This window comes from Ferrovibrio sp. (genome assembly GCF_019636075.1).
GTDB lineage: Bacteria > Pseudomonadota > Alphaproteobacteria > Ferrovibrionales > Ferrovibrionaceae > Ferrovibrio.
In genome coordinates, this window is the sequence record NZ_JAHBYG010000034.1 from 1 (window position 1) to 47,483 (window position 47,483).

Genomic DNA, 47,483 nt, shown 5'->3' on the forward strand with positions numbered 1-47,483 from the left:
AGGTGCGCGAAACCGCGCCCGGCTTGGTGCGGTTTAGCGTGAGCGATACCGGCATCGGCCTCACGCCGGCACAGCAGGCCAAGCTGTTTCAGCCTTTCGCCCAGGCCGATAGTTCCACCGCGCGTAAATTCGGCGGTACCGGCCTCGGGCTTTCGATCTGCCACCGGCTTTGCGAGTTGATGCAGGGCCGCATCGGTGTCAGCAGCGAAGCCGGCAAGGGGTCTTGCTTCTGGTTTGAATTGCCGCTGGTTGCTGAAAAGCCCGATGCACTCCGACCGGTCAGCGATCTGTCTGCCGGCCATGTGCTGCTGGTCGGTCTGCCGGCTGCGCAGGCGGCATTGGCGGAAAAATATCTGCGCGCCGGCGGCGTGCCGGATGTGGTTGCGGTCGCTACGGCGGCTGCGGGCGAGGCGCTGCTGCGCCGCGATTTCGATCTGGTGCTGGTGGATGCGCGTTGCCCGGATCGTCCGGGGCTGGATCTGGCCGGTCAATTCGGCGGCGATGCTGCCTATGGCCTGCTGGCGCCGCGCAATCTGGTTTCCACGCTGGATACCGCGCAACGCCGCAATTTCCGCCTGGTGCAAACCTATCCGCTCAACCGCATGGCATTGTGGCGCGCCATGGCGGTGGGCCTGAAGCAGGAAATCGCCGATGCCGATGGTGCCGGTCAGCGCGAGGATATGGCTTTCGCCGCGCCGGATGTTGAAACCGCAGCCGCCGCCAATGCGCTGATCCTGGTGGCCGAGGATAATCAGACCAATCAACTGGTGATCCGCTCGATGCTGCAGCGTATGGGCTTCGCCTGCGAGATCGCCGATAACGGTGCGCTGGCGCTGGCGGCTTTCCAGCCCGGCCGGCATGGTCTGCTGCTCACCGATTTCCATATGCCGGAGATGGATGGCTTCGGGCTAACCGCCGCGATCCGCAAGCAGGAAGACGATCGGGGCCTGCCGCGCCTGCCCATCGTGGCGCTGACCGCCGATGCGCTGACCGGCGTGGAGCAGCAATGCCTGGATGCCGGCATGGATGGCTATCTCACCAAGCCGATCGACAGCCGCAAGCTTTCCGCCATGCTGGCGCAGTGGCTGCCGCAGGCCTTGCCGTTGCGCCGGCCCGCCGAACAGAAAACCCGCATACCGGAAGCCGCTGCGCCAGAACCGCAGGATGCATCCCAGGCGGCCCCACAGACAACACAGCAGGCGATATCGGCGCAGGATTGGGATCCCGATATCTTCATGCCGGCACGGTTGACCGAAACCTTCGGTGCCTTCGATGCCACGGCGAAGGAATTGCTGCGCAATTTCGTCGACGATGCCGCGGGCAAGGTGGTGGCATTGCAGCAGGCGGCGGCAAACCGCGATCTGCATGAAGGGCGCGAAATCTCGCATATGCTCAAAGGCTCTGCGCGTTCGCTGGGGGCCGAGCGGCTCGGCCAGATAGCTTCCGATATCCAGGATGCCTGCGATGCCAATGATGCCGAGATGATGGCGCTGATGACCGAATTGCTGCCATCCACATTGGATGAGTTGAAGCAGATCATGCCGAAAATTCTGGCCTATGGCGACTGAAGGGGTGCTCCGTGAGCGACAATCGTGGCGTCTATGAAAAAGTGCGCGTTCTGATCATCGAGGATGAAGCCTTCACCCGCCAGATGATCAAGGGCCTGCTGCACCAGCTTGGCTTTCGCCTGATCGACGAGGCCGCCGATGGCGAGGCTGGCTTCAAGGAATTGCTGCGGGTGAAGCCGCTGATCGTGCTTTGCGATATTCATATGACGCCGCTGGATGGCCTGGGCTTTCTGGCCAAGTTGCGCGGCCTGGCAATTCCCGGCCTGCGCGACACCACGGTGATTTTCCTCACCGCCGACAAGCAGACCAACACCGTGATGTCGGCCAAGTCGCTACGTGTGGATGGCTATCTGGTGAAACCGGTTTCGCTGGCCAATCTCAAGGCCAGGCTGGATCAGCAATTGCAGCGCATCGGAATGCTCTGACGCATACTGCTTTGATCGCCTACGCGATGCGCCTTTTTGATTGATCGCCTACGCGATCCGTTCAATCTGCTCATCGGTGAGCGTGCCAGGCACCACAGTGATCGGAAAGCTCAAATCGCCAGACATCTGGCCGGCTAGCGCGGTGACCAGTGGGCCGGGCGCGCCGCCAGGAGCGGCAGCCAGCACCAGCATGCGGATGCCGCCGTCTTCTTCCACCAGCTTGAGCAATTCCTCGCGGGTGGAGCCTTCGCGGATCGCCACTTCGGGCAGCAGGCCGGATTCCGCATTCACCTGTTCGGCCAATTGCTGCAACAGGGTTTCCGCCGCTTCATGGGCCTCTTGCCGCATGATTTCGGCCACGCCGGCCCATTGATTGAAATCCACTGGCTCCACCACGCGCAGCAACACAACGCCGCAATGCACATTGCGGGCGCGGCGGGTGGCGTAGCGCAAGGCAACCCGAGCCTCGGGCGTATCATCCACCACGACAAGGAATTTCTGCCGGCGCTTGGCGGGATCTGTCATGGCACGAAGCCTGCCGCAAGCCGGACCTGGCAGCAAGGTTTATTCTGCGGGCACGACATCAGCGTCGCCCGCCGGCGGCTGGCCGCGCACCCACCTGGGCGGCACGGGCTATGCGCAACAGGGCATCGCCAGTGGCGGCTTCCGAAGGCATGCCGGTGGTTTTGCAATCCAGTTCGGCCTGGGTGAGATAGTCCAGCGCGCGCAGCAGGCGGTCGTTGTTCCACAGCCGCAATTGTTTCAGGAAGGCATCCTCGCGTTTCCAGAACACGCCCAGGCTTTTCGCCACGAATTTCGGATCGCTGTTGCCTTGCGCCATCCGTGCCACGCCCAGATGCAGGCGCTGGGCATGCTTTTGCGCCACGCGCAGGATCGCCACCGGAGATTCGCCGGCCTGTTCGCTTTTGCTCAAGGCTTCGGTCAATCCGGCGATATCGCCGCCGAAAGCGGCAAAGGCGGCATCGTCCAGGCTGCCGGCCGATGAATCGCCCACCGTTGCTTCGCAATCGGCCAGATCGATATTGCCCGCCTCATCGCCTTTATAGAGCAGCAGCTTCTGGATTTCGCCGCGTGTGATCATGCGGTCTGTGCCCAGATGCTCGACAAGATAGTCCACGGCATCGCGGTCGATCTTGCGGCCGGCTTCCTCGATCATGCCCTGGATCACGCCGGCCAGCACGCGCGGATCGTCGGCATAACAGGCCACGGCCACGGCGGTGTCGGCGCCTTCGAAAGCCTTCACCAGGCTGGAGCGTCCGCTCAGGTCGCCGGCTTCGGCCACCACCAGGGCATCGCCGGGCGGGTCGCTCAGAAAATCCGCCAGCAGCTTGGCGTGCTTGTCGCCTAGGCCAGACAACATCACCACGCGCCGCCCGCCCAGCATGGAAATCTGCGCGGCTTCGTCGGCCAGCCTGGCGGGATCTTCCTGCAATTGCGCAGCCGTGATGGTGGCAACCTGGAAGGCATCGGTCAGATCGGGCGCCACGGTTTTGGCCATCGCCTTGGCGCGTTCGCGCACCAATCCGAGATCGGGGCCGAAAAACAGGGCGGCGCGCAGATTGGCCGGCGGTTTGCGCAGGAAGCCTTCGACTTCGCGTGCCGCCAGCTTCATCGCGGCTCCATCGGCAGTTTGGCAAGGAAGCCGGCGCTCATTTTACCTGTGCCTTGCGCTGCTGGGTGAAGAAATTGCCCAGGCGGATGCGGATCTGTTCGGCCAGGTCGCGTGCCGCGCGCGCGCGCGCATCGCGTTCGCTTACCAGGTTGGCATATTCGGCGCGCACCAGATTGTAGGAAACCAGGCTGCTCAGCGAATTGCTCTGCAAGGCCACGCCGCTGCGGTAATCGATCAGCCGGTAGGTGACGGTCATCTGCAGATTGTTGCGGGTGATTTCGTCGGAACGGGTGACCAGCACGCTGGAAACCGATTCCGCCACCTTCAATTCAAGGCGGTAGGCGGGCTTTTCCGGCGCGCCGCGCGGGGTCAGCATGTCCAGCAGATGGTTGCGCAGCAATTGCGTGGAACGGTCTTCCGCCTGCTCCACCGCCAGCGCGGAGAATTCCGGCACCGCATCGTAGGTATGGCCGGTGCCGTAAAGCGGCCGGAAGCCGCAGCCGGCCAGCAGCAGCGGCAGCCCCGCCAGCAGCAGGGCGCCGGCGGTTCTGCGGGATGGGTTACGCCACCACATTCACGATCCGATTGGGCACGACGATCACCTTGCGCACGGCCTTGCCCTCCAATGCGCGCTGCACATTGTCGTTGGCGAGCGCCAGTTTTTCCAGTTCGGCATTCGGCATGTCGCGGGCCACGTCCAGCGTGGCGCGCAGCTTGCCGGAAACCTGCACGGCGATGGTGATGACATCGTCGCGCGCCAGATCGGCATCGGCTTGCGGCCAGGGCTGGTCGGCCACCATGCCGGTATTGCCCAGGGCCAACCAGATTTCCTCGGCCAGATGCGGCACCATCGGCGAGATCAGCAGGCACAGCGCCTGCAAGGCTTCGCGGCGCGCATAGGCGGAGGCGGCATCGTCATGCTTGCTGGCTTCCAGCAGATTGGCGAATTCGTGGATGCGTGCCACGGCCTTGTTGAAGTGGAATTGCTCAAGATCGCTGGTCAGCGCCAGGATGGTCTTGTGCAGCGCGCGGCGCAGTTCCAGGGCCGGGCCCTCGAAGCTGGCCGGCAGCGGTGCATCCTTGGCGGCCAGCGGCGCGCGCGGCTCGGCGATCAGGCGCCACAAACGCTGGGTGAAGCGCCAGGCGCCGTCCACGCCGGATTCGGTCCATTCCAGATCGCGCTCGGGCGGGCTGTCCGACAGCATGAACCAGCGCGCGGTGTCGGCGCCGTAGGTGTCGATGATCAGGCCGGGGTCGATCACGTTCTTTTTCGACTTCGACATCTTCTCGACGCGGCCGACGGTGATCGGCTCGTTGGTGCCGACATGCACCCAAGCATCGCCGTCGCGCTTCACCTCTGTGGGCAGCAGCCAGTTGCCGGCGGCATCGCGGTAGGTTTCGTGGCAAACCATGCCTTGCGTGAACAGGCCGGCAAACGGTTCGGCCAGTTTCAGATGTCCGGTATCGCGCAAGGCGCGGCTGAAAAAGCGCGAATACAGCAGATGCAGAATCGCATGCTCGATGCCGCCGATATACTGATCCACCGGCAGCCAGTAATCCACATCATCGGCGGCCATCGGCGCAGCGTCGCGCGGGCTGCAGAAGCGGGCGAAATACCACGAGCTGTCGACGAATGTGTCGCAGGTATCGGTTTCGCGCCGGGCCGGCTTGCCGCAGCTCGGGCAATGCACATGCTTCCAGGTCGGGTGATGATCCAGCGGATTGCCGGGTTTGTCGAAGCTCACATCGTCGGGCAGGCGCACCGGCAATTGATCTTCCGGCACCGGCACCACGCCGCAGGAATCGCAATGGATCATCGGGATCGGACAACCCCAATAACGCTGGCGGCTTACGCCCCAATCGCGCAGGCGATAGGTGACGGTGCCTTCGCCGATCTTCAGCTCTTCCAGCTTGGCGATGGCGGCGCGCTTGGCTTCAGCGGTCGGCAGGCCATCCAGGAAACCGGAATTCACCGCAACGGTGCCATCGGTATCTGTGAAGGCTTCGGTGCCGATTTCCGCAGCCGCATCGCCCTTGCGGGCGACCACGGCTTTTACCGGCAGATCGTATTTGCGGGCGAAATCCAGATCGCGCTGGTCATGCGCCGGGCAGCCGAAAATCGCGCCGGTGCCGTATTCCATCAGCACGAAATTCGCTACATAAACCGGCAGCGTCTGGTTCGCATCGAAGGGATGCACCACCTTGAACGGCGTGCGGTAGCCCTTTTTTTCGGCTTTTTCGAGTTCGGCTTCCGCCGTGCCGCTCTGGCGGCATTCCTCGATGAAGGCGGCAAGCTTGGGATCGGTTTTCGCGGCTTCGGCGGCCAGCGGATGATCGGGCGACAGCGCCACGAAGCTGGCACCGAACAAAGTATCGGGCCGGGTGGAATACACCTCTATGCGGTCGGCACGATCTTTCAGGGCAAACGAGAATTTCGCGCCTTCCGATTTGCCGATCCAGTTGCGCTGCATCAGCCGCACGCGTTCGGGCCAGCGTTCCAGCTTGTCCAGTTCAGTCAGCAGATCGTCGGCATAGGCGGTGATCTTGAAGAACCACTGGCTCAGCTTGCGGCGTTCGACAACCGCGCCCGAGCGCCAGCCGCGCCCATCGATCACCTGCTCGTTGGCCAGCACGGTGTGATCCACCGGATCCCAGTTGACGAAGCTTTCGCGGCGATAGGCCAGGCCGGCCTTGAACAGATCGAGGAACAGCTTCTGCTGATGCCGGTAGTATTCCGGATGGCAGGTCGCGATCTCGCGGCTCCAATCCAGCGACAGGCCCATACGCTTCAACTCGGCGCGCATGGTGGCGATATTGTCGTAGGTCCAGGCCGCCGGATGCACCTTCTTTTCCTGCGCGGCGTTTTCCGCCGGCAGGCCGAAGGCATCCCAGCCCATCGGATGCAGCACGTTGAAGCCACGCGCCCGCTTGTAGCGCGCCACCACATCGCCCAGCGTGTAATTGCGCACATGGCCCATATGGATGCGCCCCGAGGGATAGGGGAACATCTCCAACACATAATATTTTGGCTTGGCCGGATCGCGGCGGGCCTGGAAGGCGCCGCGCGCTTCCCATTCCTGCTGCCATTTGGCTTCCACCGCCTTGGCGTTGTAGCGCGACATCGCTGAAACCGTACTCTGTGATTAAGGCTGAAAGGATTAAGAGGCGATGAGGTGCGGCGGCTTGATCAGCGCCGCGCCTCGGATTCCACACGCAGCTCGCGGGCGCGCTGCAGGATGGCATTCTCCATGCTCACGCCGGTTTCCGGCGCCGCCGGTTGATCAAGCCAGGCCGCGCCCTGGCGCACCTGCTTGAACACGCTCACCCGCAGGCCATCGGCGCGCAGCGAACGGTCGAGGATATACACGGTCACCTTGAAACGCTCATTGGGCGTTTGCGCCGGATTATACCAGTCGGTGATGATCACGCCGCCGAAAGGATCGGCCGAGGCCAGCGGCATGAAGGAAATCGTATCCAGCGTGGCGCGCCACAAAAAGCTGTTCACGCCGATGCCGCCGCCGCCTTCATCCTTGCTCTTGCCGCCGCCGAACAGGCCGCCGGTGCCGAAGATGCCGGATGGAGGCGCAGAGTTGGGATCCGGTGCCGGATTGTAATTGCCGAAGCCATCCTTTTCGGGGCCACGGGTGGTGCCGCCGCTATCGCCCGATGTGCTGCAGGCCGCCAGGCCGAGCGGCAACAGCAGGGCCAAGGCCAGATGGGTCCGGATGCGCCTGGAGGCGGCTGCGCCACGGCCTTGCCGCAACGATACCGGTATCAATTCCCAAAAGGAGCGCTTTATCGCCATTCCACTCAAGCTCCTGCATTATCCCGCCGCTTAAATCCGGGGCGGGCAGGGTATACCAGATTTCCCGGCTGCAAGCCAATTGCCGGGGTCGTAACGGGTTGACGCGGTTTCATGGGCCTGCGAAGCGCTTTGCCGGTGCCGGCAGATTATTGTCAGAGGCAGTATAAAAGCGATATGGGAAGGCGATGACCAGCCTTGAAGCCTTGTTCCGTCGCGCCTGGGAGGCGCAAACCTCCGGCCAGCATGCCCAGGCGGCGGCGATTTACCGCGATATTCTGCAACAGGGCCAGAATCCGCAGGCGCGGCCGCAGGCCTGGCTGGGGCTGGGGCAGTGCGAGCTGGAATCCGGCAACAAGGCCGAGGCGCTGAAATGCTTCCGCGAGGCCTATGCCCTGCTGCCGCAATCCGGCGCCATAAAACATATGGTGGATATGCTGGCCGATGGCGATGTGCCGGACCGTGCGCCAGACGATTATCTGCTCTGGGTATTCGATGGCCATGCCGAAAGTTTCGACAGCCATCTCGAGGCCTTGGGCTATCGCGGGCCGGAGATGATCGCGCTGCTGGCCGATGCCGCCTGGGAGGCCAAGCCGACCCGCGCCATCCTGGATATCGGCTGCGGCACCGGGCGCAACGCACCGCTATTCCGCCGCTATGCCAGCCGGCTGGACGGCATGGACCTGGCGCCCAATATGCTGCGCCTGTCGGCCCGGCGCGGCTACGATCATCTCTACAAGGCCGAGGTGCATCCTTTCCTGGCCAAGCCGCCCTGTGCCTACGATGTGCTGCTGTCTACCGACGTGTTCATCTATATCGGGCGGCTGGAAGGCATCTTCGCCAATTGCGCCCGCACCATGACGCCGCGCCACGAATTGCTGTTCACCATCGAACTGGGCGACGACGACAAGCCGGTGCGCCTGATGCCCACCGGCCGCTTCCGGCAATCGGATGCCTATATTCGCGGCCTGGCCGAAACCCATGGCTATGATATCGCCGCCACCCATGACGAACCGTTGCGGGTGGAGCGCGGGGTGATCGAACCTGGCCGCGCCTACCGCTTGATCAAGCGGTGATCCGGCGCAGCTGCGCCGGCAGATCGGCCAATACAGAGGCCCAATCGCCTGGCTGGGGCTGACGCAGCAGGCGCAGGCGCGGATACCAGCGCGGCGTATCGCCCTGCTGAAACCAATACCACAGCAAGCCATCATCGGCGGGCAGCAGCACCAGGCCCGGCGCGCCGATGGCGCCGGCCACATGGGCCGCGGTGTTGGATATCGTCACCACCGCATCCAGCGCCGCCATTTGCGCTGCCACCGGATCGGTTTCGCCCAGCGGATCGATGGTCGGATCGCGGTAAAGCGTCAGGCCGTGATCGCGCAGCAGGGCCGCGCGTTCGGCGCCGGTATCGCCATATTGCAGGTCGATGAGGATGCGGTCGGGCGTTGCGGCCGCACGCGCCAGGGCCGCCAGATCCACGGCTTTTTTGTGCTTCGGCGCAGCCTGCGCGCTGCGCCATGACAGGCCGATGCGCTGCTTGCCGGGCCAGGCGGCATCGTAGCGCGCGCGGATGGCGGCAACAGCAGTGGGATCGGGCCGCAGATAGGCATGCGGCACACCGAAGGCGGCAAGATCGGGGCGCAGCCGCGCCACCAGATCGGCCAGCGGCATCTGGTGGCTGCATTCGCCCTGGATCGCGGCTGGCTGCAGGCCTTCCAGCGCCACGATATCCAATGCCGGAAAGCTGCGCCTGAAAAGCGACAGATTGCGGCGATAGCAGCCCAGCTTGATGCGCCAGCCGGCTTTGATGGCATCGTCCAGCACCGAGGCGAACAGGATTTCATCGCCGATGCCCTGCTCCGGCCAGACCCAGATTTTTCCAGCGGCGCCCGCAATATCCTGCGCCATCGGCAGGCCGAAATCATGCCGGACCAGGGTGAGCATGCTGGGTGGCGCCCGGAAGCGCTGGGCATAAAGCCGCCAGCCGCGGGGCAGATCGCCATCGGTGAGCGCCATCAGGGCGAGCAGAATGGCTGGTTCGGCCAGGTTGCCGGCCGGATTCTGCCCGGCGCGGGCCAGCAAATCCTCCAGGCAGGCGCTGGCTTCCCGGCGGCGCCCGAGTCCCATCAGCAGGCGGCCCTGCTCGATTGCGGCGTCATGGCCGATCCGGCCACCCGCCATACTTGCATTGCCGAGCAATTCCAACGCCGCATCCCATCGTCCCGACTCGCGCGCCAGCAGCCCGGCATCCAGCCACAGGCCGGGCAGGGCGGGGGCATCGGCGGTGGTCAGGGCAAGTGCTGTCTGCAGGCTGGCCCAGGCCGAATCGAGGTTGCCGGCATGGCGCTGGCAGATCCCCAGAAAATGCTGGGATCGGGGGTCTTTGGGTTTGATTTTTATAAGCAGATTCAATGATTTGATTGCGGATGGCCAATCTGCCCGCGCCTGTGCCCGCTGGGCGTCTTTCCATAGTTTGTCAGGATTGAGGGCCATGGTCTTTCACTCTGGGCCATAGCGGGCCGGTCTGCCCGGCAAGACTGCCATGCGGCCTCCCCGGCGACCATCCCTGGGCCGTCATCATAAAGGAAAAATTCTTTAATCAATCCGTGCGTTGAGGGCGCGAATCGATTCGTGGCGGCAATCTGTGGCTTGCCTGCAACACCGCCCGGAAAAGCACGGCCGAGAATACGGCTTTGGTTGACACCCGCACCCTTGGAATGGCTTCATGCCCGCGATCAGTTGGCCCACCCAGGGTCGATTGGCCATTTGTGGGAAACTGAACACCATTAACCCGGTGGGAGAGGAATTAACCAAATGAAGAAGACGCTGCTTCTGCAATCGGCGCTCGTGGCCGCTGCGGGCTTCATGCTCGCCGATGCCTCGCACGCCCAAGTCAAGGCCTCCGCCCCGGCCATCACCGTCGGCGGCTACTTCACCCAGTTCTACAAGGTCCAGGACCGCGATAAGCAGGCCCAGGTCGACCAGGTCAGCCAGAGCTTCGCCTCTGACGCCGAAATCTGGTTCAACATGCGTTCGGTGCTGGACAATGGTCTGGTGATCTCCGGCCGCGTTGAGCTGGAAGCTTCGACCTACACCGACCAGATCGACGAGCGCTACCTCATCCTGAGCCGCTCGGACATCGGCACCGCCGAAATCGGTTCGACCGACCGCGTTTCCGGCAAGATGCTGTACTTCGCCCCGACTGCTCTGCCGGGCCACAGCACCACCGTGCATTCGGAATACACCGCTGCCGCCGTCACCCCGCTGATGTGGTATGTGAACGCCAACCACGATGCCGAAGGTATCAACCTGTACACCGCCAACGACCGCTACTTCGGTTCGAAGGCTGGTAAGGGTCTGCAGATCGGCGTGTCGTATGTTCCGGATGGTTGCGAAGACTTCTCGCAGGCTTCGGGCGCTGCTACCGCTTCCGTCACTGGCGGCACCGGCCGTTCGTGCGGCGGTGGCTTCGGCAACTCGACCGGCACTCTGACCGGCATCACCGGTTCCAACCAGATCTCGCAGCAGTGGACCATTGGCGCCAACTACGTCGAGACCTTCGGCGATGTGGGCGTGAACCTGTACGGTTCGTACATGACCGGTCATCAGGAAGGCATCGTGGGTGCCGGCCGTGACCGTTCCGTGAACGGCTGGCAGGCTGGTGCGCAGCTGGTGTTCGATGTTGGTGGCGGTTCGACCATCACCCTCGGCGGCGGCTACACCAAGGAAGACGTGGAATCGGCCACCATCAAGCAGCGTAAGGGCTACTCGGTGGGCGTTCGTTACCTGACCGACGGTGCCAAGACCGGCTCGATCGGTGTGGGTGCCGAATGGTACGCACGTGAAGACAAGGCTCCTGTGACCCTTGCCAAGACCGATTATGACATCATCACCGCGGGCCTGACCTATCAGCTCGGCCCGGGCGTGTTGACCTTCATCGGCGCTGGCCGCGTGGACAACGACCAGCCGGGTGCTGCCGTTGACACCAAGCAGACCTTCGGCGTGCTGGGTATCGGCGTGACGTTCTAATCGATCCAACCGGATCGGTTTCGGAAAGGGGCAGGGCAACCTGCCCCTTTTCTTTTTTGTTTCATTTTTGTCGGGTTTTATTGCCAAGCTTTCGCGATGGGCTGTTCAGCCCCAGAAATTCACCGCGAGAGAAACTCACCGCGAGAGAAACTCACCGCGAGAGAAATTCACCGGGATATAAATTCACCGGGATATAAATTCGCCGGAAAAGAAATCAGTCGAGCAAAAGGCCCAGGGCCAAGAGGGCCGCGATCAGGCCGAGCAGCCAATGGGTCAGGTTCTGACGGCCTTTGGGAGGGCTGCTCACAATCGGCGCCGGCGCCGGCGGTTGCGCCAGCCGGTCTTCCAAACCCTGCAACAACGTTGGAATCCGCCGCAGCATGGCCAGGGCTTCATTGGCTGCTTCGCGTATATGCGCTTCGGGGCCGAGATTTTCCCGCGCCCAGCCTTCCACCTCCGGCCGGGCGGCATCCCAGAAATTCACCTGCGGGTCCAGGCTGCGTGCCACGCCTTCCACTGTCACCATGGTTTTCTGCAGCAACAGCAGATGCGGCTGGGTGGGCATGCCGAAGGTTTCGGTGATCTGGAACAACTGTGCCAGCAGGCGACCGATGGAAATTTCCGCCACCGGTTTGTCGCGGATCGGCTCGCCGATGGAACGGCAGGCCTGGGCAAACAGCTCCGGGTCGCGGTCTGCCGGCACATAACCGGCTTCGAAATGCACACGCGCCGCCTTGCGCCAATCGCCGGAAAGAAACGCACCCAGCATCTCGGCCATGAAGCGCCTGTCCTTCAGCGACAACCGCCCCATGATGCCGAAATCCACCAGGCCCAGCCGACCATCCTGCAGCACGAACAGATTGCCGTGATGCATGTCGGCATGGAAATACCCATCGCGCAAAGCCTGGCGCAGAAACACATGGATCACCCGCTGCGCCAGGGCCGGCAGGTCATGGCCCGCCGCCAGCAAGGCTGCACGATCCTCGATGCGGATGCCGTCGATGCGCTGCAGGCTCAGCACCCGCCTGGCCGTGCGGTTCCAATCCACTTTCGGCACCAGCAAATCTGGGTCGTTCAGGAAATTCTCGGCCAATTCCGAGGCCGCTGCCGCTTCCAGCCGCAGATCGAGTTCGATGGCCACCTGATCGGCCACCAGGCGCGCCACATCGCCGGGGCGCAGCCGCGCCATGCCGGGCAGATAGGTTTCAGCCAGATCGGCGGCCCAGGCAAACAGCGCCAGGTCGCGCGCGAAAGCGTCTTCCACGCCGGGCCGCAGCAATTTCACCGCCAGCGGATCGCCTGCCGGGGTTTCCGCGAAATGCACCTGCGCCACGCTGGCCGCCGCCACCGCTTCGGGCTCGAAGCCGACATAAAGATGTTCGACATCGCTGCCGAGTTCGGCTTCCAGCAAGGCCTTGGCATCGCTCCAGGCAAAGGGCGGCAAACGGTCGCGCAACTGGCCCAGATCATTCGCCAGGTCTTCGCCCACTAGATCGGGCCGCACGCTCAACACCTGGCCCAGCTTGATGAAGGCGGGGCCCAGTTCGGCCAGCGCGGCGGCCAGCTTTTCGCCGCGCCGCAAGCCGGGCTGCCGGCGGCCGAACAGCAGATTGAAGGCGGCAAGGCCGAAGCTGGCGCCGACCGGCAGATTCAGGCGCGGATCGGGCTGCAATGCATCATGGCGGGCCAGGATGCGCAGGATGGCAAAGCCCCGCGCCAGATGGCGGAATGTTGCGGCCATCAGATGCGCCAGCCGCTATGCATGGCGGCGATGCCACCGGAAAGATTGCGATAGCTGACGCGACCGAAGCCGGCGGCTTCGATCATCGCCTTGAAGCTGTCCTGATCGGGAAAGCGGCGGATGCTTTCCACCAGATAGCGATAGGATTCCGCATCCTTGGCCACCCAGTCGCCCAGTTTGGGCAAAAGCTGGAAGGAATAGATGTCGTAAAGCCTGGCCAATGCCGGATCGGTGACATGGGAAAATTCCAGGCAGAGAAAACGTCCGCCCGGCTTCAGCACGCGGAAGGCCTCGGCCAGCGCGCGCTCGATATGGGTGACATTGCGGATGCCGAAAGCGATGGTATAGGCATCCACGCTGCGGTCAGGCAGGCAGAGCTGCTCGGCATCCATGCAGGCCCAGTCCAGACGCGCCATATTGGCTTGAGCCATCCGCGCCTGGTCGATGGCACGGCTGCGGCCCTGGCCCAGCATGGCGGCGTTGATATCCGCCACCAGGATGTGCGCTTGCGGCGCGCGGTCTTGGATGCGGAAGGCGATGTCGCCGGTGCCGCCGGCCATATCCAGCACGCGGATGGCGCCGCGCGGGGCCAGCCAATCCACCATGGCATTCTTCCACAGGCGGTGCACGCCGGCCGACATGAGGTCGTTCATCAGGTCGTAGCGCGGTGCCACGCTTTCGAACACGCCGCGCACCAGCTTGGCCTTCTCGGCCTCGGGCACGGTAGTGAATCCGAAATGGGTGCTGTCGCTGGGCTGTTCCATGGCGGCCCGACGATAGCCGAAACCGCCGCGCCGGGGTATAGACGGGACATGCCCGAATTGCCCGAAGTGGAAACCACCCGGCGCGGCCTGGCGCTGAAAATGGAAGGCCGCAGGATCGCCCGCATCGAAGCGCGGCGGCCCGATCTGCGCTGGCCGCTGCCGCGCGATTTCGCCGCCCGCATTCAGGGCAAACGGGTGCTGGGCCTGGAAAGACGGGCGAAATACATCCTGGTGCGGCTGGAAGCCGGGCCGAAGGGCGACCTGGTATGGCTGATCCATCTCGGCATGTCGGGCCGCATGCTGGTAAGGCCGGGCGGCTGGCCCAATGCCATCGACAAGCATGATCATGTGATTTTCACCACCGACGAGGGCTGGTCCGTCACCTTCAACGATGCCCGCCGCTTCGGTGCCATGGACCTGATCGAGCCGCATGAATTGCCGGGCCACAAATTGCTGGCCGAACTGGGCCCCGAGCCGCTGGACGATGCTTTCACGCCGGCGGCTCTGGCGGCGGCGCTGAAAGGTCGGCGCACCCCCATGAAGGCCGCCCTGCTGGACCAGCATGTGGTGGCCGGGCTGGGCAATATCTATGTGTCGGAAGCGCTGTTCCGGGCCGGCATCCACCCCGAGCGGCTGGCCGGCAGTGTATCGCCCAAGCGGTTGGAGCGCCTGGTGCCGGAGATCAAGCAGGTGCTGCAGGAGGCGATTGCCGCCGGTGGCTCCAGTCTGCGCGATTATGTGCAAACCAGCGGAGAACTGGGATATTTCAAGCATGCCTTCCGGGTTTACGACCGCGAAGGCCAGCCCTGCCCGGCCTGCAAACGGGCGGTGCGCCGCATCGTGCAATCGGGCCGTTCCACTTTCTTCTGTGCTGCCTGCCAGCGCTGAACCCCAGGTTGCCTTCCGGCTCTTTCCAATCCGGCGCCAAACTGGCATGGTCCCGCCGATGTCGCTGCCCGGCCATAAGCTTCTGCTGGCTATTGTGGTTGCGGCCGGGCTGGGCCTGGTCGGACAGGCTTCCGCTTATGCTGCGGATGGCTTTCTTTCAGTGGCCGATGACGTGCCGCTGATGCCGGGGCTGAGCGAGAATCCCGACGAGGCCACGGTTTTCGACAAGCCTGGTGGCCGCATCGTGCAGGCGGTGGCCAGCGGCCGGCTGGACCGGCAGGCTTTGCTGGCGTTTTATGGCCAGACCCTGCCGCAGCTGGGCTGGCAGCCAGCGTCCGCCAGCCGTTTCACACGCGAGGCCGAGGCCTTGACCCTGACGGTGGAAAGCCGTGGCGGCCTGCTGACGGTGCGGTTCGAGATCGCGCCGATAAAGTAAGCATAACGAGGAAACTGCGATGGCATACGAAACGATCCTGGTGGAAATGCGCGGCCCGGTGGCCCTGGTCACCCTCAATCGTCCGCAGGCGCTGAATGCCCTGAATGGCCAGTTGATGAGCGAACTGACCGAGGCGCTGGATGCCATCGAGGCCGATGATACCATCGGCTGCATTGTCATCACCGGTTCGGAGAAGGCCTTTGCCGCCGGCGCCGATATCAAGGAAATGCAGCCGAAATCCTACATGGATGTGTTCAAGGAGGATTTCGTCACCGCAAAGTGGGAGCGCGTTACGCGCTGTCGCAAGCCGGTGATCGCCGCGGTGGCTGGCTATGCGCTGGGCGGCGGCTGCGAATTGGCGATGATGTGCGATTTCATCCTGGCGGCCGACACCGCCAAATTCGGCCAGCCGGAAATCAATCTCGGCACCATTCCCGGCGCCGGCGGCACCCAGCGGCTCACCCGTTTCGTCGGCAAGTCGAAGGCGATGGAAATGTGCCTCACCGGCCGCATGATCGATGCTGCGGAGGCCGAACGCTGCGGCCTGGTCAGCCGCGTGGTGCCGAAGGATCAGTTGATCGAGGAAGCTGTGAAAGTGGCGGATCGCATCTGCGAATTGTCGCGCCCGGCGGTGATGATCGCCAAGGAAGCGGTGAACCGCGCGTATGAAACCACGCTGGCCGAAGGCATTCGCTTCGAACGCCGCATGTTCCATTCCACCTTTGCGATGGACGATCAGAAGGAAGGCATGGCCGCCTTCGCCGCCAAGCGCAAAGCCAACTTCACCAACCAGTAACCGCCATGGCAAACAAAGCGCGGGCAAAAACGGCGGAGCAGGCCGAGGCGGAAGCGGTCAGCGCATTGCTGCCGGCTGGCTTGCGCGATGTGCTGCCGCCGCGCGCCGAATGGGAAGCCCAGGCCAGCGAAACCCTGCTGGCCGCCTTCACGCGCCAGGGCTATGCCCGGGTGAAGCCGCCGCTGATCGAATTCGAGGAAACCTTGCTGGCCGGTTCGGGCCAGGATCTGGCCGGCCAGATGTTTCGCGTGATGGATCCGGTGTCGCAACGCATGATGGGCCTGCGCACCGATATCACTTTGCAGGTGGCGCGCATCGCGGCCTCGCGGTTGAAGCCGGCCAAGCGCCCGCTGCGGCTATGCTATGCCGGCCAGGTGCTGCGCGTGCGCGGCACCCAATTGCGGCCCGAGCGGCAATTCGCCCAGGCCGGCGTGGAATTGATCGGCTCCGGCGCGCTGGCCGCCGATCTGGAAGTGGCTTTGCTGGCGGCTGGCGCCGTGGCCAGCCTTGGCGTGCCGCATCTCTCGCTGGATATCACCCAGCCGCTGCTGGCGCCTGCCATCATGGCGGCGCATGGGCTGGAGCCGCGCCAGGCCAAGGCGGCGCGCCGTGCGCTGGATCGCAAGGATGCCGCCGAACTCAAGGCAACCGCCGGTCCGGCGACGGAACAATTGCTCAAGCTGCTGCAACTGGCCGGCCCGGCGCGTGCCGCGCTGGATGGCCTGAAGGCGCTGAAGCTGTCTGCTGAAGCCGCCGCCATCGTGGCCGATCTCGATAGGTTGGTGGCGGGTGTGGCGCAGGCCGCGCCCGATCTGCTGGTGACGCTCGATCCCGGCGAATTCCGCGGCTTCGAATATCACAGCGGCATCAGCTTCACGCTGTTTGCCCGCAATGTGCGCGGCGAACTGGGCCGGGGCGGGCGCTATGTCACGCCGGCGGGCGAAACCGCCACCGGTTTCACGTTGTATCTCGATAGCGTGATGCGTGGCCTGCCGGCCCAGCCGGCGCCGCAACTGCTATATCTGCCATTCGGCACGCCGCATGATCAGGCGGCGGATTTGCGCAGCCAGGGCCATGCCACCTGGGCGGCTTTGGAGGATGAAGGCGATGCGGCCAAGGCGGCGAAGGCCGCCGGCTGCTCTGCCTGGTGGGATGGCCGGGCGATTCGCCCGGTCTGATGTTTCTTTAGGGGAATGCGATGAGCAACGTCGTGGTGGTCGGCGCCCAATGGGGCGACGAAGGCAAGGGCAAGATTGTCGATTGGCTTTCCTTGCGGGCCGATGTGGTGGTGCGTTTTCAGGGCGGCCACAATGCCGGCCATACCCTGGTGATCGGCGAGAATGTCTACAAGCTGTCGCTGCTGCCGTCGGGCATCGTGCGCAAGAACAAGCTGGCCGTGATCGGCAATGGCGTGGTGGTGGACCCTTGGGCGCTGTTTGCCGAGATCGACAAGCTGCGCGCCCAGGGCGTGACAGTGGATCACGGCAATCTGCGTGTGGCCGACAATGCCGCGCTGATCCTGCCGTTGCACCGCGAACTGGATGGTCTGCGCGAGGATTCGTCGGAAGGTGTGAAGATCGGCACCACGCGGCGCGGCATCGGTCCGGCTTATGAAGACAAGATCGGCCGCCGCGCCATCCGCGTTTGCGATCTGGCCGACACGGCGTCGCTGGCGCGCAAGGTGGATGGCCTGCTGGCGCACCATAACGCGCTGCGCAAGGGATTGGGCGCGCCGCTGGTGGATCGTGAAGCGCTGCTGAAGGATCTGGCCGAGATCACGCCGAAAATCCTGCCCTATGCCGCGCCGGTCTGGAAAGACCTGGACGAAGCCCGCCGCGCCGGCAAGCGCATCCTGTTCGAGGGCGCGCAGGGTTCGTTGCTCGATGTGGATCACGGCACCTATCCCTATGTCACCTCGTCCAACACCATGGCGGGTTCGGCGGCGGCCGGTTCGGGCCTCGGGCCGGGCTCGCTGGGCTATATCCTCGGCATCGTGAAGGCTTATACCACGCGCGTGGGCGAAGGTCCGTTCCCCACCGAACTCACCGACGAGACCGGCCAATGGCTGGGCGAGAAGGGCCATGAATTCGGCGTCGTCACCGGGCGCAAGCGGCGCTGCGGCTGGTTCGATGCCGTGCTGGTGCGCCAGACCGTGAAGCTCAACGGCATCCATGGCATCGCGCTCACCAAGCTGGATGTGCTGGATGGCCTCAAGGAACTGAAAATCTGCGTCGGCTATGAGGTGAACGGCAAGCTGCTGGATTACTTCCCCTCCGGCATGGGCGATCAGGCGGCTGCCAAGCCGGTCTACGAAACCCTGGAAGGCTGGAGCGAAACCACGCGCGGCGCCCGTTCCTGGGTGGACCTGCCGGCCACGGCGGTGAAGTATGTCCGCCGCATCGAGGAGCTGATCGGCGCCCCGGTGGCGCTGCTTTCCACTTCGCCGGAGCGCGACGATACCATCCTGATGAAGGATCCCTTCGAGGATTGAACTGGGCGAGAATTAATGCCGGTTTATCGGCATTAATTCCGGGTATATATACTCTGCCGAGTAGGGTATATATACCCTATGAGCATGACCCGCATCCTGCTGCCGATCGACCCGCCCTTGCTTGAGAAAGTCGAGGCCTACCGGCTTGCTCAGCGCATGCCGCGTACCGAGGCGATCCGGCGGTTGCTGGAGCAAGGCTTGGCCCAGGCGGAGCTGCCGCTGCTCGACCGCGTGCTCGGCCTGTTGCGCCGGATGCGGCCCGAACTGGAAAAACAGGGCGTGGTTTCGGCCGGTGTGTTCGGCTCTCTGGCGCGCGGTGAAGCGCGACCCGACAGCGATATCGATATCGGGCTGCGCATCGATCCGAAGGCCGATATGGACCTGCTGAGCTATATCGGTTTGACCGAGGGGGTGCGGGAACATGTTACGGCGGAAACCGGCCGTGATGTGGATGTGGTTGGCTTCAATTCGATGATCGAGGATGTTCGTATCGAAGCCGAGCGTGATTTTAGGGCCGCCTTCTGATTATGCCCAACACACGGTTCTGGCTGCAGAGCATCCTTGAGAATATCTCCCATATCCGCTCCTTCATGGCCGGTATGGATCGTGAGAGTTTTCAGCGCGACAGCAAAACGGTTTTTGCGATCAAAGCGGTGTTGATGGAAATCTCGGAAGCATCTCGCCATTTACCGCGAGAGATGATTGAGCGCCACCCCGATTTGCTGTGGAAAGAAATACGCGGCCTTCGCAACGTATTCGCTCATGAATATTTCCGGATCGATCTGGATCAGGTTTGGAAGACGATCAAAATTCGAGTAGGGCCATTGGAAACGGCAATCCAGGCGGAGCTTGATCGCCTGGATAACGAATAATTTCGCCAGCTTATCCCCGGCTTACTCCGCCGCCACGATGCCATCGCGCAAGGCCGCTTCGCGCACGGCTTTTTGCACTTTCTCGAAAGCGCGCACTTCAATCTGGCGCACGCGTTCGCGGCTGATATTGAAGCGGGCGGAAAGCTCTTCCAGCGTGGCGGGTTCGTCCACCAGGCGGCGCTGGATCAGGATTTCACGCTCGCGTTCATTCAGGTTGCCCATGGCCTGCTGCAGCAGGGAATTGCGGGCCTGGAATTCCTGGCCCTCGGCCATGCGGGTTTCCTGGCTGGGGGTTTCATCCACCAGCCAATCCTGCCACTGGCCATCGCTTTCCTCGCCGCCGCGCAACGGGGCGTTCAGGCTGGAATCCGGCGCGGCAAGGCGGCGGTCCATGCTGATCACTTCCTCGCGCGACACATCCAGCTGGGTGGCGATCTTCTCCACCTGCTCGGGGGTGAGCTGGCCGCCATCGATGGCCTTCATCTGGCCACGGATGCGGCGCAGGTTGAAGAACAGCTTCTTCTGCGCGGCGGTGGTGCCGATCTTCACCAGCGACCAGGAGCGCAGGATATATTCCTGGATCGAGGCGCGGATCCACCACATGGCATAGGTGGAGAGCCGGAAGCCCTTGTCGGGGTCGAAGCGCTTCACCGCCTGCATCATGCCGATATTGCCCTCGGCGATCAGTTCGCCCACCGGCAGGCCGTAGCCGCGATAGCCCATGGCGATCTTCGCCACCAGGCGCAAATGGCTGGTCACCAGCTTATGGGCGGCTTCCACATCGCCGCGTTCCTGCCAGCTTTTGGCCAGCATGAATTCCTCGTTCGGTTCCAGCATGGGAAACCGGCGGATTTCGCTCAAATAACGGGTCAAGCCGCCATCGGCGGACAGGGCGGGTAAGGTAAGGCTTCGACTGGTCATGGCTTTTTCAGACTCTCCCCCAGCAGGGTTATCCCCTGGCTCGGATTTGGATTTGGTATCGATCCCTGGCATGGTCAATATCCCAGCCTCCTAATGCGGCCAAAATGGGGCGGCGCTCAGCTTATTCCGGCCGAACCGTGATGCCGATCACCCTTTGGTATACCCACGCGGCAATTCGGCGCTTCCTGTGCGCAAGAGTCGATAACAGTAAAATCAATACCTTAGATGTTACCACAGAGGCGGCCCGCTGATAAGCTGGCCAAGCGGCAGATCCGTGGGAGAGTGCCATGCAGTGGAAGATGCGGGGGAGAATGTGGCGGCGCGGGCTGCTGGCGGCTTTGCTACTGGTGTTGCAGGCTGCCGCCCAAGGGCAGGCCCAAGCCCAGGTCCAGGCTCAAGGGCAGGCCCGCAAGGAAGCCCTGGAATTCGATACCGTCACCAAGGGCAAGCCGGCGCGTTATGCAGCAGAATTGTTTCTGCCGCCGGCCGGCAAGGCCGATCAGGCCCCGCTGGCCGCCATGGTGATCCATCATGGCAGCGGCGGGGTGAGCAATACCCGCGAATATGCCTATGCCCGTGCCTTCATCGCCGAAGGGCTGGCCGCCATCGTGATCGACAGCTTCACCCCGCGCGGCGTGACCAGCACGGTGCAGGACCAATCGGCCGTCACCGGCCTGGAATTCCTGGCCGATGCCATGGGTGTGTTGCGGGCCGCCGTTGCGCATCCGGGGCTGGATGCCAAACGCATCGGCATTGTCGGCTTTTCCAAGGGCGGCACCTCGGCGCTGTATGCGGCGCTGGAAAAGCAGGCGGTGCGTTTCGCGCCGAAAGGCGAGCGCTATGCCCTGCATGTGCCGTTCTATCCCGGTTGCACCAATTTGTATCACGATGTCACGCCCACCGGCGCACCCGTGCTGGTGCTGATGGGCGCCGCCGATACCTATGTGGGCAGCGAGGCCTGCCTGGAATTGAGTGGCCGCATGCGGGCCGCCGGCGCCCCGGTGGAAACCAAAATCTATCCCGATGCCAAGCATGGCTTCGATGCCGGCCCGGCCTACAGCATCGCCACCGGGCAGAATTTCAGCCGCTGCTTCTGGGTGGAACAAGCCGATGGCGGCTGGATCGAACGCACCTCCGGCATCGCCACCCATGGCCCGGGCGGCAAGCCGATTGCCGGCGCCGGGGCCAAGGCGATGGCAGGCTGCGTTACGCTCGGTGTCAGCGGCGGGGTGAATGCCCTGGCCAAGGCGCAATCGCTGCAGGATCTGCTGGGCTTCGTGCGGGCGACTTTCAGGCTTAACTGAGCGCCGCCAGCAAGGTTTCGAAATCCGCCGGAAGCGGGCTTTCAAAGCGCAGCATCGCGCCGGTTATAGGGTGCTTGAAGCCCAGCACGGCGGCATGCAGCGCCTGGCGTTTGAACTGCGCCAAAGCGGCCTTGGCCGGCTCGGTCAGCTTGGCGCTTCTGGCCGGGCGGGCGCGGCCATAAACCGGATCGCCCAGCAGGCCATGACCGATACTGGCCAGATGCACGCGAATCTGATGGGTGCGGCCGGTTTCCAGCCGGCAGCGCAACAGGCTGGCGAAGGGATAGCCGTTGATGTCGCGCAACACGCGCTCGGTGGTGTAATGCGTCACCGCCGGTTTGCCATTGGCGCGGACCGCCATGCGCTTGCGGTCCTGCGGGTCGCGGCCGATGGCGCCGGCGATGCTGCCTCGGGCCGGATTGGGCTGGCCGTTCACCAGGGCGAGATATTCGCGGTCGATATCATGGCGCGCGAACAGATCGGCCAGGCCGTGATGGGCAGCATCGGTTTTGGCGGCCACCAGCAGGCCGGAGGTATCCTTGTCGATGCGATGCACGATGCCCGGGCGCTTCACGCCGCCGATACCGGCCAGGCTGTCGCCGCAATGATGCAGCAGGGCATTCACCAGGGTGTTGTCGTGATTGCCCGGCGCCGGATGCACCACCAGGCCGGCCGGCTTGTCGATCACGATCAGATGCGCATCCTCGAACACCACATGCAGCGGAATATCCTGGGCCTGCGGCACAGCCTCTTCGGCCGCCGGCAGCGCCAGGCTGTAGATTTCGCCCGGTTTGATCTTGCGCGAGGGGTCGGTTATGGTCGCGCCGCCCAGCGTTACATGGCCTTCCTGGATCAGCGCTTTCAGGCGTGAGCGCGATAAATCGCTGCCCAGGCTTTCGGCCATGAACCGGTCCAGCCTTTGGCCGGATTGGTCCGGCGAAACGGCGGGCAACTGGCTTGATGTGGGATCGTTTGTTTGCACGGATCTAGGTGATGGCGACAGAGCAGGAAACCGACCCGAGATTACGGTGGCTGAAGCCGCTCGTCATCGGCTTGAGCGCGCTATTCGTGATCCTGCTGCTGGCGTTGATCGTGGGCATGATCACCGGCGCGCCGGCCCGCAAGCAGGCAGCCGGCATTCCTGCCACAAGCCAGGGCGCTGGCCCGGTTTCCCCCGAGGCGCTGAGCCTGCCGCGCGGCGCACGCCTGCTGGAAAGCTTCGGTGCGGCCGATCGGGTGATCCTGCGCATTCAGCTTGCCGATGGATCGGAACGCCTGCTCAGCCTGGATGCGCGCAGCCTGGCGCCGCTTTCCAGCCTCACCATCCAGGCCGAACGCTGATGCGGATTCCGGCAAAGCTGGCCGCGCAACTGGCGCAACTGGCTGAAGCGGCCTGGCCGGAAGAAGCCTGCGCCCTGCTGGTGGGCCATAACGATACGATCACCGAAATCGTGCCGGCGCCCAATGTGGCTGTCGATAAACGCGCGGGGTTCGAAATCGATCCGGCAGTGCAATTCGCATTGCGCCGGCGTTTGCGTGAACAGCCCCGCGATGGCCTGCTGTTGGGCCATTGGCATAGCCATCCCAATGGTCGTGCCGTGCCCTCGGCGATGGATGCGGCGATGATCTATGAACCCGGATTGCTCTGGCTGATTTCCGCCGTGCAGGCCGGGCGTGCCGATATGCCGGCGGCGTTCCGGCCGCAGCCGCAAGGCGGTTTTGCGTCTGTTGATCTGCAGATCGAGGAAGCATGATGGATTTCCGTTCCGACAATGTGGCCGGCATGGCGCCGGAAATTCTTGCCGCAATCCAGGCCGCCAATCAGGGCAATGCTTCATCCTACGGCGCCGACGAATACAGCGCGCAACTGGATGCGGCATTTTCCAAATTGTTCGATACGCCCTGCCGGGTATTTCCGGTGGCCACCGGAACGGCGGCCAATGCATTGGCGCTGGATGCGCTCAGCCCTGGCCATGGCGCGATCTATTGCCATGAACAAAGCCATATCGCGGTAGATGAATGCAACGCGGTGGAATTCTTCACCGCCGGGGCGCGGCTGGTTCCGCTGCCGGGCGGCGGCGGCAAGATCGATCCGCAGGCATTGCAGGCGCATCTGGCGCAGGGCTGGCGCGGCGTGCAGCATCATCCGCAGCCGCGTGCGATTTCGATCGCCCAGGCCACGGAATGCGGCACGGTTTACGCGCCGGCAGAAATCGCCGCCCTCTCGGCCATCGCACGCCAGCATGGCCTGCTGCTGCATATGGATGGCGCGCGTTTCGCCAATGCCGTTGCGGCCGGCAATCATCATGCGGCCGATCTGAGCTGGCGTGCCGGCGTGGATGTGCTGGGTTTCGGCGCCACTAAGAATGGCGCATTGGCGGCAGAGGCCGTGATCTTCTTCAAGCCCGAACTGGCCGATGCATTCATCTATCGCCGCAAGCGCGGCGGGCATCTGTTTTCCAAGATGCGCTTTCTCTCGGCGCAATTGCTGGCGATGCTGGAAGATGGCCTATGGCTGCGGCTGGCTGGCAACGCCAATGCCCGCGCAAAACAACTGGCCGATGGCCTTGCCGGGCAGGGCCTGCGCCTTGCCTATCCGGTGGAGGCCAACGAGGTGTTCGTGTATCTGCCGGACAGGCAGGTGCAGGGCCTCAAGGCGCACGGCGCGCTGTTCCATCCCTGGGACGAAGCAGCCGGGCTTTATCGCTTTGTTTGCGGCTTCGATAAATCAGACGCGGATGTGGCGGCCCTTTTGCGCGCGGCTTCGGATGCCTGAACGTTGCGCTGAACGTTGCGCTGGGCGTTGCGCGCCCAGGCGGTGCTCCAGGGCGGTTGCGGGCTGAAACGCTCTGCCAGAAAATCCACGAAGGCACGCACCTTGGCCGCCAGATGCTTGCGCTCGGGATACACCACATAGATCGGCCAGGTCTGCGGTGCCAGCCAGGTATCCAGCACGGTGATCAATCGGCCTTGCGTGATATCGGTATGCACGGCGAAATCCGAAGCATAGGCAAGCCCCAGCCCGGCGCGCAGAAAACGATAGAGCGCATCGCTGGAATTGGTGGCGATGGCGCCCGGCAGGGTGATGAATTCGGTGCCGCCATCCTCACGTCTGATCGGCAGACGGTTGAGCAGGTCGGTGCTCGACGATAGCAGCATGCGATGGCCGGCCAGATCGCGCGGATGTTTGGGCAGGCCATGGCCTTCGATATAGCTTGGCGCGGCGCAGATCAATCGCGTGTAATCCGCCAGCTTGCGTGCGATCAGCCTTTCCTCGCCGGTATCCATCAGGCGCAGGCCGGCATCATAACCTTCGGATACCAGATCCACGTTGTGGTCGGTGAAATTGATCAGTAGGTCCACATTGGGATAGCGGGCGCGGAAATCGGGAATCAGCGGCACGATCTGCGCCATGCCGAAACCATGCGGCAGGCAGACGCGCAATTGCCCGCGCGGCTCGCGTTCGCTGCCGCCGATGCTGGCATCGGCCGCCGCCAGTTCGGAGAGGATTTCGCGGGCCTGTTCGTAATAGATGCGGCCCTCGGTGGTGAGTGCGATACGCCGCGTGGTGCGTTGCAGTAGCCGCGCGCCCAGCCGGTCTTCCAGCCGGGCCAGCAATTTGCTGACGGCAGATGGCGTGATGCGCAGGGTTTTGGCGGCGGCGGTGAAACCGCCTTGCTCCACCACCCGCACGAAGCATTCCAGTTCACTTAAGCGGTCCATTATTTGTGACTGTATGGAAATAATTTGTGAAAATAAAGTGTATTATGTCTTTAAAGGAATGGGCATAGGGTTTCCTCACCCAGACACAGGAGGTCACCAATGACCCAGCTTCCCCAGATTTCCACCGCTGCCGTTCTCCATTACGAAATCGAAGCCCGCAAGCTGCGCGCCAAGGCCATCGCCGCCGCCTTTGCCAGCCTGTTTGCCTATATCGGCAAGCAGCTGCATCGCCCGGCCACGGTTCAGGGTTATCGGCACGTAGCCGACGCGGCTGAGTAAATCTCCCGGGTAAACTAGGTAGTTTGCACTTGGTAACCATCGAAATATGGATGGTTACTTATTGAAATCGTCCTGGGGCTGCTATAGCTGAAAAGCCATAGCCCCCAGGACGGAGTTCCCCCATGTTGCCGGCCCTTTTCATCAGCCATGGCTCACCGATGACGGTGTTGCTCGATTCGCCGGCGCGGGATTTCATGCGCAGCTTCGGGGCAGGCTTCCCCAAGCCGAAGGCTATCCTTGCGGTTTCCGCCCATTGGGAAACTGCCGAGCCGCTGTTGGGCGGTCCCGCCACACCTGAAACCATCCACGATTTCTACGGCTTTCCGCAGGCGCTGTATCAGATCCATTACAACGCGCCCGGCGCGCCGGAACTGGCTGAAAGCATAGCCCGCCGGCTGCATGAGGCCGGCTTCAAATCTGCCGTCGATCCGGCGCGCGGCCTGGATCATGGCGCCTGGACACCGCTTTACATGGCCTATCCCAAGGCCGATATCCCGGTGCTGCAATTGAGCATCCAGAGCCATCTCGGACCCGCGCATCATCATGCACTGGGCGTGGCCTTGCGGCCTTTGCGCGAGGAGGGCGTGCTGATCCTCGCCACCGGGTCGATGACCCATAACCTGCGCGAACTGGACCGCAATGTGCACGGCGATGGCCGTGGCGGCGCCAGCTTTCCCTGGGCGCAGAATTTCGCCGATTGGATGGCCGACAAGCTGGCCCAGCGCGACGATGCCGCATTGCTGGAGTATCGCAGCAAGGCCCCCGAGGCCCGGCGCAACCACCCCACCGACGAACATCTGTTGCCGCTTTATGTGGCCTTGGGCGCCGCAACCCCGGGCCAGCCGGCCACGGCCCTGCATCGCTCCATGCAGTTCGGCAGCCTTTCGATGGATAGCTACCGCTTCGATTGAGGCATTCTGCCATTAAGGCTTTCTGCGGGCGGAGGCTTTCGCAAGCCTGCGGGCTTTGCGATAAGCGAGGGTATGAATCTGTTCCGCGCCATCGCAACCGTCGGCGGCCTCACCATGGTGAGCCGGGTGTTCGGTTTTGTGCGGGATCTCATGATCGCCCGCTATCTTGGCGCCGGCGTGGCGGCCGATGCCTTCTTCGTGGCGCTGCGGCTGCCGAATTTCTTCCGCTCGCTGTTTGCCGAGGGTGCCTTTACCGCCGGCTTCTTGCCGCTTTACAGCGAAACCCTGAACAAGGGGGGCGGGCTGGCGGCGGCGCGGCGTTTCGCCGAACAGGCTTTGGCCTTGCTGTTGCCAGTGGTGCTGGGGTTCAGCATTCTGGCGCAGATCGCCATGCCTTTGGTGATGCTGGGCCTGGCGCCGGGCTTTGCCGATGATCCGGCGCGGTTCGATCTGGCTGTCGATTATACCCGCATCACCTTTCCCTATCTGGCCTTCATCAGCTTGGCGGCCTTGTATGGCGCGGTGCTGAACGGATTGGGCCGTTTCGCCGCCTTTGCCGCCACGCCGATCCTGCTCAACATCACGATGATCGTCTGCCTGCCGTTGCTGACCGGGCCGCTGGGCAGTGCCGGCGCGGCCTTGGCCTGGGGCACGCTGGCTTCCGGGCTGGTGCAATTCCTCTGGCTGGTCTGGTGGGCGGCGCGTGCCGGTGTGAAGCTGCGGTTGCGCTGGCCGGTCCTGCCGCCGGTGGTGAAGCGTCTGTTCGCGCTGATCCTGCCGGCCGCCATCGGCGCCGGTGCGATGCAGATCAATCTGGTGATCGGCGTGATCCTGGCATCCCTGCTGCCGGTGGGCGCGGTGTCGTATCTGTTTTATGCCGACCGTATCAACCAGCTCACCATCGGCGTGGTGGGTGTGGCGATTTCCACCGTCCTGCTGCCGGCACTGTCGGCCTTGCTGGCACGCGGCGACACCGTGGCGGCAGCGCGCCAGCAGAATCGCGCGCTGGAATTCTGCCTGTTGATTTCGCTGCCGGCAGCGGCGGCGCTGATCATCGTGCCGCTGCCGATCATGTCGGTGTTGTTCGAACGCGGCGCCTTCGATGCCCAGGCCGCCAGGGCCAGCGCCGATGCGTTGCTGGCCTATTCGATAGGTTTGCCGGCCTATACCCTGGCGCGGGCGCTCACGCCCGGCTTCCATGCCCGGCAGGATACCAGAACCCCGGTGCGCATCGCCTTTGTCACCATCGCGGTCAATCTCGCACTCAGCCTGGCGCTGATGCCCTGGCTCGGCCATGTCGGTCTCGCCCTGGCCACCGGGCTTGCCGCCTGGGGCAATGCCGGCCAGTTGGCCTGGGCGCTGTATCGCCGCGATGCCTGGCAGCCCGATGCCCGGCTGATCCGGCGCAGCGGTTTGATTCTGCTGGCCGCCCTGCTGATGGCGCTTGCGCTCTGGGGTCTGGATCGTGCGCTCGCCCCCTGGTATGCGCAAAGCCTGACCTGGCGGGTGGCGGCGCTTGCGCTGCTGGTGGGCGGTGGCATGGCGGTGTATCTGGCGGCCGCCCTGGCTTTGCGGGCCACAAAGCCGGCGGAATGGCGTGCCATGTTGCGCCGGGACGGTTGACGCCCAAGCATTCGGCGGCGATAACCCGCGCCGCACCATCCCAATTCCGCGACCGTTCCACCGGCGCATAAGCAAAGGGACTGACCATGGCCTTCCAACGGCGCATTTTCTCGGGCATCCAGCCTTCCGGCAATCTGCATCTCGGCAACTACCTGGGCGCTGTGCGCAACTGGGTGAAGCTGCAAAACGAATTCGAGTGCATCTTCTGCATGGTCGACATGCATGCCATCACGGTGTGGCAGGATCCGGCCGATCTGGTGCGCTCCACCCGCGAGCTTGCTTCCGCCATGATCGCCTCCGGCATCGATCCCGAACGCAATGTGCTGTTCAACCAAAGCCAGAATCCCGATCACACCACCCTGGCCTGGATCTTCAATTGCGTGGCCCGCATGGGCTGGATGAACCGCATGACGCAGTTCAAGGAGAAGGCCGGCAAGGACCGCGAGAATGTGTCGCTGGGCCTGTTTGCCTATCCGGCGCTGATGGCCGCCGATATTCTGGCCTACAAGGCCACCCATGTGCCGGTGGGCGAGGACCAGAAGCAGCATCTGGAACTGGCCCGCGATATCGCGCAGAAATTCAATCATGATTACGGCGGCGAATTCTTTCCGCTCACCGAGCCGCAGATTTTCGGTACCGCCACGCGTGTGATGAGCCTGCGCGACGGACAGAAGAAAATGTCGAAATCGGATCTCTCCGATCAGTCGCGCATCAATCTCACCGATACATCGGATGCGATTGCCGATAAGATCAAGCGCGCCAAGACCGATACCCAGGCCCTGCCCGAAACCACAGAAGGCCTGGAAGGCCGGCCCGAGGCGCAGAACCTGATGGGTATCTATGCCGCGCTCACCGACAAGCCGTTGGATCATGTGGTGGCGGACTTCGCCGGCAAGGGCTTTGCCGATTTCAAGCGTGCGTTGACCGAGGCGGCAGTGGCCCATATGGGCCCGATCACCGCCGAGATGCGCCGCCTGATGGCCGATCCCGGCTATGTGGATGGCATTCTGCGCAAGGGCGGCGAACGCGCCCGCGCGCTGTCGGCGCCAGTGCTGCGCGAAGTTTACGATACAGTTGGCTTCTTGCGCCCTTGAGGGCGCGGGTTGGTTTCCTGCGCCCCTGAGGGCGCGGGTAGGTTTCCTGCGCTCCTGAGGGCGCGGGTAGGATTTCTCCGGCCCTGATAAATTACGCCGGCGTCCAGTCCATCTCTGGATCCAGCGGAAAGATCGGACGCGGCACCTCGCGCCACGGCACGCGCTGCAGCATCGGCGTGGTCAGGCCCGGCGCATCGGCCTCGATGATCTGCTGATCGGTGAAGATATCGTCGAAGCCGGCGCGGAAATGCCCGCGCGACTTCACGATCAAGCTGCGCAGCTTGTGCAGGTCGATGCCGAGGCTTTCGAAGAACATCGGATCCAGCGCCTGATGGCGATAGGTGGTCACCACCACGGTGATGCCGCCCACCTGGATTGCCGCCGCCTTGCCCATATCCATTTGCCGGCCAGCCGCCATGCCGCGCCGGCCGACGAACAGGCCATCCGATAGTTTCACCACGCGGCCGGGCAGGGTGAGGGTGCCGGAGAATTCCGTGGATGGCTTGCGGTTGAAGGCGGCGGGGAATTGCACGCCTTCGCCCAAGCGATGAGCTTCCGCCGCCAGTTCGGGATCGAAGAACGGCCCCAGTGCGCAGCCTTCAACGCCGGCCTTGTAGAAGGCGTCCAGCAGATAAGGTGTGTTGCCGCCGCCGCCGCCGCCGGGATTGTCGGCCACATCGGCAAACAGCAAGGCGGGTTTGCCGGCATCGCGCGAAGCCGCCAATGCCATGGCGGCGCATTGTTCGATGCTGGTCAACCGGGCGACGAAATCATGCCGCGTTGCCCAGGCCTGCGCCGCCACTTCGCGTGCCACCTGATCGGCGCGCGCCTGAGTATCGGCGGTCACGATCACCGACATGCCGTTTTTCGGCGTGTCGCCCAGCGAGAAGCCGGAATTGATCGACACATCCCAGACATCCTCGCCCACATAACGCTGGCCGAAAGCGATCAGATCGGCATAAGGGCCGGCCTTGGTGTTCTGCGATGTGGAGGGTGGAATGAAGGGCAGTTTCTGAAAGCCACGGGCGGGGCGCTCGCCGCGCTCAGGCCCTTTGCCCAGCAGGCGTTGCAGATGCCGCGCGCAATCGGCGCCGCGATCCGCCATATCGGTATGCGGGTTGCAGCGATAGCTCACCATCATGCTGGTCAGGTCGATCATCGCGCGGCTTACATTGGCGTGTAGATCCAGCGTGGCGATCAGCGGCACATCGGGGCCTACCACATCGCGCAGGGCTGCAAACAGCGTGGCATCGGGATCGATATCGCGCGTACCGATGGCGGCGCCGTGCTGCGACAGGAAAATCGCATCAACCGGCCCGCCGTCGCGGATATGCTGTTGCAATTCCTCCACCATGCGGCGCACCAGCCAGTCGAAGAAATCCTGATCCACCGGGCCGGATGCGCCTACCGCCGCCATCACCAACGGCAGCTTCTGCCAGGCGCCATATTCATCCATCGCCTTGGTGAAGCCGGTGACGGTGGGCGGCACGGCGGGCGCCGGCTTGGCGATATCGGCCAGCAGCGCGGCGCCTTCCAGCAACACGGCATCGCGGAACTCGGCTTCGGTGGCGACGGGTGAATGATTGTTGCTTTCCAGCATGAAGCCGCCGAAGGCGATGCGAGGAAGCTTTGGTTGGGGCTGGTTCGACATGACACCGTATTATTGTTTGACAGCGGAAGCGGGCTGCCTTCTATACTAATGAGTGCAACAGGGAGATCGCAATGCACCATATAAACCGGCGTGACTTTATTCTTGGCGGAACTGCGGCGAGCCTGCTGGCCCCAGGCCTGGCGGCCCAGGCTCAGGCCCAGCTTCTGGCTCAGGTAACGGCGGTGCCCGGTACCCTCACGCTCGGCACCAAGCTGGAGCTGAACACCCTCGATCCGCATTTCTTCAACGGCTTTCCGCAGGGTTCCAGCCACAGCCTGATTTTCGATGCGCTGATGCTGCTGGATTCCAATCTGCGCGTGCAGCCGGCGCTGGCCACCGGTTACAAGCTGGTGAATGATCTGACCTGGGAATTCACCCTGCGCCGCGATGTGAAGTATCACAACGGCATGCCCTTCACCGCCGCCGATGTGGCCGCCACCTATAACCGCGTGCCGAATGTGCCGAACAGCCCGAATCTGTTCAGCCAGTTCACCAAATCGATCGATCGCGTCGAGATCGTCAACGATCATCTGGTGCGCTTCCACACCAAAGAACCCAATCCCACCTTGCCTGGCGATCTCTCGCGCGTGTTCATCATCCCAGCGGCGCTGGCCAATGCCAGCACGGCGGATTTCAACACCGGCAGCGCCTTCTGCGTCGGCACCGGCCCCTACAAGGTGGTTGAATGGGTGAATGGCGACCGCCTGGTGCTGGAAGCCAATCCCGGCTATTGGGGCGGCAAACCGGCCTGGGGCAAGGTTGTCGAGAAAGTCATCAAAAGCGACCCGACCCGCATCGCCAACCTGCTGTCTGGCCAGGTGGATGCCATCGACGAAGTGCCGCCTGCCGATATCCCGCGTTTCCGCGACGATGCGCGTTTCGCAATGTATAGCGGCCCCAGTTCGGTGGTGCATTACATCGCGCTGGATTCAGACCGCGACGACAGCCCCTTCGTGGGGCCCAAGGATGGCCAGCCGCCGCTGAAGGGCAATCCGCTGAAAGACAAGCGGGTGCGCCGTGCCCTGTCGCTTGCCATCAACCGCGAGCTGATCGCCAGCCGCATGATGGATGGCTCGGTGATTCCGGCCTCGCAATTCATGCCGTCGACATTCGAGGGCACCAGCCAGAAGCTGAAGCCGCATCCTTTCGATCCCGATCAGGCCAAGAAGCTGCTGGCCGAAGCCGGCTATCCCGATGGCTTCAAGATCACCCTGCATGCCACCAACGACCGTTATCCGAAGGATCGCGATATCGCTCAGGCGATCGGCCAGACCTGGACCCGCATCGGCCTGCAGGTGGCCATCGAGGCGGTGACCGGCACGGTATTTTTCGGCCAGGCCAGCACGCAGAAATACTCGGCTTTCATTGCGCAATACGGCACCGAGGAAGCCCTGGTGGGGCCGCGCGCGCTGATTCATACCGTGGCCCCGGCCACCGGCATGGGATCGGCCAACCGCACCCGGCATTCCAATCCGGCGATCGATGCGGTGATCCAGAAGGCTGCCGTGGAGATGGATCCGGCCAAGCGCGTGCTGCTGACCCAGCAGGCACTGGAACTCACCATCGAAGAGCAGGCCTTCATTCCGGTATTCCATCCCAACTGGCAATTTGCCGCGCGCAAGGAGCTGGTGGTGGAAAGCAGCCCGTTGCGCCGCTTCAACGCCCTGATGATCAGCCAGAAAAAGGCATAATTGCGGCCAATGCCGGCGGGCTTCTCCTCCGGGGGTAGCCCGTTCCGCCGGGAAATGCCTCTTGCGCCAGGGGGCATTTGCCCCCACATCATAGGGCAGATCAACCGGACGGGTTCCCTATGAGCATTCTGAACGAGGGCGGCAGCCTGAAGCGCCGCTGGCCGCTTTTCGCCGCCATCGCCGTGGTGGCGATATTCGGCCTGTATTATCCCGTGGGCATGCTGCTCACCCACAAGATCGACGACGATCTGGCTTACAAGCCGGCGGCCGTGGATCAGGTGGGCGGCGGCAGCCATGCGGTGGCGATTGCCGCCGAGTTGATCGAGCGCGAGATCAAGATCAATGGCTGGGTGGCCAACGATCCTTTCTTCCAACCCGGATCGATGCTCGACAACATGCCGAATTTCCAGCTTGGCATGCTGCATGCCATGGGCCGTTTTGCATTCGAGCTGGTAGACCAGCTTGGCCGTACCCGGGGTTCCAGCCAGACCGACCGCGATCTGCAGGAAGCCGCCGGCCTGCTGCAATATTCCGGCACCAAGTGGTTTTTCGATTTCTCAACCTCTGTGCTGCCCACTGCGAAATCGGAAGACCAATATGCCAAGGCGGTGAGCGCTTTGCGCAACTACAACATCCGGCTTGGCCAGGGCAATGCGATTTTCGAGCGCCGCGCCGATAATCTGCTTTCGGCGCTCGACCGCATCTCGCTCGATCTCGGGTCCTCCTCGGCGGCGCTGGATAAACGTATCATCGACGGCTCGCCGCTCTGGCTCGATTTCGAATCCGACGACCTGTTCTATTCGGTGAAGGGCCAAGCCTATGCCTATTATCTGATCCTGCGCGAATTGAAACGCGATTACGCCAATATCGTGCGCGACCGCGAATTATCCGCCACCTGGGATCAGATGCTGTCGTCTTTTGCCGCCGCTGCAGGCCTGCATCCGTTGGTGGTGGTGAACGGCAAGCCCGATGGCCTGCTGCTGCCAAACCATCTGGCATCCATGGGCTTCCATATCCTGCGCGCTCGCACGCAATTGCGCGAGATATCGAATATCCTGCTGAAGTAAGGCCGTCAGCCAGCACGCAGCCGTTTATCCTGGCGTTCGGCGTTTCCCATTCCTCAAACCGTCACCACCGGGCTTGACCCGGTGGTCCATGCTTGAGGCAGCAAAACCGCTGAACCATGGATGCCCGTAACAAGTACGGGCATGACGGCGTCTTTTTTGAAGACGCTTAGCCTTTCAGCAGGCCTTTCAATTCGAACAGCAGGTCCAGCGCCTGGCGCGGCGACAGGCCATCCAGATCGGCGGCCTTGAGGGTGGTTTCCACCGCCGATGGCTGCGCTGCCGCAAGCGCGCTGCCCGGGCGCGGCGCGGCATTGAACAGCGGCAAATCTGCCGCGATATTTTTCGCTGGCGCGGCATTGCCCTGTTGCTCCAGCCCACGCAGCACATCGCTGGCGCGCTCCAGCACCGCCGGCGGCAGGCCGGCCAGCTTGGCCACCTGGATGCCGTAGGAACGGTCGGCGGCGCCGGGGCCCACTTCATGCAGGAAAACCAGATCGCCCTGCCATTCCTTCACCCGCAAGGTATGATTCTGCAATTGCGGCAGGCGGCCGGCCAGTTGCGTCAGTTCGTGGTAATGGGTGGCGAACAAGCCACGGCTGCGGCAATGCTCATGCAGATATTCCACCACCGCCCAGGCAATCGACAGGCCGTCGAAAGTGGCGGTGCCACGGCCGATTTCATCCAGGATGACCAGGGCGCGCGGCCCGGCCTGATGCAGGATGGCGGCGGTTTCCACCATCTCCACCATGAAAGTGCTGCGCCCGCGCGCCAGGTCGTCGGCGGCGCCCACGCGGCTGAACAGCCGATCCACCGCGCCGATCTGCGCGCGCCCCGCCGGCACGAAGGCGCCGATCTGCGCCAGGATGGCGATCAGCGCATTCTGGCGCAGGAAGGTGCTCTTACCTGCCATGTTGGGGCCGGTAAGCAGCCATAGCCGCTGGCCGTCGCTCAGGTCGCAATCATTGGCAACGAAGCTTTCGCCCTGGCCGCGCTTTTCGAGAGCGGCTTCCACCACCGGATGACGGCCGGCCAGGATGCTGAATTCCAGGCCGTCATCCACCAGCGGGCGGCTCCAGCGCCGCTTCACGGCCAATTCCGCCAAGGCAGATGCCACATCCAGCCCGGCCAGCGCGGCGCCGGCGCGGGCGATGCTCTCGCCATCGGTTAGAATTTTCGCGCTCAACGTCTCGAAGATTTCCAGTTCCAGTGCCAGGGCGCGTTCGCCGGCCTGGGCGATTTTGGTATCGAGTTCCGACAAGGCCGGCGTGGAATAGCGCACGGCATTGGCCATGGTCTGGCGGTGGATATAGGCCGGGCCCATCTTTTCGGCATGGCGCGGCGTTACTTCGATGTAATAGCCCAGCACGTTGTTATGCCGGATTTTCAAACCCGGTATGCCGGTTTCGGCGGCATAGGTTTCTTGCAATGCCGCGATATGCCGGCGGCTTTCATCGCGCAGGCCACGTAATTCATCCAGATCGGCGCGATGGCCCGGCGCGATGAAACCGCCGTCTTTCGCATACAGAGGCAGGTCCGGGCCAAGCGCCTCGCGCAGCAGATCCACCAGCGCGCCATGATGGCCCAGCGCCTCAGCCAGTTCGGTCAATTCCGGCGGCATGGCGGCTTCGGTCTGCAGGCGGCGGCGCAGATCGCCGGCACGGTCCAGCCCGTCGCGCAGGGCGGCCAGATCGCGCGGGCCGCCACGGCCGAGCGCCAAGCGAGACAGCGCGCGCGCGATATCGGGCACCTGGCGCAAAGCCTGGCGCAAATCCTCGCGCAGTCTCTCGCCTTCCACCAGATAAGCCACGGCATCGAGCCGGCGATTGATGATGGCGGGATCGGTGAGCGGCGCCTGCAGGCGTTGCGCCAGCAAGCGCGCGCCGGCGCCGGTAAGCGTGAGGTCGATGGTGGATAGCAGCGAGCCGTCGCGGCCGCCCGACAGGGTTTCCACCAGTTCGAGATTGCGCCGCGTGGCCGGATCGATGGCCATGAAGCTGGCCGGCATCTGGCGGCTGGGTGCACGCACGGCCGGCATGCGGCCGCGCTGGGTCAGTTCGATGTAATCCAGCAATGCGCCGGCCGCGGCCAGTTCGGGCCGGCTGAAACTGCCGAATGCATCCAGCACCGCCACGCCCAGCGCGGCTTGCATACGGCGCTCGCCCGCCACGGAATCGAACCGCGATCCCGGCATCGGTGTCAGCGCACTGCCGCCTTGCGGGCCTTCCAGGCTTTCCAGCACGCCGCGCAGGCGGGGTCGGCCCAGCAAGGTATCGGGCAGCAGCAATTCGCGTGGCCGCAGGCGGGCCAGATCGGCACCCAGATTGGCCGGGTCTGTCTCACCCAGACCGAATTCGCCGGTGGAAATATCGATCCAGGCCAGGCCCAGCGGGCCATCCTCGCCGCCGCTTTGTGCAAGTGCAGCAAGATAATTGTTGGCGCGGGCATCCAGCAGGCTGTCTTCCGTGATGGTGCCGGGCGTGACGGTGCGCACCACATCGCGCTTCACCACCGATTTCGAGCCGCGCTTCTTGGCTTCGGCGGGATCTTCCAATTGTTCGCACACAGCCACCCGGAAGCCCTGGCGGATCAGCCTTGAAAGATAAGCCTCGGCGGCATGCACCGGCACGCCGCACATGGGAATATCCTTGCCTTCATGCAGACCGCGCTTGGTCAGCGCGATATCCAGGGCACCGGCCGCTTGCACTGCATCATCGAAGAACAACTCGTAAAAATCGCCCATCCGGTAGAACAGCAATGCATCCGGGTTGGCCGCCTTGATGGCCAGATACTGGGCCATCAACGGGCTGCTGCCGGACGCGCCCGGCGCTGCAGCGGGGGTAACTGATATATGAGACGGATCGGTGCTGCGCATCGCCTAAAGCCTACCGCGGCCCTTTCAAGCTCTGAAATGAAGCCGTAATATGCCCGGCCAGGAGTCGATAATTCCAGAGTTTAACGGCACACATCGCAGAGTCTAGGGACGGGCAACGGGAATGAGCGAGACAAAGACCAACAGCCTTTACGAGGCTGCGCTGGAGTTCCATCGCATGGGCCAGCCAGGCAAGCTGGAGATCGTGCCCACCAAGCCGATGGCCACCACGCGCGACCTCAGCCTCGCCTATTCGCCGGGTGTTGCCGCGCCCTGCCTGGCCATCGCCGAAAATCCCGATACCGCCTACGACTATACCGCCCGCGGCAACATGGTGGCGGTGATTTCCAACGGCACGGCGGTGCTGGGCCTGGGCAATCTCGGCGCGCTGGCGGGCAAGCCGGTGATGGAAGGCAAATCGGTGCTGTTCAAGCGTTTCGCCGATGTGGATTCCATCGACCTCGAAGTGGATACCGAGGAAGTGGATGCCTTCGTGAATGCCGTGCGCTATCTCGGCCCCAGCTTCGGCGGCATCAATCTGGAAGACATCAAGGCGCCCGAATGCTTCGTGATCGAGCAGCGCCTGCGCGAGTTGATGGATATTCCGATCTTCCACGACGATCAGCATGGCACCGCGATCATCGCTGCCGCTGGCCTGATCAATGCCCTGCATCTCACCGGCCGCGATGTGAAGACCGCGAAGATGGTGGTGAATGGCGCGGGCGCTGCCGGCGTGGCCTGCACCGAGCTGATGAAGGCCATGGGCATGGCGCATGAGAATGTGGTTCTCTGCGACACCAAGGGCGTGGTCTATCAAGGCCGCACCGATGGCATGAACCAGTGGAAATCGGCCCATGCGGTGAAAACCGATGCGCGCAGCCTGGCCGATGCGGTGAAGGGCGCCGATATCTTCTTCGGCCTTTCCGTGAAGGGCGCGCTCACGCCCGACATGCTGCGGTCCATGGCGGCCAATCCGATCATCTTCGCCATGGCCAACCCGGATCCCGAGATCACGCCGGAAGAGGCGGCGGCCGCGCGCGGCGACGCCATCATGGCCACCGGCCGCTCGGATTATCCGAACCAGGTGAACAACGTGCTCGGCTTTCCCTATATCTTCCGCGGCGCCCTGGATGTGCGCGCCCGCACCATCAACGATGCGATGAAGATTGCGGCGGCCGAGGCGATTGCCAAATTGGCGCGGGAAGACGTGCCCGATGAAGTGGCTGCCGCCTATAAGGGCGCCCGCCCGAAATATGGCCCGAATTACATCATTCCCTCGCCCTTCGATCCGCGCCTGATCGTGGAAATCCCGCTGGCGGTGGCCAAGGCGGCGGTGGATAGCGGCGTGGCGCGCAAGCCGATCACCGATTGGGGCGCCTATCGCAACCAGCTGCGCGCCCGCATGAATCCCACGGCGGGTTCGTTGCAGATTTTCCTCGATCAGGTGGTGGCCAATCCCAAGCGTGTGGTGTTTGCGGAAGGCGAGGAAGAAACCGTCATTCGCGCCGCGCTGGCGTTCCGCGATGCCGGCTATGGCACGCCTGTGTTGGTCGGCCGTTCCGAGCGTATCGCCGCCACCATGAAGGAAATCGGCCTGAGCAATCTCGATGGCATCGAGATCAGCAATGCCCGCGTCAGCAAGCATAACGAGGCCTATACCGAATATCTCTACAAGCGGCATCAGCGCCGTGGCTCGCTGCATCGCGATGTGCAGCGCCTGGTGAATCTCGATCGCAACGTGTTCGGTGCCTGCATGGTGGCGCTGGGGCATGCCGATGCCATGGTTACCGGCGTTACCCGCACCTATGGCGTATCCTATGAAGGCGTGCGCTGGGCGATCGATCCGATGCGCGGCCAGCGCGCCATTGGCGTCAGCATCATCGTGGCGCGCGGCCGCACGGTGTTCATCGCGGATACCTCGATCACCGAATTGCCGGGTTCGCGCGATATCTGCCAGATCGCCATCCAGGCCGCCGATATGGCGCGCAAGATGGGGCATGAACCGCGCGTGGCGCTGCTGTCGCATTCCAATTACGGCAACGCGCCGGGCGGCGTGGTGGATGTGGTGCGCCAGGCGGTGATCGAGCTGGATGCATTGCAGGCCGGCGGCCAGAAACTCGGCTTCGAGTATGACGGCGAAATGGCCGCCAATGTGGCGCTCGATCCGGAGTTGATGAAGCTCTATCCGTTCTGCCGCCTGTCCGGCCCGGCCAATGTGCTGATCATGCCGGGCCTGCATTCGGCCCTGCTGTCGTCGCAATTGCTGTCGCAGCTTGGCGGCGGCACGGTGATCGGTCCGCTGCTGGTGGGTATGGAAAAGCCGGTGCAGATCGTGCCGATGGGCGCGACGGTGAGCGACCTGGTCAACTTCGCGGCTTTGGCCGCTTATAACGCGCGCTGAAACAGCAATTCGGCTGTCGTATCGCTCGATTGCGACAGCCGGGCGCCGAAGCCGGCCAGGGCCGCGAGATCGCGGGCATGGCGGGCCAGCGCGGCATTCGGCTCGGTAGGCATCGGGCCGGCGCTATCGAGGCCGCTGCGCAAGGCTTCGGGCAGCTTGGCGGTTGCGTTCGGTGCGGTCGGTTCGGCCAGGATGCGCCAGCTATCGGTTTCGGCAATCAGTCGCAGCCGGCCACCGCGCGGCAATGCGCCGGCCATGCCCAGCAATCCCAGCAGCAATGCCTTGCCCAGCGGCTTGGGCAGGTCGCCGGGCAGCACGCCCAGGCTGGGCGGTTCGAAGGCCACGCGGCCACCGGCGAAATAGTCGATGGCCACGCGCTGCAATTCGCTGCCCGGCATGGCATCCATCAGGTCGCCCGAGGCGCCCAGGGCCAGGCGGAAAAAGGCCAGCCTGCGCGCGGCGTCATTGGCGCTCTGGGCGATCAGGCGCACGGCCTCATCGCGCATCTGCGGATCGGTTTCCTCCGCCATCAGTTCGGCGCCATTGCTCACCGCGCCGATGCTGCCAGCCAGATCGTGGCAGAGCTTGGAACAGATCAGCGCCACGAGATCGAGGTCGGCAGCAGCGGCGGGCATGGCGGAAATCTCCGGTCTTGGCGGAAGGTTGGGAATCTCTGTAGAATGCCACGCCCGCGCAATCAACCCCGGAGCAGATGATTTGCCACCCATGACCAGCAGCTTTTCCAGTTATGTGCCGGGCGATTGGGTGCGCCACCCGGATGCCGAGGATTGGGGGCTGGGGCAGGTGCAATCCGCCGTGGGTGCACGGGTGACGGTGAATTTCCGCCATGCCGGCAAAAGGCTGGTGAATACCGATCAGGTTGCCTTGCAGGTTGTTAAGGCGCCGGAAGAAGCCTCGGAAGATTAGGCCGGAAAATACAGATGCGTTTCGATCCCGCTTTGCCTGCCGGCCTGTTGCGCCTGGCCTATGATGCCGCCGATGCCATCATGGCTGTGTATGCCTCGCCATTCGAAACCCGCACCAAGGATGATCGCAGTCCGGTCACCGATGCCGATGAAGCCGCCGAGGCGGTGATCCTCGCCGGCCTGGCGCGGCTTACCCCTGGCTTGCCGGTGGTGGCAGAAGAGGCGGCGGCCCGTGGTGCGATTCCCGATGTGGCGGGCCAGAGCTTCTGGCTGGTCGATCCGGTGGATGGCACGCGCGAATTCATCAAACGCAATGGCGAATTCACGGTCAATATCGCGTTGATCATAGAGGGCGTGCCGGCGCTGGGCGTGGTACTTACGCCGGTGGATGGGGTGGCCTATCTGGGCGCGACCCAGAAAGCACCGCAGGGAGCGCGGCGCCATCGCGGTCGCGATGATGCAGTGGGCGAAGCGATTGCCGCGCGGCGTGTGCCGTCCGCCGGCGCGGTGGCGATGACCAGCCGCAGCCACCCCGAGCCCGAGGCGGTGGCCTGGCTGGACGGGCAACATATCGATCGCTGCATGGAGGCCGGGTCGTCGTTGAAATTCTGCCGCATCGCGGAAGGCGTGGCGGATGTTTATCCGCGCTTCGCCAGGATCAACGAATGGGATACCGCTGCCGGCCAGGCGGTGCTGGAAGCTGCCGGCGGCAGCGTGCGGGATCTGGAAGGCCGGCCGTTACGCTATGGCAAACCGGCCTTCAGGAATCCCAGCTTCATCGCGCGCGGTCTTGATTGACCGGGTCTTGATAGATCGGGCCTTGATTGACCTGATGGGCTTAACCCAGTTCAATCCAAAGCGGCGGCGCCGGCCCGCAATTGCGTGAAGCGCAGCACCTGTTCGGCATCCAGCAGCGCCTTGGCTTCCAGATGGGCTTGCAGATAGGCGGCACGCTGCTTGCCTTCCAATTCGCCGATGCGGGCGCTCAGACCTTCGATGCGTTCCTGGTCGATGCTGTCATCGGCGAAGGATTGCTGCAGGCGCTTTTCCAATGCGGCGATCTTGCGGGCCAATGCGGTGGATTCACCCTGCAGGCGCTGTTGCAGGCCGCGCATCTGCAAACGCTGCGTATCGCTCAGATTCAGCGTATCGGCCATATCGAGCACGGATTGCGGATCGGGATAGCTGCTGCGTTCGGCAACAGCGCCATATTCCTGCCCATCGATCAGGGCCAGCAGGCGGCCGGAATCGTAAGGCGAGGGTGCGCCGCTATGGATGATATCGGGGTTGCCCTGGAAATGCGCCTGTTTGCCGGCATAGGCCGCGCCGGCGACGAGAAGGGCGCCCAGAATGAAGGCTGCTAAGCTGCGAGACATCGTAAACTCCTTACACACCCCAGTCATGGCCTGCTTCAATGGCGAAAATATGGCGAATCAGCCGCGCGGGGTGCGATTGTCTATAGGGCTCACGGAGCGATGGGCAGCATCCTGCGCCGATCACCTGATAGCGCGGTGATCTCCGTCACACTTGCCGCCCATGTGATCGATCACATCTTGATCACGGCAAGATCACGTCGTTGTGCATTGGCGTGGCGTAAAGCCGTTCGACAAGCGCGGCGCGGCGCTCCAGCACCGCGCGCTGGTTGATATAGCCCTTGTCGGTAATCTCGTTGGCGTCGATGGAAGCCGGTTCTTCCAGCAAAAGCAGCCGCGCCACACGGGTGGAAGATCCGGTCTGGCCTTTATTATAGGCAGCCAGTTTTTCACGCAAAGCGGCAGCCAGGGCCTCTGGCGCCATTTGCCTGGCGGCTGGGCTGGGCCAGGCCAGCAGACCGGCTTCGGCGCGGTCATGGCCGGTCACCACCGCATCCTGCAGCAGCGGCGAACAGGCGGCCAGGGCGGCCACGCGCAGGCCGCCCACATGCACCCAGGTGCCGGTGGTCAGCTTGAAATCCTCGGCTGTGCGGCCATCGAACACGATGCCGGCATTGGCATCATCGCCATCCGCCAGCCCGCCCGGCATCGCCGATGCGGTAATAGCCTTCCGCATCGAAGGCGGCGGCATTCTGATCCGGCGCACCGATATAGCCGGGCGTTACATTCGGCCCGGCCACGCGCATTTCCAGCTTGTTGCCCGAAGGCGTGAACTTGATCCGGGTGCCTGGGATCGGTACGCCGATCACGCCGGCCCGCTCGATCGGGAAATGCGCCGCCGTGGCCAGCGGCGAGGTTTCGGTGGAGCCCCAGCTGGATGTCATCGGCACGCGATGGCCCAGCGTGCGGATCGACAATGCTTCCAGCCGCGCCCAGAGATCGGGCGGCAATGCGGCGCCGGCATAGAAAATCAGTTTCAGCTTGGCGAAGAAGCGGCGGCAGAGATCGGCATCGCGTTCCAGAAACGGAATCAGCATGGCGTAGCCGGCCGGCACATTGAAATAGATGTTGGGCGACACCTCGGCGAGATTGGCCACGGTCTTGTCGATCAGTCCGGGGGCGGGTTTGCCATCGTCGATATACAGGCTGCCGCCCTGGCGCAGAACCAGATTGAAATTGTGATTGCCGCCGAAGGTGTGGTTCCAAGGCAGCCAATCCAGCAATTGCGGTGCTTCCTGGCGCAGGAAGGGCCAGATCTGTGCAATCGATTGCTGGTTGGAGGACAGCATGCGATGGGTGTTGAGCACGCCCTTGGGCAGGCCGGTGGAGCCCGACGTGAACAATATCTTCGCGATCCAATCGGGTTGAACCTCGCCAAAGCGCTGCTCTGCTGCCGCGCTGGGCGGATCGCGCAACAGATCTGCGAAGGGCGTGCCCGGTAATCCAACCGGTGGCGCATCGCCGCAAACCAGTTCCACGCCGTCGAGATCCAGATTGCCCAGCGCGGCCGCAAAGGGCGCGGCCTTTTCGGCGAAGATCATGCCGGGTCGTACCAGGCTTACGATATGCTTCAGCTTGGCGTGATCCTGGCTCATCAGCGAATAGGCCACGCTTACCGGCGCGGCCGGTACGCCAGCCAGATAGGCGCCCAGCGTCAGCAATGCATGGTCGATGGAATTGCCCGATAGCAGCAGCACCGGCCGGTTGCGGTCCAGCCCGCGTGCCAGCAGGCTGCTGGCGATGCGGCGCGCCGCTTCCCAGGCCTGGGCATAGCTGATGCGTCGCCAGCCACCCGTTGCATCGACGGCGCGTTCCGCCAGAAACAGGCTGTCGGGTTTTTCGCGCGCCTGCCGTTGCAGATCCAGGCCCATATGATCGGGATAGGGGCCGAGCGGTTCGGTGCTTTCCAGAATAAAGCCGCCATCGGGCAAATCGATGCGGCGTATGCATGGTGCGGCCAAGTCCAACGCCATGAATGGCGGCTTCTCGGTCATGCTTCCTCCCAGGAAGTCATTCTTTGTAATTAGTCCACTACCATTACAATCTGCCGCCGGGATGGCGCAAGCGCTTTTGCGCTGCACGGTCCATGCGGGCGGCTAAACCTGGTGTGGTGGGCTATCCGGGAGGGCGATGCGCGGCGGCGGTCGGGCGTTCAGCGCAAACGCGCTTCGCCTTCCACGCTCAGCCGCACGGTGCGGGTGCCGGGTTCGGCCACCGGCGGCGCCATATCCTTGGCGCGCGCCATGCCGGCCGCCATCTGCATCCGCATCACCGGCATCTGGTCGGGGGTTTCGCCCACGCGGATGCGGCGCCAGCCATCGAAGCGGCGGTCCACGGCGCCGGCCGCCAGTTCGGCCCGCGCCCGCAGGCGTGCCAGCGCTTCGCGGGTGAGTTCATCTTCCAGGCTGCGGCGCAGGCCGCGCGACAATTCGTAATTCAAATCCTGCAGCATCAATTCATCCTGCTGCAAGGCGGCCACGGTTTCCAGCAATTTGGCGCCGGCTTCACCGGTCACCACCAGGGTTTGCTGGGCACGCCAACGCAACGGGCCGGTGGGCTTGCCATCCTGGCCGTGCTCCTGCTCCTCCCAGCTATGATAGCCGGTGGTTTCGGTGGCCAAGCCGGCGGCTTTCACCTTGCGCAAGGCCTTTTCCATTGCCGTGTTCACCGCATTCTGCGCCTTGGCCGGCGTATCGCCCAGGCTGCGCACCAGCAGGCGCGCCTTCAGCACATCCGGCGTCACGTCGCGCTCGGCGGTTTCCGACAGCAGCAGAACCGTGATATCGCGCTCTCCCGCGCGCTCCCCAGTACGTTCTCCGGTAGCCGCCGGCTGTTCCTGCGCCAAGGCAGGCAGCGGCGCGGCAAAGGCAAACGAAGCGACAAGGCAATAGATCAGGGCCTGGCGAGAAATCGGAGCTTGGCGAGGGAACGGGGCGTGGCGAGACATGGCATCCTCAAAACGTTCAAAGGCTGTTTGCAAATGCGTCCCGTATCTAATGCATCAAAATGGCAAGAATGCGGCAATCAGATCTTGCGCAGCCGCATCACGAAAAACCCATCTATTCCGCCATGCTCGGGCCAATGACAGGGCAGGGTGCGCAGCCCGCCCGATGCCGTGGCCATGGCCGCATCCACGCCCAGTTCGTTGGCCGCGATGGGTTGGATCGAACAATCGCCGTGGGCCTTGATCCAATCCAGCTGGGCTTCGCCTTCTTCGGGTTCCAGCGAGCAGACGCAATAGATCAGCAGGCCGCCGGGTTTGAGCAACGACAGGGCATGCGCCAGCAAACGGCGCTGCAAGGCGGCCAGTTTTGCGATGTCGGCGGCGCGTTTCAGATACGGCAGATCGGGATGGCGGCGGATCGTGCCGGTGGCCGTACAAGGCGCATCCAGCAGCACGCCGTCCAGCAGGCCGGCTTCATCCGGTTGCCAGCTTTCGGCATCGGCGGTGCGCACCATGGCCTTCAGATGCAGCCGCGCCAGATTGCGTTTCAGGCGCTGCAAACGCGGCTCGGATCGATCGATGGCATAAACCTCGGCGCCCAGGCTGAGCAATTGCGCGGTCTTGCCGCCAGGGGCCGCGCAGAGATCGGCGATGCGTTTGCCGGCAAGCGGGCCGAACAATTTCGCCGGCAGCGCGGCCGCGGCATCCTGCACCCACCAGCCGCCTTCCTCGAAGCCCGGCATCTGTTCCACGGCGCCGCCCGCCATGCGGCGCAGCGAACCGCCCGGCAGGATTTCGGCTTGCAGCTTTTCCGCCCAGATCGTTTCCTGGCCTGGCGCTACCGAGATATCCAGCGATGCCTCGGCGAGATGGGCTTCCATGATCGCGCGCGCGGTGGCTTCGCCGTAAGCCGCGACCCAGCGTCTGGCCAGCCAGTCCGGCGTATTCAGGCGGGCCGCATCCTGCTTCGCCAGCAGATCGGTGCCTTCCCTGGTGGCCCGGCGCAACACGGCATTCACCAGGCCTCGCGCCTTGCTGCCGCCTTTTTCGGGCGGCGGCAGGATATCCACGCTGGCGCTCACCGCCGCATGGGCGGGCGTGCCAAGAAACAACAGGTCGCAGAGCCCGAGCCGCAGGGCCTGCAATGGCAGGCCGGCCGGCTGGCGGGTTACGAAAACAGCGATCAGCGCATCGATCTGGCCCAGCCGGCGCAGACAGGTGGCCACCAGACGGCGGGTGGCGCCGCGATCCCTGTCGGTCAGGCCGGCAAAGCCCAGGGCCTTGTCGGTCAGGGCATCATCCAGGGCGCGGTGTTTGTCCAGCACCGCTTGCAACAGGCGGGCGGCCACGGCTCTCGGCTGCAACGGCTCCGCAATCCTATGGTTTGGGGTTTGCTCGGTCATGACGGGTCCGCGTCTCCCGGTGCATCCGGCGGAACATCGGCTGCGGCTTGCTCGCGGGCGCGTTGTTGCTGTTTGCGGCGGGCCAGATTGGCGCGCAGCCGGGCGGCCAGCCTTTCGCGCTCCGCTTCTTTGCGGGTCGCGGTACGGGGGTCGGTCCCGAGGCTGCTATGGGGGCTGGCGCCGGTGCTGCTATGGGGGCTGTCCCCGGGGATAGGGCTGTTGCTGGGCTTGGGTTCCATCCCATTGTTTTACACCGGCTTTGCAAGGCTTGCATCGGCCGGGGGGCTGTGGCACTTTCCGCGCCGCTTGAAGCCCTCCGGCCCCGCCGGCTGGCATCCGGTTCGCTGCCGTAGCTCAGTGGTAGAGCACGTCATTGGTAATGACGAGGTCGACAGTTCAATCCTGTCCGGCAGCACCAGTTCCCTCCGCATTTCAGCTTAAGAGCAGGAATTGCCGCCGATGGCTTGGGAACCCCCCTCCACCCTGGAAGAAACCCTGAAATACGCGCTGGTGCCGCCGGCTTTGTATATCCGTTATCGGGTGTGGAAGGAGCTCCGCCGTGGCGAGGCCGAATTGGCCCTGGTGCCCTGGCTGGCCGATCCGCGCCGGGCGGCGTTGGATGTCGGCGCCAATAAAGGCGTTTGGACCCATGTTCTGGGCCGGCATTGCCCACAGGTTTTCGCTTTCGAGCCTAACCCCAAGCCATTCCGGGTGTTGCAGCGCTGCAAGCCCGCCCATGCCAAGGCTTTCCAGATCGCTGCCTCCGATGCCGATGGCGAGGCCGAATTCCGCATTCCGATCGGCCGCAAGGGCTATTCCAACCAGGGCGGCTCGCTCAATGCCGCCAAGGTGGGGGATGCCTATGGCAGCCTGAAAATCCAGGCCAAGCGGTTGGATTCCATGGATCTTCCGCCTGTCGGTTTCATCAAGATCGATGTCGAGGGGCATGAGGCCGAGGTGCTGAGCGGCGCCCGCGTTTTGATTGCCCGCGACCGACCGGTGCTGGTGATCGAGATGGAGGAAAAGCATACCCGCCGGCCCATCGAAACCATGCTGGCCGAGGTGGAGGCCCTGGGATATGCCTGCTTTGCCTTGCGCCACGGCGTGCTGACTGCACGCGCGCTGCTAGATTTGGAAGTAGAGCATAGAAATCCCAAGTATAGAGAAGATTACATCTTCAACTTTATATTTCTGCCGCAGTAATACGCCCCTGTAATACATGCGATTAATATTTTGTTAGTCATATTGTGTCAGATTTTTATATAAATTTGTAAAAGTTGCGCTAGTATGGGGCGCGTAAATGCTGCGGGAGGCCGGGATGGCCCAAAAATTTCCTTTCGCCAACTTTCAGATCGAAGGCAAGGTCGTCACCGTGATCATGGTGGCGGAATCCGGGGTGGCCACGCCTGAACTGGCGCAGCGATCCATGGTTGCTTTCCAGAAAAAACTGGGCCGTACCGATCTGGTGCTGGTGGCGCAGGGCGTCAGCCTCACGCCGCTCTATATCGGCAATCGCGCCTTTGTGGATAAGCTGAAGGATGTGCCGCTGGGCCGCATCAACTGGCAGCATTTCGAAGCCTGAGGATTTGCCTCAGCGCCGGGTATTGATCCCGGTGCAATTGCGCAAATCGGCGCCTGCCAGATTTGCCTTCGCCATTTTGCAAGACGTGAAATCCACGCCCTCCACCACGGCACCGCGCAGGTCGCAGCTGCCCATGTCGGCATTGTCGAAACGCGGAAACACCACCCGCCCGGTGGGCTTGTTGGTGGCGCTGTATATCGGCACGCCCACCAGCCGGGTGCCGCGAAACATCGTGCCGGCGAGATTGGCGCCAGACAGGCGGCTGCCGCCGCAATC

General features: G+C 63.6%; 46 protein-coding genes and 1 tRNA gene. 27 read left to right on the forward strand and 20 right to left on the reverse strand.

Going from position 1 to position 47,483, the window contains the following annotated elements; genetic code table 11:
- On the forward strand, positions 1–1,568 hold a 1,568-nt coding region (locus KF827_RS13925; RefSeq protein ID WP_291006660.1), incomplete at its 5' end, for a response regulator.
- Between the two features lie 11 nt (positions 1,569–1,579).
- Complete coding sequence (locus tag KF827_RS13930) at positions 1,580–1,993, forward strand: response regulator (RefSeq protein WP_291006664.1); 414 nt, start codon at positions 1,580–1,582, stop codon at positions 1,991–1,993.
- A 48-nt stretch (positions 1,994–2,041) separates the two neighbouring features.
- Here KF827_RS13930 and KF827_RS13935 read toward each other — a convergent pair whose 3' ends face one another.
- The 5 genes from KF827_RS13935 to KF827_RS13955 form a co-directional block, all read right to left on the reverse strand.
- Entirely contained in the window at positions 2,042–2,518 is a 477-nt protein-coding gene (locus KF827_RS13935; RefSeq protein ID WP_291006667.1) for a universal stress protein, read from the reverse strand.
- 58 nt (positions 2,519–2,576) lie between these two features.
- On the reverse strand, positions 2,577–3,626 hold the full coding sequence (holA, locus tag KF827_RS13940; protein ID WP_291006670.1) for a DNA polymerase III subunit delta: 1,050 nt from the start codon (positions 3,624–3,626) through the stop codon (positions 2,577–2,579).
- A gap of 37 nt (positions 3,627–3,663) precedes the next feature.
- Entirely contained in the window at positions 3,664–4,200 is a 537-nt protein-coding gene (lptE, locus tag KF827_RS13945) for an LPS assembly lipoprotein LptE (RefSeq protein ID WP_291006673.1), read from the reverse strand.
- Positions 4,187–6,748 carry a leucine--tRNA ligase gene (gene leuS / locus KF827_RS13950; RefSeq protein ID WP_291006676.1) on the reverse strand — a complete coding sequence of 854 codons (2,562 nt, stop codon included), beginning with the start codon at positions 6,746–6,748 and terminating at the stop codon, positions 4,187–4,189. Before leuS ends, lptE begins: the two co-directional genes overlap by 14 nt.
- A gap of 65 nt (positions 6,749–6,813) precedes the next feature.
- The gene (locus tag KF827_RS13955) at positions 6,814–7,431 is read right to left on the reverse strand and encodes a DUF3576 domain-containing protein (protein WP_291006678.1); all 618 of its coding nucleotides are present in this window, start codon (positions 7,429–7,431) and stop codon (positions 6,814–6,816) included.
- Between the two features lie 185 nt (positions 7,432–7,616).
- On the opposite strand from KF827_RS13955, the gene KF827_RS13960 reads away from it, so the two are divergent.
- Positions 7,617–8,504 (forward strand): methyltransferase domain-containing protein, encoded by an 888-nt coding sequence (locus tag KF827_RS13960; protein WP_291006680.1) that lies wholly within the window; start codon positions 7,617–7,619, stop codon positions 8,502–8,504.
- Here the strand turns inward: KF827_RS13960 and KF827_RS13965 are convergent.
- Positions 8,494–9,840, reverse strand: a complete 1,347-nt coding sequence (locus tag KF827_RS13965) for a hypothetical protein (protein WP_291006683.1) — start codon at positions 9,838–9,840, stop codon at positions 8,494–8,496. The two genes, KF827_RS13960 and KF827_RS13965, sit on opposite strands and share 11 nt — an antisense overlap.
- Positions 9,841–10,242: 402 nt before the next feature.
- On the opposite strand from KF827_RS13965, the gene KF827_RS13970 reads away from it, so the two are divergent.
- A complete protein-coding gene (locus KF827_RS13970; protein ID WP_291006685.1) occupies positions 10,243–11,457 on the forward strand; it encodes a porin in 1,215 nt (404 codons plus the stop codon).
- Positions 11,458–11,671: 214 nt separating this feature from the next.
- Here the strand turns inward: KF827_RS13970 and ubiB are convergent, their stop codons facing one another.
- Positions 11,672–13,198: a 2-polyprenylphenol 6-hydroxylase gene (ubiB, locus tag KF827_RS13975; protein ID WP_291006687.1), complete on the reverse strand. Its 1,527-nt coding sequence runs from the start codon at positions 13,196–13,198 to the stop codon at positions 11,672–11,674.
- Positions 13,198–13,962 (reverse strand): bifunctional demethylmenaquinone methyltransferase/2-methoxy-6-polyprenyl-1,4-benzoquinol methylase UbiE, encoded by a 765-nt coding sequence (gene ubiE, locus KF827_RS13980; protein WP_291006690.1) that lies wholly within the window; start codon positions 13,960–13,962, stop codon positions 13,198–13,200. The genes ubiB and ubiE overlap by 1 nt, the downstream gene beginning before the upstream one ends.
- 48 nt (positions 13,963–14,010) lie before the next feature.
- Here ubiE and mutM point away from each other — a divergent pair, with 48 nt between their 5' ends.
- From mutM to KF827_RS14015, 7 genes are all read left to right on the forward strand, one after another.
- The gene (mutM, locus tag KF827_RS13985) at positions 14,011–14,850 is read left to right on the forward strand and encodes a bifunctional DNA-formamidopyrimidine glycosylase/DNA-(apurinic or apyrimidinic site) lyase (protein WP_291006692.1); all 840 of its coding nucleotides are present in this window, start codon (positions 14,011–14,013) and stop codon (positions 14,848–14,850) included.
- A gap of 58 nt (positions 14,851–14,908) precedes the next feature.
- A complete protein-coding gene (locus KF827_RS13990) occupies positions 14,909–15,286 on the forward strand; it encodes a hypothetical protein (protein ID WP_291006695.1) in 378 nt (125 codons plus the stop codon).
- A gap of 19 nt (positions 15,287–15,305) precedes the next feature.
- On the forward strand, positions 15,306–16,082 hold the full coding sequence (locus tag KF827_RS13995) for an enoyl-CoA hydratase (protein ID WP_291006698.1): 777 nt from the start codon (positions 15,306–15,308) through the stop codon (positions 16,080–16,082).
- 5 nt (positions 16,083–16,087) lie between these two features.
- On the forward strand, positions 16,088–17,260 hold the full coding sequence (locus KF827_RS14000) for an ATP phosphoribosyltransferase regulatory subunit (RefSeq protein ID WP_291006700.1): 1,173 nt from the start codon (positions 16,088–16,090) through the stop codon (positions 17,258–17,260).
- A 20-nt stretch (positions 17,261–17,280) separates the two neighbouring features.
- Entirely contained in the window at positions 17,281–18,573 is a 1,293-nt protein-coding gene (locus KF827_RS14005) for an adenylosuccinate synthase (RefSeq protein WP_291006702.1), read from the forward strand.
- A gap of 78 nt (positions 18,574–18,651) precedes the next feature.
- On the forward strand, positions 18,652–19,098 hold the full coding sequence (locus KF827_RS14010; protein ID WP_291006704.1) for a nucleotidyltransferase domain-containing protein: 447 nt from the start codon (positions 18,652–18,654) through the stop codon (positions 19,096–19,098).
- A 2-nt stretch (positions 19,099–19,100) separates the two neighbouring features.
- A complete protein-coding gene (locus KF827_RS14015; RefSeq protein ID WP_291006706.1) occupies positions 19,101–19,445 on the forward strand; it encodes a HepT-like ribonuclease domain-containing protein in 345 nt (114 codons plus the stop codon).
- Between the two features lie 21 nt (positions 19,446–19,466).
- Here KF827_RS14015 and rpoH read toward each other — a convergent pair whose 3' ends face one another.
- A complete protein-coding gene (gene rpoH, locus KF827_RS14020; RefSeq protein WP_291006708.1) occupies positions 19,467–20,366 on the reverse strand; it encodes an RNA polymerase sigma factor RpoH in 900 nt (299 codons plus the stop codon).
- A gap of 287 nt (positions 20,367–20,653) precedes the next feature.
- On the opposite strand from rpoH, the gene KF827_RS14025 reads away from it, so the two are divergent.
- Positions 20,654–21,670: a dienelactone hydrolase family protein gene (locus KF827_RS14025; RefSeq protein ID WP_291006714.1), complete on the forward strand. Its 1,017-nt coding sequence runs from the start codon at positions 20,654–20,656 to the stop codon at positions 21,668–21,670.
- On the opposite strand, the gene KF827_RS14030 is transcribed toward KF827_RS14025, so the two are convergent.
- Positions 21,663–22,652, reverse strand: coding sequence for an RluA family pseudouridine synthase (locus tag KF827_RS14030; RefSeq protein ID WP_291006717.1), 990 nt, complete (start codon positions 22,650–22,652; stop codon positions 21,663–21,665). The two genes, KF827_RS14025 and KF827_RS14030, sit on opposite strands and share 8 nt — an antisense overlap.
- Positions 22,653–22,663: 11 nt before the next feature.
- On the opposite strand from KF827_RS14030, the gene KF827_RS14035 reads away from it, so the two are divergent.
- Genes KF827_RS14035 through KF827_RS14045 form a run of 3 tightly spaced genes read left to right on the forward strand, consistent with a single transcriptional unit; the run spans position 22,664 to position 24,446 of the window.
- Complete coding sequence (locus tag KF827_RS14035) at positions 22,664–23,011, forward strand: hypothetical protein (RefSeq protein WP_291006719.1); 348 nt, start codon at positions 22,664–22,666, stop codon at positions 23,009–23,011.
- Positions 23,011–23,424, forward strand: a complete 414-nt coding sequence (locus KF827_RS14040) for a M67 family metallopeptidase (protein ID WP_291006722.1) — start codon at positions 23,011–23,013, stop codon at positions 23,422–23,424. Before KF827_RS14035 ends, KF827_RS14040 begins: the two co-directional genes overlap by 1 nt.
- Positions 23,421–24,446: a low specificity L-threonine aldolase gene (locus KF827_RS14045; protein WP_291006725.1), complete on the forward strand. Its 1,026-nt coding sequence runs from the start codon at positions 23,421–23,423 to the stop codon at positions 24,444–24,446. Before KF827_RS14040 ends, KF827_RS14045 begins: the two co-directional genes overlap by 4 nt.
- Here KF827_RS14045 and KF827_RS14050 read toward each other — a convergent pair.
- Positions 24,371–25,393 (reverse strand): LysR family transcriptional regulator, encoded by a 1,023-nt coding sequence (locus KF827_RS14050; protein ID WP_291006728.1) that lies wholly within the window; start codon positions 25,391–25,393, stop codon positions 24,371–24,373. The two genes, KF827_RS14045 and KF827_RS14050, sit on opposite strands and share 76 nt — an antisense overlap.
- Before the next feature lie 99 nt (positions 25,394–25,492).
- Between KF827_RS14050 and KF827_RS14055 the strand changes: the two genes are divergently transcribed.
- The 4 genes from KF827_RS14055 (at position 25,493) to trpS (ending at position 29,300) form a co-directional block, all read left to right on the forward strand.
- Positions 25,493–25,672, forward strand: a complete 180-nt coding sequence (locus tag KF827_RS14055; RefSeq protein WP_291006731.1) for an RSP_7527 family protein — start codon at positions 25,493–25,495, stop codon at positions 25,670–25,672.
- Positions 25,673–25,794: 122 nt separating this feature from the next.
- Positions 25,795–26,583, forward strand: coding sequence for a class III extradiol ring-cleavage dioxygenase (locus KF827_RS14060; protein ID WP_291006734.1), 789 nt, complete (start codon positions 25,795–25,797; stop codon positions 26,581–26,583).
- A 72-nt stretch (positions 26,584–26,655) separates the two neighbouring features.
- Positions 26,656–28,206: a murein biosynthesis integral membrane protein MurJ gene (gene murJ, locus KF827_RS14065; RefSeq protein WP_291006738.1), complete on the forward strand. Its 1,551-nt coding sequence runs from the start codon at positions 26,656–26,658 to the stop codon at positions 28,204–28,206.
- An 86-nt stretch (positions 28,207–28,292) separates the two neighbouring features.
- Complete coding sequence (trpS, locus tag KF827_RS14070) at positions 28,293–29,300, forward strand: tryptophan--tRNA ligase (protein WP_291006741.1); 1,008 nt, start codon at positions 28,293–28,295, stop codon at positions 29,298–29,300.
- Between the two features lie 91 nt (positions 29,301–29,391).
- Here trpS and KF827_RS14075 read toward each other — a convergent pair whose 3' ends face one another.
- Entirely contained in the window at positions 29,392–30,951 is a 1,560-nt protein-coding gene (locus KF827_RS14075; RefSeq protein WP_291006744.1) for a M81 family metallopeptidase, read from the reverse strand.
- A 71-nt stretch (positions 30,952–31,022) separates the two neighbouring features.
- On the opposite strand from KF827_RS14075, the gene KF827_RS14080 reads away from it, so the two are divergent.
- Both KF827_RS14080 and KF827_RS14085 read left to right on the forward strand, forming a co-directional pair.
- Entirely contained in the window at positions 31,023–32,642 is a 1,620-nt protein-coding gene (locus KF827_RS14080) for an ABC transporter substrate-binding protein (protein ID WP_291006747.1), read from the forward strand.
- Between the two features lie 119 nt (positions 32,643–32,761).
- Complete coding sequence (locus KF827_RS14085; RefSeq protein ID WP_291006750.1) at positions 32,762–33,709, forward strand: DUF2333 family protein; 948 nt, start codon at positions 32,762–32,764, stop codon at positions 33,707–33,709.
- Between the two features lie 166 nt (positions 33,710–33,875).
- Here the strand turns inward: KF827_RS14085 and mutS are convergent, their stop codons facing one another.
- Positions 33,876–36,506, reverse strand: coding sequence for a DNA mismatch repair protein MutS (mutS, locus tag KF827_RS14090; protein WP_291006754.1), 2,631 nt, complete (start codon positions 36,504–36,506; stop codon positions 33,876–33,878).
- A gap of 196 nt (positions 36,507–36,702) precedes the next feature.
- On the opposite strand from mutS, the gene KF827_RS14095 reads away from it, so the two are divergent.
- A complete protein-coding gene (locus KF827_RS14095; RefSeq protein WP_291006757.1) occupies positions 36,703–38,979 on the forward strand; it encodes an NADP-dependent malic enzyme in 2,277 nt (758 codons plus the stop codon).
- Here KF827_RS14095 and KF827_RS14100 read toward each other — a convergent pair.
- A complete protein-coding gene (locus KF827_RS14100; RefSeq protein WP_291006760.1) occupies positions 38,964–39,614 on the reverse strand; it encodes a histidine phosphotransferase family protein in 651 nt (216 codons plus the stop codon). The two genes, KF827_RS14095 and KF827_RS14100, sit on opposite strands and share 16 nt — an antisense overlap.
- Before the next feature lie 91 nt (positions 39,615–39,705).
- On the opposite strand from KF827_RS14100, the gene KF827_RS14105 reads away from it, so the two are divergent.
- Together KF827_RS14105 and cysQ are read left to right on the forward strand one after the other, a co-directional pair.
- A complete protein-coding gene (locus KF827_RS14105; RefSeq protein ID WP_291006763.1) occupies positions 39,706–39,906 on the forward strand; it encodes a DUF3553 domain-containing protein in 201 nt (66 codons plus the stop codon).
- 14 nt (positions 39,907–39,920) lie between these two features.
- Positions 39,921–40,703 (forward strand): 3'(2'),5'-bisphosphate nucleotidase CysQ, encoded by a 783-nt coding sequence (gene cysQ / locus KF827_RS14110; protein ID WP_291006767.1) that lies wholly within the window; start codon positions 39,921–39,923, stop codon positions 40,701–40,703.
- Positions 40,704–40,753: 50 nt separating this feature from the next.
- Here the strand turns inward: cysQ and KF827_RS14115 are convergent, their stop codons facing one another.
- The 5 genes from KF827_RS14115 to KF827_RS14135 all read right to left on the reverse strand — a co-directional run bounded on the left by KF827_RS14115 (position 40,754) and on the right by KF827_RS14135 (position 45,625).
- Positions 40,754–41,281, reverse strand: coding sequence for a hypothetical protein (locus tag KF827_RS14115; protein WP_291006770.1), 528 nt, complete (start codon positions 41,279–41,281; stop codon positions 40,754–40,756).
- A gap of 181 nt (positions 41,282–41,462) precedes the next feature.
- Positions 41,463–41,954, reverse strand: a complete 492-nt coding sequence (locus KF827_RS14120; RefSeq protein ID WP_291006773.1) for a hypothetical protein — start codon at positions 41,952–41,954, stop codon at positions 41,463–41,465.
- Positions 41,899–43,272, reverse strand: coding sequence for an AMP-binding protein (locus KF827_RS14125; protein WP_291006776.1), 1,374 nt, complete (start codon positions 43,270–43,272; stop codon positions 41,899–41,901). The genes KF827_RS14120 and KF827_RS14125 overlap by 56 nt, the downstream gene beginning before the upstream one ends.
- Before the next feature lie 158 nt (positions 43,273–43,430).
- The gene (locus KF827_RS14130) at positions 43,431–44,225 is read right to left on the reverse strand and encodes an SIMPL domain-containing protein (RefSeq protein ID WP_291006779.1); all 795 of its coding nucleotides are present in this window, start codon (positions 44,223–44,225) and stop codon (positions 43,431–43,433) included.
- Positions 44,226–44,302: 77 nt separating this feature from the next.
- Positions 44,303–45,625 (reverse strand): transcription antitermination factor NusB, encoded by a 1,323-nt coding sequence (locus KF827_RS14135; RefSeq protein WP_291006786.1) that lies wholly within the window; start codon positions 45,623–45,625, stop codon positions 44,303–44,305.
- Positions 45,626–45,968: 343 nt separating this feature from the next.
- Here KF827_RS14135 and KF827_RS14140 point away from each other — a divergent pair.
- The 3 genes from KF827_RS14140 (at position 45,969) to KF827_RS14150 (ending at position 47,207) form a co-directional block, all read left to right on the forward strand.
- Positions 45,969–46,043, forward strand: a tRNA-Thr gene (locus KF827_RS14140).
- Positions 46,044–46,084: 41 nt separating this feature from the next.
- On the forward strand, positions 46,085–46,828 hold the full coding sequence (locus KF827_RS14145) for an FkbM family methyltransferase (RefSeq protein ID WP_291006789.1): 744 nt from the start codon (positions 46,085–46,087) through the stop codon (positions 46,826–46,828).
- A gap of 115 nt (positions 46,829–46,943) precedes the next feature.
- Entirely contained in the window at positions 46,944–47,207 is a 264-nt protein-coding gene (locus KF827_RS14150; protein ID WP_291006792.1) for a hypothetical protein, read from the forward strand.
- 9 nt (positions 47,208–47,216) lie between these two features.
- On the opposite strand, the gene KF827_RS14155 is transcribed toward KF827_RS14150, so the two are convergent.
- The coding region (locus KF827_RS14155; RefSeq protein WP_291006794.1) for a pentapeptide repeat-containing protein at positions 47,217–47,483 on the reverse strand (267 nt) is incomplete at its 5' end.

Excerpts from the sequence above, each read along its gene's own strand:
- lptE (WP_291006673.1), bottom strand. The coding sequence starts at position 4,200 with ATGTGGTGGCGTAACCCATCCCGCAGAACCGCCGGCGCCCTGCTGCTG.
- KF827_RS14150 (WP_291006792.1), top strand. The coding sequence starts at position 46,944 with ATGGCCCAAAAATTTCCTTTCGCCAACTTTCAGATCGAAGGCAAGGTC.
- KF827_RS13960 (WP_291006680.1), top strand. The coding sequence starts at position 7,617 with ATGACCAGCCTTGAAGCCTTGTTCCGTCGCGCCTGGGAGGCGCAAACC.
- KF827_RS14005 (WP_291006702.1), top strand. The coding sequence starts at position 17,281 with ATGAGCAACGTCGTGGTGGTCGGCGCCCAATGGGGCGACGAAGGCAAG.
- murJ (WP_291006738.1), top strand. The coding sequence starts at position 26,656 with ATGAATCTGTTCCGCGCCATCGCAACCGTCGGCGGCCTCACCATGGTG.
- KF827_RS13935 (WP_291006667.1), bottom strand. The coding sequence starts at position 2,518 with ATGACAGATCCCGCCAAGCGCCGGCAGAAATTCCTTGTCGTGGTGGAT.
- leuS (WP_291006676.1), bottom strand. The coding sequence starts at position 6,748 with ATGTCGCGCTACAACGCCAAGGCGGTGGAAGCCAAATGGCAGCAGGAA.
- KF827_RS14055 (WP_291006731.1), top strand. The coding sequence starts at position 25,493 with ATGACCCAGCTTCCCCAGATTTCCACCGCTGCCGTTCTCCATTACGAA.
- KF827_RS14050 (WP_291006728.1), bottom strand. The coding sequence starts at position 25,393 with ATGGACCGCTTAAGTGAACTGGAATGCTTCGTGCGGGTGGTGGAGCAA.
- ubiB (WP_291006687.1), bottom strand. The coding sequence starts at position 13,198 with ATGGCCGCAACATTCCGCCATCTGGCGCGGGGCTTTGCCATCCTGCGC.
- KF827_RS14105 (WP_291006763.1), top strand. The coding sequence starts at position 39,706 with ATGACCAGCAGCTTTTCCAGTTATGTGCCGGGCGATTGGGTGCGCCAC.
- trpS (WP_291006741.1), top strand. The coding sequence starts at position 28,293 with ATGGCCTTCCAACGGCGCATTTTCTCGGGCATCCAGCCTTCCGGCAAT.
- KF827_RS13995 (WP_291006698.1), top strand. The coding sequence starts at position 15,306 with ATGGCATACGAAACGATCCTGGTGGAAATGCGCGGCCCGGTGGCCCTG.
- KF827_RS14125 (WP_291006776.1), bottom strand. The coding sequence starts at position 43,272 with ATGACCGAGAAGCCGCCATTCATGGCGTTGGACTTGGCCGCACCATGC.
- KF827_RS14015 (WP_291006706.1), top strand. The coding sequence starts at position 19,101 with ATGCCCAACACACGGTTCTGGCTGCAGAGCATCCTTGAGAATATCTCC.
- KF827_RS13990 (WP_291006695.1), top strand. The coding sequence starts at position 14,909 with ATGTCGCTGCCCGGCCATAAGCTTCTGCTGGCTATTGTGGTTGCGGCC.
- KF827_RS14060 (WP_291006734.1), top strand. The coding sequence starts at position 25,795 with ATGTTGCCGGCCCTTTTCATCAGCCATGGCTCACCGATGACGGTGTTG.
- KF827_RS13955 (WP_291006678.1), bottom strand. The coding sequence starts at position 7,431 with ATGGCGATAAAGCGCTCCTTTTGGGAATTGATACCGGTATCGTTGCGG.
- mutM (WP_291006692.1), top strand. The coding sequence starts at position 14,011 with ATGCCCGAATTGCCCGAAGTGGAAACCACCCGGCGCGGCCTGGCGCTG.
- KF827_RS14075 (WP_291006744.1), bottom strand. The coding sequence starts at position 30,951 with ATGTCGAACCAGCCCCAACCAAAGCTTCCTCGCATCGCCTTCGGCGGC.
- rpoH (WP_291006708.1), bottom strand. The coding sequence starts at position 20,366 with ATGACCAGTCGAAGCCTTACCTTACCCGCCCTGTCCGCCGATGGCGGC.
- KF827_RS14100 (WP_291006760.1), bottom strand. The coding sequence starts at position 39,614 with ATGCCCGCCGCTGCTGCCGACCTCGATCTCGTGGCGCTGATCTGTTCC.
- KF827_RS14025 (WP_291006714.1), top strand. The coding sequence starts at position 20,654 with ATGCAGTGGAAGATGCGGGGGAGAATGTGGCGGCGCGGGCTGCTGGCG.
- KF827_RS13970 (WP_291006685.1), top strand. The coding sequence starts at position 10,243 with ATGAAGAAGACGCTGCTTCTGCAATCGGCGCTCGTGGCCGCTGCGGGC.
- KF827_RS14080 (WP_291006747.1), top strand. The coding sequence starts at position 31,023 with ATGCACCATATAAACCGGCGTGACTTTATTCTTGGCGGAACTGCGGCG.
- holA (WP_291006670.1), bottom strand. The coding sequence starts at position 3,626 with ATGAAGCTGGCGGCACGCGAAGTCGAAGGCTTCCTGCGCAAACCGCCG.
- KF827_RS14135 (WP_291006786.1), bottom strand. The coding sequence starts at position 45,625 with ATGACCGAGCAAACCCCAAACCATAGGATTGCGGAGCCGTTGCAGCCG.
- KF827_RS14120 (WP_291006773.1), bottom strand. The coding sequence starts at position 41,954 with ATGCGGAAGGCTATTACCGCATCGGCGATGCCGGGCGGGCTGGCGGAT.
- KF827_RS14000 (WP_291006700.1), top strand. The coding sequence starts at position 16,088 with ATGGCAAACAAAGCGCGGGCAAAAACGGCGGAGCAGGCCGAGGCGGAA.
- cysQ (WP_291006767.1), top strand. The coding sequence starts at position 39,921 with ATGCGTTTCGATCCCGCTTTGCCTGCCGGCCTGTTGCGCCTGGCCTAT.
- KF827_RS14145 (WP_291006789.1), top strand. The coding sequence starts at position 46,085 with ATGGCTTGGGAACCCCCCTCCACCCTGGAAGAAACCCTGAAATACGCG.
- ubiE (WP_291006690.1), bottom strand. The coding sequence starts at position 13,962 with ATGGAACAGCCCAGCGACAGCACCCATTTCGGATTCACTACCGTGCCC.
- KF827_RS14010 (WP_291006704.1), top strand. The coding sequence starts at position 18,652 with ATGAGCATGACCCGCATCCTGCTGCCGATCGACCCGCCCTTGCTTGAG.
- KF827_RS14040 (WP_291006722.1), top strand. The coding sequence starts at position 23,011 with ATGCGGATTCCGGCAAAGCTGGCCGCGCAACTGGCGCAACTGGCTGAA.
- KF827_RS14085 (WP_291006750.1), top strand. The coding sequence starts at position 32,762 with ATGAGCATTCTGAACGAGGGCGGCAGCCTGAAGCGCCGCTGGCCGCTT.
- KF827_RS14035 (WP_291006719.1), top strand. The coding sequence starts at position 22,664 with ATGGCGACAGAGCAGGAAACCGACCCGAGATTACGGTGGCTGAAGCCG.
- KF827_RS14130 (WP_291006779.1), bottom strand. The coding sequence starts at position 44,225 with ATGTCTCGCCACGCCCCGTTCCCTCGCCAAGCTCCGATTTCTCGCCAG.
- KF827_RS14045 (WP_291006725.1), top strand. The coding sequence starts at position 23,421 with ATGATGGATTTCCGTTCCGACAATGTGGCCGGCATGGCGCCGGAAATT.
- KF827_RS14095 (WP_291006757.1), top strand. The coding sequence starts at position 36,703 with ATGAGCGAGACAAAGACCAACAGCCTTTACGAGGCTGCGCTGGAGTTC.
- KF827_RS14115 (WP_291006770.1), bottom strand. The coding sequence starts at position 41,281 with ATGTCTCGCAGCTTAGCAGCCTTCATTCTGGGCGCCCTTCTCGTCGCC.
- mutS (WP_291006754.1), bottom strand. The coding sequence starts at position 36,506 with ATGGCCCAGTATCTGGCCATCAAGGCGGCCAACCCGGATGCATTGCTG.